51 protein-coding genes and 1 pseudogene (1 of these 52 running past the window's edge) are annotated in these 56,543 nt (G+C 68.8%); 26 read left to right on the top strand and 26 right to left on the bottom strand.

Going from position 1 to position 56,543, the window contains the following annotated elements; all coding sequences use genetic code 11:
• The 6 genes from VHS75_RS20625 to VHS75_RS20600 all read right to left on the bottom strand — a co-directional run.
• Positions 1–676, bottom strand: the 5' portion of a protein-coding gene (locus VHS75_RS20625; RefSeq protein WP_329640503.1) for an alpha/beta hydrolase fold domain-containing protein. The gene continues 302 nt to the left of window position 1, outside the view; the window shows 676 of its 978 coding nt (coding positions 1–676); it begins with the start codon at positions 674–676; its stop codon lies off the left edge, out of view.
• A 30-nt stretch (positions 677–706) separates the two neighbouring features.
• A complete protein-coding gene (locus VHS75_RS20620) occupies positions 707–2,260 on the bottom strand; it encodes an amino acid permease (RefSeq protein WP_329640502.1) in 1,554 nt (517 codons plus the stop codon).
• 1 nt (position 2,261) lies between these two features.
• Positions 2,262–3,353 carry a PepSY-associated TM helix domain-containing protein gene (locus VHS75_RS20615; RefSeq protein WP_329640501.1) on the bottom strand — a complete coding sequence of 364 codons (1,092 nt, stop codon included), beginning with the start codon at positions 3,351–3,353 and terminating at the stop codon, positions 2,262–2,264.
• A 21-nt stretch (positions 3,354–3,374) separates the two neighbouring features.
• Positions 3,375–5,543, bottom strand: a complete 2,169-nt coding sequence (locus VHS75_RS20610) for a TonB-dependent siderophore receptor (protein WP_329640500.1) — start codon at positions 5,541–5,543, stop codon at positions 3,375–3,377.
• Between the two features lie 130 nt (positions 5,544–5,673).
• Entirely contained in the window at positions 5,674–6,159 is a 486-nt protein-coding gene (locus VHS75_RS20605; RefSeq protein ID WP_329640499.1) for a hypothetical protein, read from the bottom strand.
• Positions 6,160–6,259: 100 nt separating this feature from the next.
• The gene (locus tag VHS75_RS20600; RefSeq protein ID WP_329640498.1) at positions 6,260–7,726 is read right to left on the bottom strand and encodes a PLP-dependent aminotransferase family protein; all 1,467 of its coding nucleotides are present in this window, start codon (positions 7,724–7,726) and stop codon (positions 6,260–6,262) included.
• Between the two features lie 174 nt (positions 7,727–7,900).
• Here VHS75_RS20600 and VHS75_RS20595 point away from each other — a divergent pair, with 174 nt between their 5' ends.
• Genes VHS75_RS20595 through VHS75_RS20585 form a run of 3 tightly spaced genes read left to right on the top strand, consistent with a single transcriptional unit; the run spans position 7,901 to position 11,180 of the window.
• Positions 7,901–8,554 (top strand): FMN-binding negative transcriptional regulator, encoded by a 654-nt coding sequence (locus tag VHS75_RS20595; RefSeq protein ID WP_329640497.1) that lies wholly within the window; start codon positions 7,901–7,903, stop codon positions 8,552–8,554.
• Positions 8,554–9,930, top strand: a complete 1,377-nt coding sequence (locus tag VHS75_RS20590) for an amidohydrolase family protein (protein ID WP_329640496.1) — start codon at positions 8,554–8,556, stop codon at positions 9,928–9,930. The genes VHS75_RS20595 and VHS75_RS20590 overlap by 1 nt, the downstream gene beginning before the upstream one ends.
• Entirely contained in the window at positions 9,927–11,180 is a 1,254-nt protein-coding gene (locus VHS75_RS20585) for an amidohydrolase family protein (RefSeq protein ID WP_329640495.1), read from the top strand. The genes VHS75_RS20590 and VHS75_RS20585 overlap by 4 nt, the downstream gene beginning before the upstream one ends.
• 128 nt (positions 11,181–11,308) lie before the next feature.
• On the opposite strand, the gene VHS75_RS20580 is transcribed toward VHS75_RS20585, so the two are convergent.
• Positions 11,309–12,964: a hypothetical protein gene (locus VHS75_RS20580; protein WP_329640494.1), complete on the bottom strand. Its 1,656-nt coding sequence runs from the start codon at positions 12,962–12,964 to the stop codon at positions 11,309–11,311.
• Between the two features lie 123 nt (positions 12,965–13,087).
• Between VHS75_RS20580 and VHS75_RS20575 the strand changes: the two genes are divergently transcribed.
• The gene (locus tag VHS75_RS20575) at positions 13,088–13,906 is read left to right on the top strand and encodes a hypothetical protein (RefSeq protein ID WP_329640493.1); all 819 of its coding nucleotides are present in this window, start codon (positions 13,088–13,090) and stop codon (positions 13,904–13,906) included.
• 17 nt (positions 13,907–13,923) lie between these two features.
• Here VHS75_RS20575 and VHS75_RS20570 read toward each other — a convergent pair whose 3' ends face one another.
• On the bottom strand, positions 13,924–14,856 hold the full coding sequence (locus tag VHS75_RS20570) for a GntR family transcriptional regulator (RefSeq protein WP_329640492.1): 933 nt from the start codon (positions 14,854–14,856) through the stop codon (positions 13,924–13,926).
• A 195-nt stretch (positions 14,857–15,051) separates the two neighbouring features.
• On the opposite strand from VHS75_RS20570, the gene VHS75_RS20565 reads away from it, so the two are divergent.
• From VHS75_RS20565 to VHS75_RS20545, 5 genes are all read left to right on the top strand, one after another.
• Positions 15,052–16,644: an ABC transporter substrate-binding protein gene (locus tag VHS75_RS20565; protein ID WP_329640491.1), complete on the top strand. Its 1,593-nt coding sequence runs from the start codon at positions 15,052–15,054 to the stop codon at positions 16,642–16,644.
• A complete protein-coding gene (locus VHS75_RS20560) occupies positions 16,644–17,588 on the top strand; it encodes an ABC transporter permease (protein ID WP_329640490.1) in 945 nt (314 codons plus the stop codon). The genes VHS75_RS20565 and VHS75_RS20560 overlap by 1 nt, the downstream gene beginning before the upstream one ends.
• Positions 17,588–18,397, top strand: a complete 810-nt coding sequence (locus VHS75_RS20555) for an ABC transporter permease (RefSeq protein ID WP_329640489.1) — start codon at positions 17,588–17,590, stop codon at positions 18,395–18,397. The genes VHS75_RS20560 and VHS75_RS20555 overlap by 1 nt, the downstream gene beginning before the upstream one ends.
• A complete protein-coding gene (locus VHS75_RS20550) occupies positions 18,394–20,028 on the top strand; it encodes an ABC transporter ATP-binding protein (RefSeq protein ID WP_329640488.1) in 1,635 nt (544 codons plus the stop codon). The genes VHS75_RS20555 and VHS75_RS20550 overlap by 4 nt, the downstream gene beginning before the upstream one ends.
• Before the next feature lie 260 nt (positions 20,029–20,288).
• The gene (locus VHS75_RS20545) at positions 20,289–21,743 is read left to right on the top strand and encodes a serine hydrolase (RefSeq protein ID WP_329640487.1); all 1,455 of its coding nucleotides are present in this window, start codon (positions 20,289–20,291) and stop codon (positions 21,741–21,743) included.
• Between the two features lie 197 nt (positions 21,744–21,940).
• On the opposite strand, the gene VHS75_RS20540 is transcribed toward VHS75_RS20545, so the two are convergent.
• From VHS75_RS20540 to VHS75_RS20530, 3 genes are all read right to left on the bottom strand, one after another.
• Positions 21,941–24,112 carry a TonB-dependent receptor gene (locus tag VHS75_RS20540; RefSeq protein WP_329640486.1) on the bottom strand — a complete coding sequence of 724 codons (2,172 nt, stop codon included), beginning with the start codon at positions 24,110–24,112 and terminating at the stop codon, positions 21,941–21,943.
• Positions 24,113–24,427: 315 nt separating this feature from the next.
• On the bottom strand, positions 24,428–25,783 hold the full coding sequence (locus tag VHS75_RS20535) for a sigma-54 dependent transcriptional regulator (RefSeq protein WP_329640485.1): 1,356 nt from the start codon (positions 25,781–25,783) through the stop codon (positions 24,428–24,430).
• A complete protein-coding gene (locus VHS75_RS20530; protein ID WP_329640484.1) occupies positions 25,780–27,528 on the bottom strand; it encodes a sensor histidine kinase in 1,749 nt (582 codons plus the stop codon). The genes VHS75_RS20535 and VHS75_RS20530 overlap by 4 nt, the downstream gene beginning before the upstream one ends.
• Before the next feature lie 34 nt (positions 27,529–27,562).
• Between VHS75_RS20530 and VHS75_RS20525 the strand changes: the two genes are divergently transcribed.
• Together VHS75_RS20525 and VHS75_RS20520 are read left to right on the top strand one after the other, a co-directional pair.
• Positions 27,563–27,952 carry a hypothetical protein gene (locus tag VHS75_RS20525; protein ID WP_329640483.1) on the top strand — a complete coding sequence of 130 codons (390 nt, stop codon included), beginning with the start codon at positions 27,563–27,565 and terminating at the stop codon, positions 27,950–27,952.
• Positions 27,953–28,218: 266 nt separating this feature from the next.
• Positions 28,219–28,911 (top strand): hypothetical protein, encoded by a 693-nt coding sequence (locus VHS75_RS20520; protein ID WP_329640482.1) that lies wholly within the window; start codon positions 28,219–28,221, stop codon positions 28,909–28,911.
• A gap of 5 nt (positions 28,912–28,916) precedes the next feature.
• On the opposite strand, the gene VHS75_RS20515 is transcribed toward VHS75_RS20520, so the two are convergent.
• Positions 28,917–29,768 carry a tetratricopeptide repeat protein gene (locus tag VHS75_RS20515; protein ID WP_329640481.1) on the bottom strand — a complete coding sequence of 284 codons (852 nt, stop codon included), beginning with the start codon at positions 29,766–29,768 and terminating at the stop codon, positions 28,917–28,919.
• Positions 29,769–29,927: 159 nt separating this feature from the next.
• Between VHS75_RS20515 and VHS75_RS20510 the strand changes: the two genes are divergently transcribed.
• Positions 29,928–32,426: an ATP-binding protein gene (locus VHS75_RS20510; RefSeq protein ID WP_329640480.1), complete on the top strand. Its 2,499-nt coding sequence runs from the start codon at positions 29,928–29,930 to the stop codon at positions 32,424–32,426.
• A gap of 1 nt (position 32,427) precedes the next feature.
• Here VHS75_RS20510 and VHS75_RS20505 read toward each other — a convergent pair whose 3' ends face one another.
• Positions 32,428–33,498, bottom strand: coding sequence for a hypothetical protein (locus tag VHS75_RS20505; protein ID WP_329640479.1), 1,071 nt, complete (start codon positions 33,496–33,498; stop codon positions 32,428–32,430).
• A 155-nt stretch (positions 33,499–33,653) separates the two neighbouring features.
• Here VHS75_RS20505 and VHS75_RS20500 point away from each other — a divergent pair, with 155 nt between their 5' ends.
• The 12 genes from VHS75_RS20500 (at position 33,654) to der (ending at position 42,040) form a co-directional block, all read left to right on the top strand.
• Entirely contained in the window at positions 33,654–34,226 is a 573-nt protein-coding gene (locus tag VHS75_RS20500) for a 2'-5' RNA ligase family protein (protein ID WP_329640478.1), read from the top strand.
• A 74-nt stretch (positions 34,227–34,300) separates the two neighbouring features.
• Entirely contained in the window at positions 34,301–34,789 is a 489-nt protein-coding gene (locus VHS75_RS20495) for a hypothetical protein (protein ID WP_329640477.1), read from the top strand.
• A gap of 13 nt (positions 34,790–34,802) precedes the next feature.
• Positions 34,803–35,150, top strand: coding sequence for an ArsC family reductase (locus VHS75_RS20490; RefSeq protein WP_329640476.1), 348 nt, complete (start codon positions 34,803–34,805; stop codon positions 35,148–35,150).
• A gap of 170 nt (positions 35,151–35,320) precedes the next feature.
• Complete coding sequence (locus VHS75_RS20485) at positions 35,321–35,812, top strand: hypothetical protein (RefSeq protein WP_329640475.1); 492 nt, start codon at positions 35,321–35,323, stop codon at positions 35,810–35,812.
• Between the two features lie 10 nt (positions 35,813–35,822).
• Positions 35,823–36,362 carry an RNA polymerase sigma factor gene (locus VHS75_RS20480; RefSeq protein WP_329640474.1) on the top strand — a complete coding sequence of 180 codons (540 nt, stop codon included), beginning with the start codon at positions 35,823–35,825 and terminating at the stop codon, positions 36,360–36,362.
• Positions 36,349–36,660 carry a hypothetical protein gene (locus VHS75_RS20475; protein ID WP_329640473.1) on the top strand — a complete coding sequence of 104 codons (312 nt, stop codon included), beginning with the start codon at positions 36,349–36,351 and terminating at the stop codon, positions 36,658–36,660. Before VHS75_RS20480 ends, VHS75_RS20475 begins: the two co-directional genes overlap by 14 nt.
• A 108-nt stretch (positions 36,661–36,768) precedes the next feature.
• Positions 36,769–37,149, top strand: a complete 381-nt coding sequence (locus VHS75_RS20470; RefSeq protein WP_329640472.1) for a DUF6249 domain-containing protein — start codon at positions 36,769–36,771, stop codon at positions 37,147–37,149.
• 28 nt (positions 37,150–37,177) lie between these two features.
• On the top strand, positions 37,178–37,762 hold the full coding sequence (locus tag VHS75_RS20465) for a sigma-70 family RNA polymerase sigma factor (RefSeq protein ID WP_329640471.1): 585 nt from the start codon (positions 37,178–37,180) through the stop codon (positions 37,760–37,762).
• Entirely contained in the window at positions 37,755–38,132 is a 378-nt protein-coding gene (locus VHS75_RS20460; RefSeq protein ID WP_329640470.1) for a hypothetical protein, read from the top strand. The genes VHS75_RS20465 and VHS75_RS20460 overlap by 8 nt, the downstream gene beginning before the upstream one ends.
• Positions 38,133–38,257: 125 nt before the next feature.
• Positions 38,258–39,037 carry a tetratricopeptide repeat protein gene (locus tag VHS75_RS20455; protein WP_329640469.1) on the top strand — a complete coding sequence of 260 codons (780 nt, stop codon included), beginning with the start codon at positions 38,258–38,260 and terminating at the stop codon, positions 39,035–39,037.
• Complete coding sequence (locus VHS75_RS20450; protein ID WP_329640468.1) at positions 39,034–40,419, top strand: PQQ-like beta-propeller repeat protein; 1,386 nt, start codon at positions 39,034–39,036, stop codon at positions 40,417–40,419. The genes VHS75_RS20455 and VHS75_RS20450 overlap by 4 nt, the downstream gene beginning before the upstream one ends.
• 22 nt (positions 40,420–40,441) lie before the next feature.
• Complete coding sequence (gene der, locus VHS75_RS20445) at positions 40,442–42,040, top strand: ribosome biogenesis GTPase Der (RefSeq protein WP_329640467.1); 1,599 nt, start codon at positions 40,442–40,444, stop codon at positions 42,038–42,040.
• Here der and VHS75_RS20440 read toward each other — a convergent pair.
• The gene (locus VHS75_RS20440) at positions 41,988–42,731 is read right to left on the bottom strand and encodes an SDR family NAD(P)-dependent oxidoreductase (protein WP_329640466.1); all 744 of its coding nucleotides are present in this window, start codon (positions 42,729–42,731) and stop codon (positions 41,988–41,990) included. The genes der and VHS75_RS20440 overlap by 53 nt on opposite strands.
• Positions 42,732–42,827: 96 nt before the next feature.
• Here VHS75_RS20440 and VHS75_RS20435 point away from each other — a divergent pair, with 96 nt between their 5' ends.
• A complete protein-coding gene (locus VHS75_RS20435; RefSeq protein ID WP_329640465.1) occupies positions 42,828–43,289 on the top strand; it encodes a hypothetical protein in 462 nt (153 codons plus the stop codon).
• On the opposite strand, the gene VHS75_RS20430 is transcribed toward VHS75_RS20435, so the two are convergent.
• The 4 genes from VHS75_RS20430 to radA are packed head-to-tail and all read right to left on the bottom strand — an operon-like array spanning position 43,286 to position 47,758.
• Complete coding sequence (locus VHS75_RS20430; protein ID WP_329640464.1) at positions 43,286–44,284, bottom strand: bile acid:sodium symporter family protein; 999 nt, start codon at positions 44,282–44,284, stop codon at positions 43,286–43,288. The two genes, VHS75_RS20435 and VHS75_RS20430, sit on opposite strands and share 4 nt — an antisense overlap.
• Positions 44,284–45,771 (bottom strand): amidophosphoribosyltransferase, encoded by a 1,488-nt coding sequence (gene purF, locus VHS75_RS20425; RefSeq protein ID WP_329640463.1) that lies wholly within the window; start codon positions 45,769–45,771, stop codon positions 44,284–44,286. Before purF ends, VHS75_RS20430 begins: the two co-directional genes overlap by 1 nt.
• Entirely contained in the window at positions 45,768–46,400 is a 633-nt protein-coding gene (locus tag VHS75_RS20420; protein WP_329640462.1) for a CvpA family protein, read from the bottom strand. The genes purF and VHS75_RS20420 overlap by 4 nt, the downstream gene beginning before the upstream one ends.
• Entirely contained in the window at positions 46,391–47,758 is a 1,368-nt protein-coding gene (radA, locus tag VHS75_RS20415) for a DNA repair protein RadA (RefSeq protein WP_329640461.1), read from the bottom strand. The genes VHS75_RS20420 and radA overlap by 10 nt, the downstream gene beginning before the upstream one ends.
• A gap of 141 nt (positions 47,759–47,899) precedes the next feature.
• Between radA and VHS75_RS20410 the strand changes: the two genes are divergently transcribed.
• Positions 47,900–48,529, top strand: a complete 630-nt coding sequence (locus VHS75_RS20410; RefSeq protein ID WP_329640460.1) for a Yip1 family protein — start codon at positions 47,900–47,902, stop codon at positions 48,527–48,529.
• Positions 48,530–48,774: 245 nt separating this feature from the next.
• Here VHS75_RS20410 and VHS75_RS20405 read toward each other — a convergent pair whose 3' ends face one another.
• From VHS75_RS20405 to VHS75_RS20370, 8 genes and pseudogenes are all read right to left on the bottom strand, one after another.
• Positions 48,775–49,320 carry a hypothetical protein gene (locus VHS75_RS20405; protein ID WP_329640459.1) on the bottom strand — a complete coding sequence of 182 codons (546 nt, stop codon included), beginning with the start codon at positions 49,318–49,320 and terminating at the stop codon, positions 48,775–48,777.
• 121 nt (positions 49,321–49,441) lie between these two features.
• Positions 49,442–50,548, bottom strand: coding sequence for an alanine racemase (alr, locus tag VHS75_RS20400; protein WP_329640458.1), 1,107 nt, complete (start codon positions 50,546–50,548; stop codon positions 49,442–49,444).
• Positions 50,549–50,555: 7 nt separating this feature from the next.
• The gene (locus VHS75_RS20395) at positions 50,556–52,052 is read right to left on the bottom strand and encodes a replicative DNA helicase (protein WP_329640457.1); all 1,497 of its coding nucleotides are present in this window, start codon (positions 52,050–52,052) and stop codon (positions 50,556–50,558) included.
• Positions 52,053–52,222: 170 nt separating this feature from the next.
• Positions 52,223–54,646: a TonB-dependent receptor gene (locus VHS75_RS20390; RefSeq protein ID WP_329640456.1), complete on the bottom strand. Its 2,424-nt coding sequence runs from the start codon at positions 54,644–54,646 to the stop codon at positions 52,223–52,225.
• 196 nt (positions 54,647–54,842) lie between these two features.
• Entirely contained in the window at positions 54,843–55,430 is a 588-nt protein-coding gene (gene rplI, locus VHS75_RS20385) for a 50S ribosomal protein L9 (RefSeq protein ID WP_329640455.1), read from the bottom strand.
• Between the two features lie 13 nt (positions 55,431–55,443).
• On the bottom strand, positions 55,444–55,713 hold the full coding sequence (rpsR, locus tag VHS75_RS20380; protein ID WP_329640454.1) for a 30S ribosomal protein S18: 270 nt from the start codon (positions 55,711–55,713) through the stop codon (positions 55,444–55,446).
• Between the two features lie 48 nt (positions 55,714–55,761).
• Positions 55,762–56,111: pseudogene (gene rpsF / locus VHS75_RS20375) on the bottom strand (30S ribosomal protein S6); the annotation flags it as partial.
• Positions 56,112–56,295: 184 nt separating this feature from the next.
• Positions 56,296–56,543, bottom strand: a 248-nt coding sequence (locus VHS75_RS20370) for a hypothetical protein (protein WP_329640452.1), incomplete at its 5' end; no start/stop codon positions are given.

The raw sequence follows: 56,543 nt of genomic DNA, 5'->3' as shown, positions 1-56,543 counted from the left end.
TCTCCCAGAACTTCAGCGACTCCTCGCGGGTCAGGATGTAGCCCGGCCCGCCGTAGCGGGCGGTGATCTCGTCGGAGGCGATGACCCCGAAGCCGCCGTAGGCGGTGACGATGCCGCTCAACAACTGGCCTTCACCGGCGTCGCGCAGGGTGATCGCCGCGCCGAAGGAGAGATTGCCGCCCGCGGAGTCGCCCCCGATCGCGAGGCGGACGCCCTCCAGATCCAGGACCTTGCCGCCGTCGTCGGCCAGCCATCGCACGGTGTCCACCACCTGCTCGAGGGCGACCGGGAATTTGGCTTCCGGCGCCAAGGCGTAGTCAACGCCGATCACAGCGACGCCCGCGCGCACGGCGAGCTCGCGCATCACCCGGTCATGGGTGTCGAGGCTGAAGATCGTGAAGCCGCCGCCGTGCAGGTAGACGAGCGCGCCTTCCAGTCGCCCCGCATTCGGACGGTAGAGGCGCAGGCGCACCGGGCCGTGGCGGGTGGGCGCCTCGGCCTCGCGGGCCTCATGCATCTCAGGCCCGCCTTGGCGCCAGGGTTCGCGCACCTTCTCGGCGACGGCGCGCGCCACGGGCGCCGACCAGGGCCCGGGCGGCGTCAGCTTGGCATAGGCCTTTCCAGTGGTCTCCACGAAGCGCTGGATGGCGGGTTCGAGGTCTGCGGCGGCGGGCATGATCAGCTCCTCAGCGTCATCGATCGGGGGTCAGGGTAGGTGGCCGGGCGCGTCCAGCACCTCGCCCGGCGTGGCGAGCGGGCCCACGCGGCTGCGGCGGCGGCCATAGGTCAGGTAGATGACGGCGCCCAGCGCGATGTAGCTGCTGATGAAGGCGGCGGGGAACGGGTCGCCAGACCGCGCCTTCATCCCGAGGTCGAGGATCACCGGGACCATCATCGCCCAGGCGAGCACGATCGCGCCCACCGGCACGACGCCGATCCAGAACCGGCCGATGCGGACGCCGCCGAACGGCACCTTGAACGGACGATCGAGCTCCGGGCGGGTGGCGCGCAGCCACATCATGGCGATCGCCACGACCGAGAAACACAGCGCCGACCCCAGGCTCACCATGTCGGTGAGCAGCGACAGAGGCAGGGTCGCCGCCATGACGGCCGACACCAGGCCCAGGACCAGGATGCCGAGGTGCGGCGTGCGCAGCTTCGGGTGCAGGCGACAGAACAGCGGCGGCAGGAGGCCGTCGCGCGAGACGGCGAAGGCCGTGCGCGATTGGCCGTAAGCGTTGATCAGCAGCACCGACGAGATGCCGACAAGGCCCCCGACCTTGACCAGCAGCGCCAGCTGCGGGCGGCCGATCCGGTCGGCGGCGTGGGCCAGGGCGTCGGAGGCGCCCAACTCGCGGAACGGCACCAGTCCGGTCATCACCGCGGACACCATCAGATAGATCACCGTGCAGACGACGACCGCGCCGAGGATGCCGATCGGCAGGTCGCGTTGCGGGTTGCGCGTCTCCGAGGCCGCGTTGGCGACCATCTCGAAGCCGTTGTAGGCGAAGAACAGCATGGAGGCGGCCCGCGCGATCCCCGGCAGGCCGTAGGTGAAGCCGCCCTCGTTCGGCGGGATCAGCGGGGTCCAGTTGGACGGGTGCACGGCCTGCACGCCGATGGCCACGAAGATCAGCAGGATGGTCACCTTGATAACCACCAGCACCGCGTTGATCGTGCTGGACTCCGAGATTCCGGCGATCAGCACCGCGATCACCGCGCCATAGACCAGCATGGCGACCAGGTTGAAGCTGTGGCCTCCGACGATCGCGGTGCCGGTCCCGACGGCGTGGAAGGTCGGACTGGTGAGCACGGCGGGGAGGATTATGCCGAAGCTGTGCAGAAGGCTGACGAGATAGGCGGCCCAGCCTACCGCCAGGCTGGCGCCGGCGAGGCCAAAGTCCATCAGGATCAGCCAGCCCACGCTCCAGGCGAAGACCTCGCCCAGCGCCATGTAGGTGTAGGTGTAGGCCGCGCCCGTCGCCGGCGCGGTCGAGGCCAGTTCGGCGTAGCAAAGGGCGATCAGCGCGCAGGCCACGCCTGCGATGACGAAGGAGAGCATGACGCCAGGGCCGGCGTATCTCGCCGCCGCCTGACCGGTCATTACGTAGACGCCGGACCCCACGATGCCGCCGACGCCCAGCAGCACGAGGTTGAGGGGGCCCAGGACCTGCTTCAAGCCATGGCGGGTCCGGTCATCCCGCATCGTCTCGACGGACTTGCGGGCCAGTAATCCAGTCGCGCGGCGCGGGGCGTTCATGTCAAACCTCCTGAGGCCGCGCGGCGGGGACGCGCTTGTCGACCAGACGGCGCCGTCGGGTCCAAAGCGCAATCCCAAGCCCGATCATCGCGATCAGCCACAGCCCGATCGTGAGGTTGAGAAGCCGTCCGGCCAAGCCCTCGGCCTCGCCGGTGTGGACGGCGTAGAGCAGGTCGGCGAAGCGCCGTCCGATCGGACCCGAATTGGCGGGGACGACCTGCCGCACCCGGCCGGAATTGGCGTCGACGAAGACCGTGGTCAGGCCGTATGCGCGGCGGAGTTCGCCGGGCGCGAGCAGCCGCACGCGGTAGGTGGCGTCGGACGCGGTCGGCCAGGCCACCATGGTCAGGCGAGAATGGGGAACCGTCGCCAGGGCGGCGCGGGCGGCAGTAAGGAACGGCACGGGGGGTCCCGTCGGCGGGAGGCGCGCGATCTCGGCCGGCTGGTCGCCGAGTAGGTCGCGAAGATTGTCCTCGAACACCAGCAGGATGCCGGCGCTGGCCAGGACGATGGCCGGCAGGGCCAGCCACAGACCCAGCGCCCGGTGCCAGCCGAACAGCTGCGCGGTGACTGAGGGTGCGCCGCGCGGCGTGAGCGCTAGCCGCCAACCCCCATACCGCGGCCAGGCGTTGGCGACGCCCAGGCCCAGGCTCACGATCAGCAGCACGCCGCTCGACTCGACAATCCAGCGTCCGGCGTCGCCGGCCAGCAGGGTCTGGTGCAGGCTCACCAGGGTGTCCATGGGCGTACTGGCGCGCTTATCGCGCTGATCGAGGACCGTCCCGTCGCCCGCCACCCGCACGACCGTTCTGGCCGTTCCTGGGCCCTCCAGGTTGATCTTATAGCGGTCGGGCCGGCCCGCGGTCGTCCAGAGCGAGACGACCCGCCGTTGCGAGCCGACCGGCGCGAGGACCGCGAGCCGCGCCTGCAGGGCGTCCAGGTCGGTGGCGCGGTGGGCGCCGGGAAAGGTCGCATCCTCAAGTTCCCAGTGGAACACGATGGCCACCCCGGACGCCGCCTGCACCAGCCAAAAGGCGGCCGCAGCCAGCGCGACCCAACGGTGGAGCCGCAGCAGGGTCCGGCGTACGGTCATCGGCCGATCGCGCGCCTCGCCCTAGTATTCAAAGGTGATCGAGGCCTTGGCCGTCCTGGGCTCGCCCTGCACCAGATAACCGCCGAAGGCGGATTCCCAGTAGGCCTTGTTGGCGATGTTCTCGAGGCTGGCGCGGAAGGTCACCGGGTGTTTGTCGATGACGGCGACGTAGCGGGCGCCGATGTCGAAACGGTTCCAGCTGGGCGCCCTCTGGGTGTTGCCGACGTCGAGGTACTGCTCGCCGGTCGACAGCCACCGCGCTGTGAATACCGCCCCGCGAAGGCTGGGCGGGATGATCTCGACCCCGAGGTTCGCCTGGTAGTCCGGGACCCCGATGACCTTCTTGCCGTTGTTGGTCCCGTTCGCGGTGGCGGTCAGCTTGGCGTCATTGAAGGTCAGGCCGCCGATCAGCCGCAGCCAGTCGGTGGGCTCGCCGTTAAGGCCGAGCTCGATGCCCTTGTTCTCCTGTTCGCCGAACACTCCGAACTGGGTGAGGGTGTTGCTGCCCGCTACCGGGATCGCAAACGCGCTCGGCAGCTTCATCTGGTAGGCGGCGATCGTCGCAGTCAGGCCGTGGTAGACCCACTTGGCGCCGACCTCGTACTGCCGGACCACATAGGGCGCGAACACCTCGCCGGGGTTGACGGTGGTGGCGTTCACCGGCGCGACCGCGCCCTGCACCAGCTCCTCGGAGCGGTTGGCGTAGAGTGACACATTGTCCAGCGGCTTGACGATCAGGCCCACGATCGGCGTGACCTTCGAGGCGTCGTATTCCGTAGTCTGCGCCAGGGTGGCGCGGCTGAAGCTCTTCACGGTGATGTCCTGGTCGCGCACGCCGACGGTCAGCAGCACCTTGTCTTGGAGGATGCCCAGCGTGTCCGAGGCGAAGCTGCTGGCGAAGACGGTGCGCGCGACCAGGGGCGGGGCGGTCAGACTGCCGCCGGAGCTTGGCAGGGTGGAGTTGGTTGGGCGCGCTACCTGTGGGGTGTTGTAGAGGTTGTCGAAGAAGCTTGTGGACGACGCGGCGATCGCGGCGGGGAAGCTGCCGAAGCTGAACGAGTTGAAGTTCTGCAGGCGCACGCCCGAGCCGCCCGCGTTGACGGCGTTGGTGACCGGACCCAGGTCGAAGCGCCAGCGCACGCCGACCAGGCCGCTTTCGTTGCGGTCCTGCCGCGGCACGAACAGGCGCGAGCCGGTGGCTGCGCCGGTCGTGGCGTTGGTGACGGTGAGGGTGGAATAGTCGCCCTCCTCGTGGCCGCGGCGCGCGCCGAAGGCGGCGTAGAAGTTCAGGTCCTTGTTCACTTCGAACTCGACACGGCCGACGCCGAACACGTCGCGCAACGAGGTGAAGCTCCAGGGTTGGCCGTAGTTGTCGGACGGATCGGGCGCTGACGGCACCGCGACGCCTGGCGACAGCCGAATCTCCGGCCGCGGGCGGCCGAAGTGCTGCTGCTCGTAGCCGAGATCGAAGTAAGCCTTCACCGGACCGTGCCGCCAATCCAGGTCGACGCTGTCGGCGGCGACCTCGCGGTCCTCGTCGTGGATCGCGGCGGTCCCGGTCCGGTAGACGGAGTTGAAGCGGGCCCCGAATTCCTTGTCCGACCCGAACCGGTCGCCCAGGTCGATCGCGCCGCCGAAGATGCTGTCCTGGATATAGCTGGCGGTCGCCCGCAACAGCTGGCCGGTCGCCCGTTTCGGCTGCAGGTCGATGGCGCCGCCGATCGAGCCGCTCGGGGCCGCGCCGTAGACGAAGGCGCTGGCGCCGTTCAGCACCTGGACGTTCTCGAACAACTCTGGTGAGATCAGCTGCCGCGGCAGGACGCCATAGAGACCGTCGAGGGCCACGTCGTCGCCGTTCACAACGAAGCCGCGGATCACATAGAGTTCCGACTGGTTGCCGGACCCGTAGGTCACCCGCACCGAGGGATCGTTCTCCAGCACTGCGCCGATGGTCTCGGACTGCTGGTCGAGGATCAGCTTGGAGGTGAAGCTGGTGACGTTGAACGGAATCGAGAGGGCATCCTGCGTGCCCAGGACGCCGACCGCGCCGCTGCTCTCCACCTGCTTGCGCTGCTGTTGGGCGGTGACGATCACCTCGTCGACCTTGGTCGTCGCGTCTGCCGCATCCGCCGCCGCGGCCGCGCCGCTGCTCAGGGCCGTGGCGAGCGCCAGCAAGCTCACGGTAGTCATCGATATCCGTCGCATAAGGTCCCCCTTTTTATCCCCGTGGGTATTCCGTTCCCTGAGCGTCGGCCAAACAACAGGACCTGAAAACGTCCAAGAATCGTCAGATCGAGGGGTCCAAGCTCTGCCGGGCGGTTCAGGGCTTTGGCGGCGCCGGATGCTCTGCGCGCCAGGCGTCCAGCTTCGCCAGCCATTGGACAGCGGTGATCGGGCCATAGGTCTTGGTGTCGGTGTGGGACGCGATCAGTTCGCGGATTGCGACGAAAAAGGCAGGCCCCGACTCCACGCCGAGCGCCTTGCGCTTGGCCGCCATCGCCGCCTCCTGCGCCGGTGTGAGCGGCGTGGTCCGGTGAGGTTTGAGGATCAGCACGTCCCAGTCCGCGCCGTCCTGATGGACATAGACCTGATTGGGCGGAAGGCCGCCGGCCTTCGTCACGTCGTCATCGCGCGCGACGCGGCGTAAGAAGGCCTCCTGCTTGCCCGGCGCCAGCTTGTAGATCTCGAAGGTCGCTTCGGGCCATGGCGCATCCGTGGCGGGCGGCGGGGATGCCGGGGCTTGGGCCAGGGCCGGCGTGGCCGCGATCAGCGCGCCCGCGCACAGCAGGATCAGATGTCGGCGCATGGATGTCCCCAGTCACGGCCCCAATCCGGGCCTCCGGCGATGAGTGTCATCGTCATGCGCCGGTCATGAACCGCCAAGGCGGGAATCCCGAGGGGTCCAGTCAGTCGAGCGCGGACTTCAGGGCGCGGATTGCGGCGCGCGCCTCGCCGGGGTTGAGGCTGGCGAAGCCGACGCGCAGGCCGCGCGGGGCATCGTCCCGGGCCATGAAGGACCGCGAGGTGGCGAACCGCAAGCCGAGCCCCGGCGCCTGGGCTTCGATCTTGTCGAGGTCCGCGACCCGGTGGAAGCGCAGCCAGAAGGCCAGGCCGCCGTCCGGGATGCTGTAGTCGACGACCTCGCCCAAGGTCTCGGCGAGGGCCTCGGCGAACTGGCTGCGGCGCGCGGCGTAGACGTTACGGACCTTGCGCGCGTGCCGGCGCAACTCGCCGTTCTCCATCAGCTCGGCTGCGGCGTCCTCGGTGAGCGTGTTGCCCATGCCGTCCACGAGGGAGACGATGTGGGCGAGCGCCTCGATCACCGCGACCGGGGCGGCGACGTAGCCGATCCGCAAGGCGGGCAGCGCCAGCTTCGAGAGCGATCCGGCGTAGATCACATGTTCCGGCGCATAGGCCGCCATCGGCAGCAACGGCTGGCCGCCGAAGTGGAACTCGTGGTCGTAGTCGTCCTCGATGATCGCGAAGCCGAATTGGCGCGCCAGCTCCAGGAGGCGAAGGCGGCGCTCTGGCCGTAACGCCACCGTCGTCGGGAATTGATGGTGCGGCGTGACGAAGACCGCCTTCACGGCGTGCCGGCGGCAGACCGCCTCCACCGCGTCGACGTCAATGCCGTCGGCGTCCAGGCCTACCGGGGCGATCTTCGCGCCCCGGGCGCGGAAGGCCGCCACCGCCGGCTCATAGGTCAGTTCCTCGACGACCGCGGTGTCCCCAGGGTTCAGCAGCACCTGGCTCGCGAGGAAGATGCTGTGCTGGCTGCCGCGGGTGATGCAGACGTTTTCGGTCCGGACGTTGAGGCCGCGCTGACTGCGCAGCATGGCCGCAACGCTGTCCCGCAGGGCCGGCGAACCGCGGGGGTCGCGATATTGCAGGCGGTTGTCGCTGGACGCCTTCAGCGCCGAGGCGCGGTAGGCGCGCGCCAGGGGATCTGCCGGGAACAGGCGCCCGTCCGGGGCGCCCTCGTCGAGCTTCAGCCCGGGGCCTGAGGGCAGGGCGAGGGGCCGCGCCGGCGGCGGCGCGAACCAGTATTGCGCCTCGCTTTCCGCCGGGTGGGCCGCTTTGGGCGTGCGGGCGTTGCGCACCGGTTCGGGCAGGGAGGAGGAGACGATGGTCCCACGGGTGCCGGCCGAGTCCAGCCAGCCCTGGGCGATGAGGTCCTCATAGGCCAGGACCACGGTCTTGCGGTTGACGCCGAGCGCGGTCGCCAGGTCGCGGCTGCTGGGCAGGAACTCGCCCGACTTCAGCCGGCCCCGTTCGATGTCGCGGATCAGCGCCTGGATGATCTGCAGGTAGACCGGCGTCGCTGAGGCAGCATCGAGCCGTTCGCTGAGACTGACCTGCCAGGGACGTAGCATTGGTCCCGCTGAGGGCTCCTGCGTGAGATGTTCTGAGGTCCAGCCTACACCCGGTTGGCTACACTGCAACGTGGTCGATTGGACCCATCGGAATCTCAGGCTTGGCGCTTGCGGCGCCGCGACCCGCGGTTGAAACAGACAAGGAGGTTTGGCGCCCCGCGCCAAGGAGGGTCCTTGTCCGCAGCATCCGAGGATCGCCGCACGGCGGAACGTGCGGGCGAGGCGCGTGCGGCGCCCTTCGAGCAGTTCGGTCCCGCGGATGTGCGCGACTTGATCGCCGAGTATCCGCTGGCCTCGCTCGGCGTCCGGGCGGGCTCCGAGGCGCCAGCGAGTCTGTTGCCGCTGCTCGGCGACTACGACGCGGCGGGTCGGCTGGTGGAATTGGTCGGCCATATGGCGCGCCGCAATCCGCTTCGCGCCGCGCTCGAGGCCGACCCAGGCGCCTGGATTCAAGTCCAGGGGCCGCAAGGATACATCTCTCCTGAACAAGCGGGGCGCCGCGACTGGGCGCCGACCTGGAACTATGCACAGCTATGGATCGAGGCGCAAGTGACCTTCACGCCGGAGGAGACCGGCGCGGCGGTGCGGCGGCTGGTGGAGACGATGGAGGCAGCGCGGGCGGCGCCCTGGAGCGTCGAGGAGCTCGGCCGTCGATACACGGTGATGGAGGGCCAGATCATCGGCTTCCGCGCCCGCGTCACCCGCGTCCACGGACGCTTCAAGCTGGCGCAGGACGAGGCGCCGGAGATCGCACGAGCGATCATCGCGGCGACCCGTGACCCCGGCCTGGGGCGCTGGATGACGCGCTTCAACGCGGACCGTCTGTGATGGGCCTGCGCGCCGCCGCCTCAGCCTTGGGCCTGGGCGCTGTGCTCGCGACCTCGGCCCAGGCCGCGCCGCAGCCGCCGTGGCTCGCCGATCCCTTCCCGAGCACCTATCGCGCCCCAACCGCGCCGGACCTGCTGGTCCGCGGCGCCACCGTGCTCGACGGCGCGGGCCACCGGCTGGAAGGCGCTGACGTCCTGACCCATGCCGGCAAGATCGTGGCCGTCGGCAAGGGCTTGCGCCTGCCGACGGGCGGCCGCGAGGTGGATGCTCGCGGGCGCTGGGTGACGCCCGGCGTCATCGACATCCACACCCACGACGGCGTCTACGTCCTGCCGCTGACCGACATCGATCACGACTCCGGGGACGTGGCCGAACTCAGCGATCCGAATGCGGCCGACACACGCGTCGAGAACGCGGTCAACCCGCAGGACGTGGCGTTCTCGCGGGCGCTGGAGCACGGGGTGACGACGGTGCAGATCCTGCCCGGCTCCAGCCCGATCTTCTCGGGCCGTTCGGTGATGGTGCACCCGATCCGCGCCAACACGGTGGCGGAGATGAAGCTGCCGAACGCGCCCCAAGGCTTCAAGATGGCCTGCGGCGAGAACCCCAAGGAAGAGGACGCCGCAACCCACCGCGGGCCCACCAGCCGGCAAGGCGAGGTGGCCTTCATCCGCAGCGCCTTCCTCGACGCCCAGGACTACCGCCGCGACTGGGACGCCTACGCCGCCGGCAAGGGGCCCGCGCCGAAGCGCGACCTGAAGCGCGAAACCCTGGCGGGCGTCCTGGCCGGCGACGTGCACATCCACATGCACTGCTATCGCGCCGACGACATGGCCACGATGCTGTCAGTGGCCCGCGAGTTCGGCTTCCATGTCGCGGCGTTCCACCACGCCGTGGAGGCCTACAAGATTCCGCAGCTCTTCAGGGCCGAAGGCGTGTGCGCCGCGGTCTGGGGCGGCTGGTGGGGCTACAAGATGGAAGCGCTCGACGCGATCCGCGCCACCGCCGGCCTGCTGGATGAAGAGGGCGTCTGCGTCACCATGCACTCCGACTCGCCGGCCGAAGGTCAGCGGCTAAATCTCGAAGCCGCCAAGGCCGCCGGCGCGGCGCGCCGCATCGGCGTGGTCGTTCCGCCGGAGCGGATGATCCGCTGGATCACCGCAAATCCCGCCAAGGCGCTGGGGCTGGGCGACCGGATCGGCACGCTGGCCGACGGCTATGACGCCGACCTCGTGCTTTGGTCGGCTGATCCGTTCAGCGTCTACGCCAAGGCCGATCTGGTGGTGATCGACGGGGCGGTGGCGTTCGACCGCGCCCACCCGCCGGCCGCGCCCGCCTCCGACTTCGTGCTGGGCCGAAAGGCGATGCAGCCATGAAGCCGGCGCTTGCCCTCCTGGCCGCCTTGACGCTGGCTGCCGTGGCGTTCGCCGCCCAGGCCCAGCCGCTCGCCATCGTCCACGCGCGGGCTTGGACCGGACAGGGCGGCGAACCTGTCGCCGACGCCACGATCGTCACCGACCGCGGCAAGATCGTCTCGGTGACGGCGCATGGCGTGGCGCCGGCCGGGGCGACTCTGATCGACGCCCAGGGCCATCCCGTGACCGCGGGCCTGGTCAACGGCGCCAGCCAGCTCGGCCTGACCGAGATCACCTCGGCGCGCGACACGCGCGACCTGGCGGCTGCCGGGGACACCGTCGGCGCGGCCTTCGACGTGACCTTGGGTCTCAATCCCAACGCGGCCTTGATCGACCTCGCCCGCGCCGATGGCGTCACCCGCGCCCTCAGCTTCCCGGCGGCGTCCGGCGTGGCGCCATTTTCCGGGCTCGCGGCGACGTTGCGCCTGCGCGACGGACCCGACGTCATCGACCGCGCCCGGGTGGCGCTCTTCGTGACCATCGGCGGCAGCGCCTGGCCGCGCGCAGCGGGCTCGCGCGGCGCCCAGTGGGAACTCCTGCGGGCGGCGCTCGATGACGCGAAGGCCCCGGCCCCGGCTGCGCCCCGCCCAGCCCTGCGGGAGGCGCAGACCGCCGCCCTGCGCGATGTGCTCGCGGGCCGCATCCCTTTGGCGATCGTCACCCAGCGCGAGTCCGACGTCCGCCAGGCGGTCCGGCTGGCGACGGACTACGCTATCCGCGTCGTGGTCGTGGGCGGCGGCGAGGCGTGGCGCGCGGCGCCGGAGCTGGCGGCGGCGCATGTCCCCGTGGTGCTCGATCCCGACGCCAACCTTCCCTACAGCTTCGATGAGCTGGGCGACCGCCAGACCAATGCGGTGATCCTCGCCAAGGCGGGCGTGACCGTGGCGTTCGGCCTGGCCGGCGGGCGGCTCGAGCAGAACTACAACGCCGGCCTGGCGCTGCGTGAGGCGGCCGGCGTGGCCGTCTCCAACGGCCTGCCGTACGACGAGGCGCTGAAGGCGGTGACTGTCAACCCAATCGCCATCTGGCGCCGGGGCGAGGCCGCCGGACTGATCGCGCCGGGGCAGGACGCCGACCTCGTGGTCTGGGACGGCGACCCGTTCGAGCCCATGACCAACGCCCAGGCGGTGATCGTCGAGGGCAAGCCGGTGTCCCTGACGACGCGGATGGATACGCTGGCGCGCCGCTACCAGCCGGAGGAAAGGAAATGAAGAGCCGGCGCCTGCGCCGGGCGTTCGCCGCCCTGTCGTTCGCTGCGCCAATGATCGTCTTTGGGCCTGCCCAGGCCGCCGACCACGCCCGCCTGCAGCCGCCGCCGGGCCAGAGCCTGAGGCGTGCGCTACGGCCGAGAGGCATCACCGGTCGCGCGGCCCAGCTTGGAGGGGTCGGAAGAAGCCTCCCAAAGATCCGGCGTCGTGGCCACTAGGTCCTTGGCGGTTCGCCAAGCCTGACCGCCCGGGATGACCTTACGGCCCAGGGCCACCGCTTGCGCGAAGGCGACCATGCGCTCGCCGACCCGCGCCTGTTCGGGCGCCGGCCAAGTTTCGAAAGGATGGGGGCCGCGGACCACCACCAGCTCCTTTGGGCCACTCACCCGGTCGTAGGCGTCGATCGCGCCCTCCAGGCTCTCGGCGTAGTCCCAAACCCCGCGCCCGATGAACAGCGCCGGCCAGGTGTGCGCGCTGGCGAGGATGCCCGACGACGGGAAGAACACGATGTGCCCAGCGAGCTCGGTGCCGCCTTCGAACAGTGCGCGGTCGATGTCCTCCTCGTCTGTGGGGTCGGTGACGTATCCTGGCCCCGCGGTGAAGTCGGCCAGCATCATGGCGCCCTTGATCTGCGGCAGGCGGACCGGCGGGCCGCAGGTGACCGCCTCGGCGTCGTATTCGCAGGTCCGGTCGAAGTTGCGCATCATCGCGAAGCCGGTGGCCATCGTGCCGCGGGAATTGCCGCCCAGGATCATCGGCATGGCGCCGGGGCGCACGCCGTCGCGCAGGGCTTCGGCCGCCGCCAGGCCCGCAAGGGTTCGGCCTGCGGGGGTCAGGACCCGCATGCCCTCGCCGGACTGAAGGGCGGTCACCACATGAAGGATGTCGCGGCCCTGCTGCAGGGTGTTGGTGTCGCTGTAGCCGCCCGACAGTCCGACGCCGCGCCGGTCGTAGCTCAGCACGTCGAAGCCGGCGGCGTTCAGCGTATAGAGGTAGCGCCGCCATCCCGCCTGGCCCATCGCCCCCGTCGTGTCGCTCGGGAAACGATTGAGTACGGCCGCGCCGGTCGCAGGGTCCAGGTGGTAGAGGCGGTCACCCGGATCCTGGATTCCCGTCAGCCGGCCGCCGCCGCCGTTGCTCATCAGGATCAGGGCGCGAACCTTGTGGCCGGCGCCGTCGTCCACTCCGGTGCCACGAAGATACCAGCCCCGCAGCTTGATGGTTCCAGTCATGTGCCGGATCAGCCGCTCGTAGGGCTCCACCTCTGCGGTGAACTCGACCACAAAGGTCTGGCCGTCGGCGGCCGCGATCGGCTCCCGATAGGGCGCGGCGGCGAAGAAGGCCGGCCGGCGCACGGTGGCGAGATCCGCCACCGGGTTGTCGGCGTCGATCTTGCCAAGCAGATACCGCGCCCGCTCGGACAACGGCCTGTGCTCCCGGTTCGGCGGCAGGCGCGCGGCGATGTGCGGTTCCAGACGCGCGTCGCAGGCGGCGTCGGCCTTACAGGCGAGCCACCGTTCGCGGAGCTTCGCGTCGGTGAACTCGTCGACGTAAAAGTCGCCCTTGAAGCCTGGCGGCGGCTTAGCGGCGGTGAGCGCGACCGGCACGCACACCTCGCCTGGACCCTGCTTCCGGGGAATCCGATAGCCCGGAATCTCGGCGTTGAGATCGTAGCCTACGTGGGCGCGGCAGTCGGTCGGCGGCATCGGCCGTCCGCCGGCGGCGCCGGCCCCGGTCCACAGCGCCGCAACCGCCAAGCCCAAAGTCATCGCGCCGAAGATGTTCATCGCCCATGGTCTCCAAGGTCGCGTTCAACCGAACGGGCGCAGCGCGACGCTGGAGCTAAGATTGTTTTTATTGAATGTACAATACCGTTTCGATAGACCGAAGGGAGCTTGACGGAGGCGACCATGGCGCAAGGACGCGCGATCGAGGCTCAGGCGCCTGGCGTCAGCCGCCGGGGTGTGGCGGCCGGCCTGCTCGCCGCGCCCTTGGCCGCATCCCCGCTCGCGGCCGCCGCGGCGGCCTTGCCGTTGGTCGGCGGGCCGCGGCAGGTCCTGATCAGCTACCGATGCGACGCCGCCCGGCGACCTGCCTTCCGCCGCTACATGGCGGGCGAACACTTGCGCCGCCTGGGCGCGTTGAAGGCCCAAGGCGCCCTCAACGAATATCAGGTGCTGTTCAACCCCTATGCGGAACTGGGCGCCTGGGACGCCATGATGGTCCTGGACTTCAAGCGCTTCGCCGACACTGCGCGCTGGACCGAGATCGAACGGACCTCGCCGGGCGGCTTGACCCCGGCGGGGCTGGCGCTGGCCCGCCCGCTGCAGACCTACAGCGTTGATCTGGCGTGGACGGCCACGGCCCCGGACCCTGGGCCACCGGCCGACCGGGTCTTCTATGCGATCCCCTACAGCTACGCCGCGCTGGGAACCTACAAGCAGTACGTCGACGACTACGTCATCCCGCAGGTCACCGGCTGGATCGCCGAGGGCGTGCTGAGCCGCTATCGAATCTACCTGAACCGCTACCCGGTCGGGGATCCCTGGGATTCCCTGTTCCTCTACGACTATCGCAATCTGGAAGCCTTTGGCCGGCGGGACGAGGTGGTGGCGCGGGTGCGCAAGCCGCTCGAGGCAATTCCGGCCTGGCAGCACCTCAATGAGATCAAGGGCGCACTCCGGACGGAGTCGGAAAACACCATCGCCGAGCTTCTCGGCGGCGGGTGAGGCCTGCGGCCTCGGGGTCAGGCCGCGAAGGACTTGCCGCGCTTTGGGCTGCGGGCGCGTTTTGAACTGGTCAGGTGGCCGCGCATCAGTTCGGCTGCCGTGTCGCGGTCGCCGGCTTCCAGGGCGTCCAGGATAGCCATGTGCTCGGTAATCGACGACTGCACGCGTTCGACGCCGTAGTCCCAGTGGTAGTTGAGGAAGCTGCGGAGCTGGTTCTGCCGCTGCACCGCGCCCAGCATGTAGCGATTGCCCGAGCAGCGCGCGAGCTGCTCGTGGAAATCGGAATTCATCTCGAAGAACTCCACCGCCAGCGTGGGCCGCCAGGGCTTGCGTTTGAAAGCTATGTGGCGCGCGCGACAGGCCTGCGCCCATGCCCGATCCAGCTCGAACCCCGGCTGCAGCAATACCGCCGGCTCCAATATTTGACGGAAGGCGTAGCTTTCGGCCTGGGCGGCGGCGGAATCGATGGAGGCGATGAATGACCAACCGTTGCCGGGCTTGCGCTCCACCAGGCCCATCTCCGACAGCTGACGCAGCACGCGGCCTACCGTGGCGAGCTTAGCGCCGAACATGCGGACGAGCTCCTGCTGGGTGCACTGCGTCGGCAGCCGGCCTAGGTTGCGCGCCTCCGCGATCGCCACGAAGAGCTGCTTGTCCTCTTCGTCCTGGATGTTGGCCGCCTCGATCTGCGGGGCGGCCTTCACCGACCCCAGGAGGACAAAGCCGCGGTTGGCGCGGGATTCGACCGCCCCCTGCTGGGCCAGCAACTTGAGCGCGCCGCGGATCGGGGTGCGCGACACTCCGAAGGCCTGGCAGAGGTCATGTTCCACAAGATGATGCCCGGGGCCGGCGCCCTGCGCCTTGAGCAGGTGCAGGATACGGCCGGCGAGCTCGGCCTGAAGGCGGCTCGGCGCGGGGGCGCCCCGCGGCGTCGATGCGCTCGCCGTCACTTGCTTTTTCCCCCGCTGCATCGCGCTGTCCGTCTCGTTCATGTCGCGGTGAATCCGTCGGCCCATCTAAGGCCGCCCATCGGAGATTTCCAATACGCTGCGCGGCGGCCCGGTCCAACCCAAACAGAACGATATTGTTTTTCTTCGATAGAAAACGCACCTTACATCGAGATGGGGAAGGGCAGGGGGTATTGGGTGGCAAAGCCGAGCCTGACCACGGTCGCCTTGGACCCGTCCCCGTTTCGGGCCGGGCTGGCGCTGGCGTTGGCCGCAGCCCTGGCCACCCCATCGGCGGCAGCTGTCGCGCCCTCCTTGCTGCGCGCCCGCCTCAACGCCGACATCCTCTCCAGCGACCCCGGCACGCGGCGCGATGAGAACACCGACGCGGTGCTGCTGCATGTGGTCGAAGGCCTGGTGGCGGTGCGCGAGGACACCTCGATCGGACCCCTGCTGGCCTCGCGCTGGACGGTCGCGCCGGACGGCAAGACCTATGTCTTCCAGCTACGGCCCGGGATCGTCTTCCACAATGGCGCGCCCTTGACGTCAGCGGATGTGGTCTGGTCGCTGAACCGCTATCTCGACCCCAAGACCCGATGGCGCTGCCTCAGTGACCTGTCGAAGGGCGGCCTCGCGGAGGTCACCGCGGTGACGGCGCACGGCCCTCTCACCGTGTCCATTTCCCTCGACCGGCCCGCGCCCCTGTTCCTCAAGACTCTGGCCCGCGCCGACTGCGGCGGAACCGGCATCCTGCAGCGGGCGTCCGTCGACCCCCACGGCGCCTGGGTCGCTCCCATCGGCACCGGTCCCTTCCGGTTCGCGGCCTGGAAGCGCAACCAGTACATCGAGTTGCGGCGGTTCGACCGTTACCAGGCGCGGCCCGGGCCGCCCGACGGGAACACCGGGGGAAAGACCGCGGCCGTGGACACGGTCCGCTTCCTGGTCATCCCGGACGGCTCCGCCGCGCGGGCGGCCTTGCTCCGTGGCGAACTGGACGTCCTCGACAACCTCAATCCGGTGGAGCTCGCCGCCCTCCGAGGCAAGTCCGGCGTCCGCATCCAGTCCGCGCCGAGCGACGACCTCTACGCCCTCCTGCTGCAGACGCGCGACCCGCTGCTCCGCGACCCTCGCTTCCGGCGCGCCCTGGCGATATCCCTCGATACGGCGGCCCTGACCCGGGCCATCACCCGGGGCGAAGGCCGTCCCGACTCCGGCCCCGTGCCGTCGCCCAGCCCGTTCTACGGTCCCGTGGAATCCGCGCCCATACGGCCCGATCTGGCGCAGGCGCGCCGCCTCCTGACGGCCTGCGGCTACCGCGGCCAGGCGATCAAGCTCGCCACCAACCAGCGCTACCCGCTGATGTTCGACTCCGCGGTCGTGATCCAGGCCATGGCCAAGCAAGCGGGGATCAACTTCGAGATCGAAACGCTCGACTGGGCCACGCAGCTCGCCCGTTACGCGGCCGGGGACTACCAGGCGATGACCTTCGGTTATTCCGCGCGCCTCGATCCGTCGCTGACCTTCGCCTCCCTGATCGGCGACAAGGCCAAGGATCCCCGCAAGGTCTGGGACACGCCGGCCGCCAGGCGCCTGCTCGACCGCTCGATGGCCGAGGCCGATCCCGTCCGGCGGCAAGCCGTGTTCGACGACCTGACCCGCGCCTGGCGGCAGGACACGCCTTCGGTCGTGTTGTTCAACTCTGGGCGGATCACCGCGCTACGCAGCACAGTGAGCGGCTACAGATCCTGGCCGGCGCAGCAACAGCGCCTTTGGGGCGTGGCGGTCAACTGATGCTGCCCTACCTCGCCAAGCGCCTGCTGCTGACGATCCCCACCCTCGGGCTGGTTGCGGTCATCGTCTTTGTCCTGATCCGTCTCGTTCCCGGCGATCCGGCGGTGGTGATGCTTGGCGAAGGCGCCGACAAGGCCTCGATCCTCGCCCTGCACCGCGACCTCGGGCTCGACCGCCCCTTCCCGGTGCAATTCCTGGTCTGGGTGGGCCATGCGGTGCGAGGCGACCTGGGGACGTCGATCGCCACCGGCGAACCGGTCGCGGGCCTCATCGTCGAGCGCTTCCAGCTCACCGCCGCCATCGTCCTTGTGGCCGTGGGTCTCGCGACCGCGTTGGCGATTTGCGGCGGGCTGTTGGCGGCCTGGAAACGCGACACCGCCTGGGACCTGGGCGTGGTGGGTGCGGCCACCCTGCTGCTCTCCGTGCCGAGCTTCTGGCTCGGGCTCATGCTGCTGATGGTGTTCGGCCTGCGGCTGGGGTGGTTGCCGGTGGTGGGCTACGTGCCGGCCACCGAGAACGCGCGCCTGGCCCTGCTCTTCCTGGTCCTGCCCATCGCGACGCTGACCCTGACCGAGAGCGGCGTCCTGACCCGGATGATGCGCGCCTCGGCGATCGATGTCCTGGGGCTGGACTATGTCACCCACGCCCGCGCGAAGGGCCTGTCGGAGCTGACGGTGCTGCGCCGGCACGTCTTTCCCAACGCGTTTGCGCCCACCCTGACGCTCGTGGGCCTCACCCTGGGCCATCTGCTGGGCGGGATCGCCGTGATCGAGACGGTGTTCACCCTGCCAGGCCTCGGGCGGCTGATGGTCGATGCCATCCTCGCGCGCGACTACCCTGTGGTGCAGGGCTGCCTGCTGTCCACAGGGCTGGTCTATGTGCTGATCAACCTGGCGGTCGACCTGATCTACCCGCTGTTCGATCCGCGCGTGGCGGTCGCCTGATGCGCCTGCGCCCCAACGCCCTGATCGGCGGCCTGTTGGTCGGCGCTCTGCTCGCGGTGATCGCTCTGGGCCTGGTGTGGACGCCCTACGATCCCATCGCCATCGACCTCGACCACCCCCTCGCGCCGCCCTCGTGGCGCCATTGGTTCGGGGCCGACGAATTTGGGCGTGACGTCCTGAGCCGGGCGATGGTCGGTGCCCGCATCAGCGCCTCGGTCGCGGCGGAAACCGTGGCGGTCGCCATCGGGGCGGGGACTGTCATCGGCCTTACGGCCGGCTTCCTGCGCGGCTGGCCCGACCGAGCGCTGATGATGCTCAACGACGCCATGCTGGCCTTCCCCAGCCTCCTGCTCGCCCTGGCGGTGATCGCCGTGCTCGGCGCCAGTCGCAACGGCATCGTGCTGGCGCTGACCCTCGCCTACATCCCCTCCGTGACCCGGGTGGTGCGCGGCGCCGTCCTGTCGATCCGCGAGCGCGAATTCATCGAAGCCTCCAAGGTGTCTGGCGACAGCCCGCTCTACACCATGGCCCGCCATGTCCTGCCCAACGCCTTGCCTCCCGTGTTGGTGCTCGCCACCGGCCTGTTCGGTTGGGTGGTGCTGTCTGAGAGCGCGCTGAGCTTCCTCGGCGTCGGCGTGCCACCGCCGGCCCCCACCTGGGGGAACATGCTGGCGGCGTCGCGGCCTTACATGGAGACCGCCGCCTGGCTGAGCATCGCGCCGGGCCTCTGCATCGCCGCCACCTTGCTGGGCGTGAACATGCTGGGCGACGCCTTGAGAGATTGGCTCGATCCGCGGGACGCACCATGAGCCGGGCGCTGCTTGAGGTCAAAGGCTTGCGCCTAGAGACCAACCCGCGCCGTGGCCCCTGTCGCACCGTCCTCCAGGACCTCTCGTTCACGGTCGGGGCGGGGGAATTCGTCGCCCTGGTCGGCGAGTCCGGCAGCGGCAAGACCTTGGCCGCGCGCGCCATCCTCGACCTCCTACCGTCGGGCGTGCGGCGGACGGGCGGCAGCATTCGCCTGGCGGATCGCGATCTGGCGCAGCTGGACGCCCGCGGCTTGCGCGCCGTCCGCGGCAGCGAGGTCGGCATGGTGTTCCAGGAGCCGATGGTCTCCCTGAACCCGGCGATGACCGTCGGCCGGCAATTGGCGGAAGGCCTGCAGCTGCATCGCGGTCTGGATGCCGCCGCCGTGCGCGGCCTGTGCCTACAGATGCTGGCGCGCGTGCAAATTCGCGACCCGGAGGCCTGCCTGCGCGCCTATCCCCACGAGTTCTCCGGCGGCATGCGCCAGCGGATCATGCTCGCCTCGGTCTTGTTGCTGAAGCCGAAGCTGCTGATCGCCGACGAACCGACGACGGCCCTCGACACCCTGAGCCAGCGCGAGGTGCTCGACCTGATGGTCGAGCTGGCCCGCGAGGACCAGGTGGCGACCCTGATGATCACCCACGACCTGGGGCTGGTCGCCCGCTACGCGCAGCGCATCGTGGTGCTGCAGGCCGGCCGTCTTGTCGAGACGGGCGAGACCCGTCAGGTGCTGTCCGCGCCGGCGGAGCCCTATACGCGCCAGCTCCTGGCCGCCCGACCCCGCGCGGCGCCGCGCGCCGCGGCGCCGGCGCTCGATCGGGGTCCGATGCTCCTGGCGGCCGAGAAGGTCAGCGTGGCCTATCTCGGCCGGCCGACCCTGTGGGGCCGGGCGGCGCCCCAACCGGTCGTCCGGGACGTCGACCTCAGCCTGAGCGCCGGCGAGATCCTGGCCCTGGTGGGCGCCAGCGGGTCGGGCAAGAGCACCCTGGGCCGCGCGGTGCTGGGGCTGCGGCCCTTGGCCTCGGGGGCGGTCCGCTTCGAGGGCGAGGACATCGCGGGACTGGACGTGGCGGGCCTGCGGCGGTTCCGCGCCGCCGCGCAGCTGGTCTTCCAGGATCCGTTCAGCTCGCTCGATCCGCGCCAGCGGGTCGGCGAGGTGGTGGCCGCGCCGCTGCGCCATCTGCCCGGTCTTGGCCCGCAGGCCCGCCGCGAGCGGGTCGCGGCCGTCCTGCGCGACGTGGGGCTCGAAGGCTTCGCGGACCGGTTGCCCCACCAGATGTCCGGCGGTCAGCGCCAGCGCGTGGCGATCGCGCGCGCCGTGATCTCGAGGCCGCGCCTGGTGGTGGCCGATGAGCCGGTGTCAGCCCTCGACATGACGATCCAGGCCCAGGTGCTCGACCTGCTGCGGACCCTCCAGGCCGACTACGGCTTCGCCTGCCTGTTCATCACCCACGACCTGTCGGTGGTGGCCCAGCTGGCGGACCGGATGGCGGTCATGGAAGCCGGCCGGATCGTCGAGTCGGGGTTCACCAGCGCTGTGCTCGCCGCGCCCCAGCACGCCTACACCCGCGCCTTGCTGGCAGCGACGCCGCGCCTCCCCGGCGAGCCTGCCTTGTCGGCCGCAGGCGCCTGACAGGCGCGGGTAAAGCAGACTCAAGTGTAAACTCCGGTCTGATGACCGGATTTCACCAGATGTGTAAGTTCACTGAAGAATAATTCGTACAATTGTTCGAGTCCGCGGAAGGCGATTGCCTTGCAGTTGGTTTATTGATCGAAATAATACAAAAGCATTGACGCTTTGACACGTCAATCGTATTGAAATTCTCGACGGGTTATTTTGAACGGCTCCAAACGGTGGCGGCGAAACTTCAAGGTGGTTCGGGAATGTTGCGGGTGACCGACGCCGCGTCGGCGGCGATCGGCGAGCGCTTTGGCCTGCGGTACGCGACGCCGAGCGCTGTGGGGGTCGATGGTGACGCCGTGGCGGCGTTCCTTGACGATGTCGACGCAGCCGGGCTGGACCTGCACGGCCTGATGCTCCATCGCCGCGGACGGGTGTGCGCCCAGGGGTTCAGCTGGCCCTATCGTGCGGACCGGCCGCGGGTGATGCATTCGGTCGCCAAGAGCTTCACCGCCTGCGCGGTCGGCATGGCGCTCGAAGAGGGCCGCTTCGCCCTCACCGACACGGTGGTGAGCTTCTTTCCGGAGTTCGCCCCCGCCAACGCCGGCGAGAACCTCGCGGCGATGACCGTGGAAGACCTCCTGACCATGCGTACGGGCCATGCCGAGGAGACCTCGGGCGCGGTCTGGCGCGGCATACGCACGAGCTGGATCGCCGAGTTCTTCAAGATCCCGGTCGTCCACCGTCCCGGAACCATCTACGTCTACACCAGCGCCGCGAGCTACATGCTCTCGGCGATCCTCACCAAGACCACCGGCCTGACCTTGCACGATTACCTGCGGCCGCGCCTGTTCGCACCCCTGGGCGTCCAGGGCGAGACATGGGATGTCGGCCCCGACGGCATCAACCCCGGCGGCAACGGGCTCACCTGCACCACCATCGACCTCCTGAAGCTCGGCGTCCTGATGGCCCAGGGCGGTGTCTGGGAAGGACGGCGCCTGTTGTCCGAAAGCTGGATCCGCCAGGCGACGACGGCGCACGCACCCGGCTATGGCTATCACTGGGTCGTGGGCCCGCACGGAGAATTCAGCGCGCTCGGCGTGTTCGTGCAGATGGTCATGGTGTTCCCCGAGCACGAGGCGACCCTGACGATCATCGGCGCCATCGATGGCAGCCGCCGCATCCTGCCGCTGGTGCAACAGCACTTTCCAGCGGCCTTCCGGGACGGCGCGGTTCCCGATCCCAAGGCGGGCCGCCGGCTTGCCGCGCGGCCGTTCCGGCACGCAGGCGTCGAACCCCTCAGGTCCGACGCGGCGCCCGCGAAAGAGCGTCTCGGGACACACCACTACCGCTTCGAGGCCAACCCGCAGGGCGTCACCGACCTGGTCGTCGACCTCACCGCGTCGCGCTGCCGGGTGACCGTCCGCGACGCCGCCGGCGAACACAGCATCACCTGCGGGGTGGACAGCTGGCTCGAAGGCCAGACCGACATGCCGGGTCGCGACCTGCACCACGGCTACCGCCTCAGCCCCGCCCGGGTGGTGGCCGGCGCGCGGTGGGTCACACCGGACCGCCTCGACATGAGCTGGATCTTCCTTGAGAGCGCCTTCCGCGACACGGTGGAATGCCGCTTCGACGGCGACCGGATCCGCCTGTCGCGCCGCGTCAACGTCAACTCCGGCGGCCTCACCCAGCCGGACCTCATCGGCCGCCGGACCGGGCCATAGCCCGCCACGGTCGTCGCCGGGGGTTCGAAGGCCGCGGTCAGCGGTCATCGGCGCTTCCTAGACAAAGCGCCGCCTTTGTCGGGGGGCGGGTGCTGCACGCCCTGTCCTGCGACATGGCCTGATCCCTTCGAAAGACGGAGGCGGGCCACCGGCCCGCCTCAGTTGTATCCAGAGCGGACATGGTCTTCGGACGGGGATCAGAAGGCGGTCGAGACCGAGAACTTCACCACCGAGGGCGCGCCCTCGGCGAGGAACAGCGCCCCGGTCGACGCCCAATACTTCTTGTTCCCGACGTTCTGCGCGTTGATGCGGAAGGTCGTCGGATGATCGTAGATGTTCCTGAAATAGGACGCCCCGAGGTCGACCGTGGTGTAGCCGGGGATCTGCCCCTCGTTCAGTGGATTGACGAAGCGCTTGCCCACATAGAACACGCCCGCCGTGGCGCTCAGGCCCTCCACCAGCTGGTCCAGCCGGTACTCGCCCGAAATCGAGTAGGTGGTCTTGGCGGTGTTTTCGATGTCCTTGCCGACGATGGTCGGGGTGATCGTCGTCCCCGAGATCACCGTGCCGGCGCCGGATTCCTGTTTGGCGCTGAGGAAGAGCGCGCTGGCGTAGATCGAGAAATGCCGGGTGACTTCGCCCGTGAGGCTGACCTCGGTCCCCTTGTAGCGGGCTCGTCCGTCGACCACGAAGACGTTCGCCGCGTTGGTGAAGGACGATCCCCGGTCGATGTCGAAATAGGCCGCCTGGAACAGAAGCCCCTTGTGGGGCTCGATCTTGACCCCGGCTTCCTTCTGGGTGCTGTCCGTCGGACCCAGCTGCTGGCCCGCGTTCACCGCGGTCGCCGGCGCCACCGGCGTCGACTCCAGGCCCTCGATATAGCTGGCGTAGACGCTCGCCCACTCGCGCGGCTTCAGGACGACGGCGTAGGAATACGAGGTCGGCGTGGAGTGGAACGTCGTCACGCCGGTCGTCCGGTCGGACTCAGTGTAGTCGGAATAACGGACTCCGCCCAAGACCTGCAGCCACTCGTGGAATTTGATGCGGTCGAAGGCGTAGTAGCCGATGTCGTCGATGCGGGTGTGGTCGCCGATGCGCACCCCGAACGGGGTTTCCGGCACCGGGTGCGGATTGAAGAAGTTCTGCGCGAAATTCACCTTCACTGACGTCGACGCCACTTGGTCGCGGACGTTTTGCGACGCCCCAACCAGAATCTCGTGCAGCAGCGGGCCGGTGTAGAAGGTGCCGGCCAGTTCGGCGCGGACGTTCTGGTTCAGGTACTTCTGGCCCGGCTGTAGGCCGACGGCCAGGGTCCCGTCGCCGGTCGCGAAGTTCGTCACATTGAGGGTGGTGAAGTGGCGGTCGCGCTCGGCGCGGGAACTGCCGGCGTCCACCGTCAGCGCCCAGGCGTCGCTGATCTTCCAGTTCATGTGCCCGAGGATGTTGGTTTCCTCGGCGCGATTGTATCCCCAGTTGGGACCGAAGTTCGTGGAGGGATCGAGCAACGGCGGCAGGGTGATCGCGGGGTAGGGGTTGGCGACCGTCGACTTCGGCTGGGTCAGCAGGAAGATGCCCGGCTCGTTCACGCGCTTGTAGATATGCTCCGCGTCGAGGCTGAACGTCAGATTGTCGAGCGGCTTGTAGTCGAAGGCGCCCGCCAGCAGGTTGCGGCTGCCCGCCGTGTGATCGATTCCCGAATCGACGTTGGCGTAAACCGCGTTGATGCGCCCCGCGAACTTGCCGGACACGAAGCTCGTGTCGACCGCCCCGCCGGCCGAACCATTGTCGTCACCGAAAGCCGTCGCCCGGGTCGAGTTGTCGCCGGTGGGACGCTTCATGGTCAGGTTGATGATCCCTGACGGCGCCGTGAAGCCGTAGTACAGCGCCGACGCGCCCTTCAGGGCCTCGACGCGATCCTTGTCCTCCAGTGGCAGGTCGATGATGCCGACGATCGGCAGCGAGCCGTTGAGGCGGTAGTTGCCGCGGTTCTCCACCACGATGCCGCGGATGGAGAGATTGTTGTAGACGGTGGGGCTCGTCTGGGCGCTGGTCACCCCTGGGGTGTTCTTCAGCGCATCGAGGATCGTCAGCGCCTGCTGGGACTGCAACACCTCGAGCGGAATCACATCTACGGTCAGCGGGGTGTCGATCTGCTTCGCGCCGCGGAAGCTGCCGGCCTGCACGAGATCGGCGCTGTAGCTGTCCTTGCGGTCGGCGGTGACGACGATCTCTTCCAGCTGAGGCGCGCCCGTCGCCGTTGCCGCCGGCGCGCCCGCCGCGCGGGCCGCTGGGGCCGACAGCGCGATCGCTATGGTCGCCGATGAAATGAACAGCCCGGCTTTCGCCGTGTCCGATATTTTGCGCTTCACCCTCGTTGCCCCCTCGCTCGTGCGCTGTGCCCCGTGGTCCGCGACGCGGCCGCTGCGCGCAATGAGATGAATGTATTATGACTTAAAGAAAAATTATACTGGATTCTTTCGCGTTAAAATACGAAATTTCTTGAGAGCACTTGTCCCGTCGAGATCGCCGTCGATACCAACCGCATACTTGCTGGCGAAATTTGCATCGGAGCGAAGCGTGGCGGCGTCACGCGGCTCCACGAGCTGGCTGCTCTGACGGCTTTAGGTTCTGCCGGCTCTCGCCATGCGAAGAGTGCGTCTGACTCGTTGCGGGCCTTCAGGTCGTCAGCTTCTGGCCGGGGGGACGGGCCGGAAGATTCCGATGTCGATGCCGTGGCGCTTCAGCTTGTCGTAGAAGGTCTTGCGCGGGATACCCAGCCGCGCGACGGCCGCGCGGGCGTCGCCAAGCGCCTCCGACAGGGTGTCGCGCAGCACCTGGGCCTCAAAGGCGTCGACCCGTTCCGGCAGGCTGCGTGACGCGGAGTCTTCGATGTCCGCACCGCGGTCCGCGAGACCCAAAACCACCAGTTCCGCGTAGTGCCGCAGCTCCCGAACATTGCCGGGCCAGGGGTGTTCCAGGAGCCGGCGACGCACCGCCAGGGACAGCTGCGGCGGTTTGCGGCGCTGCCGGGTGGCGGCTTCGCCGAGGAAGGTCGCGAACAGGCGAGGAATATCGTCGCGCCGCAGTCGCAGCGGCGGCACCTGCAGCCGCACGACATTCAGACGATAGTAGAGGTCCGAGCGGAACCCGCCATCGTCCACGGCCCGGCCGAGATCGGCCTGGGTGGTGGCGATCGCCCGGAAGTCGACGACGTGCGGCTCATTGGAGCCCAGCGGCGTGACCTCCCGTTCCTCAAGAACGCTCAACAGCTTGCCCTGGGCGGCCAACGGCAGGCTCTCCACCTCGTCCAGGACCAGCGTGCCGCGCTCGGCGGCGTCGATGCGGCCGAGTCGGCGGCGCAGAGCGCCCGGGAAGGCGCCGGCTTCGTGTCCGAACAACTCCGCCTCGATCAATTCCTGCGGCAGGGCGGCGCAGTTGATCACCGCGAACGCCTTGCGCCGACGCGCCCCGGCCCGGTGGATCGCGCGCGCTACCATCTCCTTGCCGACGCCCGTCTCGCCCTCAATGAGCACATCGACATTGGCTTCGGCCACCACCCGGATCGTATCGCGCAGGCGCTGCATGACCGGCGTGTCGCCGATCAGCGGATCTCCCGACGGCGCGTCGGCCAGGGTCCGCAAACGGCGGTTGTCGATCACCAGGCGCCGCGCCTCCAGCGCCCGACGTACGGTCGTCGTGAGGGGTTCGGTGGCGTAGGGCTTGGCCAGGAAGTCGTAGGCGCCTTGCTGGAGCGCCGCCACGGCCTCATCGACGTCGGCGTGCCCGGTGATCAGGATCACGGGCAGCTCAGGATCCAGGTCCTGCACGCGCCGGAAGAATTCGTGACCGTCCACTTCCGGCATGCGGATGTCGCTCACGACCACGCCCGGGAAGTCGGCGTCGAGGACCTTCAGCGCCTCCGTCGCGGAGGCGAAGCCCATCGCCTCGAACCCCGCCAGTTGCAGGGCCTGGACATTGCTCGCCCGAAGATCGTCGTCATCTTCCACGAAGGCGACGGGCGTCCGAACGTCGAACATCATGTCGCGCGCCTCAAGGTCACCATGAACGTGGCGCCCTCGCCGACGGAGCGCTCCGCGGTCAGCTGGCCGTCGAACTCACGCACGATGTCGCGCGAGATCACGAGGCCCAGGCCCATCCCGGCGGCCTTGGTGCTGTTGAATGGCTTGAAGAGGCCGGCGCGCGCCTTGGGGCTGAGGCCTGGGCCATTGTCCCGCACACGAATCCGCACCTCCCGGCGCGTGGCCTCGACCGAGAGTTCGACGATGGGCGAGGGATGATCGGCGACCGCCTCGACGGCGTTCTGCAGCAGGTTGACCAACACCTGCTCCAGGCGGATCGGTTCGCCTAGCACCCGCAACTCCCGCATATCGCCTGTCCGCTTCAGCTTCACGTGACGGGTGCGCAGGGCCGGGCTCATCAGCAAGAGGGCGCCGGCGATCGCCTGCTCGACGCCCACGGGCGAGGCCTTGCCGGTGGTCCGGCGCGAAAAGGCCCGCAGCTCGCCGGTGATCGCGCCGATCCGCTCCGTCAGCGCGGCGATCACCGCCAGGTTCTTGCGGGCGGGTTGCGGCTCGTCGCGGTCCAGCATGACGACCGCGTTGTCGGCGTAGGTGCGGATCGCGGCCACCGGCTGGTTGATCTCGTGAGCCACGCCGGCGGCGATTTGACCGAGCACCGCCAGCTTGTTGGCCTGCACGAGTTGATCCTGCAGCGTGTGGAGGGTCGCCTCGGCGCGGCGGCGTTCCTCCACCTCCACCAGCAGGCGGTCATTGGTGGTGCGCAATTCCCCGGTGCGCGCCTCGACCATCCGCTCCAGTTCCTGTCGGCGCGCCTCGCGCTCGGCCGCCCGGCGGTCCTCCGCCTCCCGGCGCCGTACGAGGAAGCCGATCCCCAGCGCCACGAGGCCGCTGGCGATCAGGGTCACCGCGCGAGCGGCCGTCGCGGCGGTGCCGACGACCGGCTCGGTGGGCGTCAGCAGGCGTAGGGTCCAGCCCTGCGCCGCCGCTGGGGTCTGGACAGCGATAAAGCGGCGGGCGTCGGCATCGGGGCCGTTGGTCGTCACCTGGCCGTCGGATCGCGCGCGGATCGGCAGGGGGGTCAACGGCGCGTCGCCGAACTGCTGGGCGTCGCGGATGCGCGCTTTGGCGGCGTCGGGGAGAGGCCCCGCGACCTGGAAGCGCCAGTCCGGCACGCTGCTCAGGAGGACCACGCCCTGGCTGTCGGTGACGTAGGAGAGGTCGTCGGACTTGGCCCATTCGGCTTCGAGCGCGTCGAACTCGACCTTCACCACCACCACGCCGAGTTTCCGGCCCGCGCTGGAGACACGGCGAGCCAGGTAGAGGCCCGGACGGCGGCTGACGGTGCCTAGCGCGAAGAACTCGGCCGCGCCATTGGCCAGGGCGTCGCGGAAATAGGGTCGGAAGCCGTAGTTCGAGCCGACGAAGCTGGACGGCAGGCGCCAGTTGGACGAGGCCCGCGTCAGGCCTTGGGCGTCGATCAGGTAGATGTCGGCGGCCCGGGTCTGCTGGCTGAGCTGCTCCAGCTTCTCGTCGACGGCGCGCAGGCTGGCCGCCGTTGGCCGGGCCAGGGCGGTCTTCACGTCAGGGTCCTCCGCCAGCACGAAGGGCAGCGAGCGATGCTTTTCCAGCTCGCTGCGCAGAACCGCGGCGTGCAGGGCGGCGGCGACGTTGGCTTGGGCGCGAAGCTCCGACCGTGCGCGGCCGGAGGCCAGGTCGCCGGCGGTCCACATCCCGCCGTCGATCAATCCGTTCCCGGTCTTTGTCCCGGGCGTCGGCACTGTGGTGACCACCGTCCCGACGACCCTCTATCAGGAATTCACGCCCCAAAATGCGGTGACCGGAGCGATCGATTATCAGAGGCCCTTCGACAACTTCACGCTGCGGGCCCACCTCGATGGCAACTGGGACTCGGGCTCTTACGGCACCGACCGCGATCCCGCTCCGGGCGTGCTGGCCATCAAGAGCCAGCCCGGGCTCGTGTTCAACGGCCGGATCGCGCTCGGCGATATCCAGGTCGCGCAGGGTTCGAGGCTGACCCTGTCGCTCTGGGCGCGAAACCTCTTCGACGAACAGCACCTCTATACGCGCTCGTTCTCCCCCACGAGTGGGATCGGCGGCGTCTTCAACGACCCGCGCACCTTCGGTGTCGAAGGAAGGGCCAGCTTCTAGACGTGTCGAGGGACCTCCGTCCGGTGACGCCGGGCGGAGCAGTCGCCGCCGTAATCACCGCGCCGGCGGCCGCTGATTTTTCAAGGCGACCTCAGAACGCCTGTCGCTGCGCGGACGCGGACATCTTCCGGAAACGAAGCAGGCTGTTCCTGACGCTTGGCGGGGATTCGACGGGGCGGTAGGTTCCTGCCGGCGCCATCCGGTTCCGGTGTGCATTTGGGCAGTAGCAGCGGCTGGCAGGCGTGACCTCCGAACCCGAAAGTCCAATGACACTGACGTTTCGCTGTCCCAGGGAGCTGGAGGGACGGCTGCCGTCGCCCACGCCCGCGGCGCAGGGGCTGCCGGACTGGCTGAAGGCCATGCCGGCCCAGGCGTTCAGCGCGCTGGCTTCGGGCGAGGTCGACACGGTCAAACGCTGCCCGCCCTTCATCGACGCCATGACCTGCGGCTTCCTGATCCCCCTGGTCTGCGACGTAAGGGTCGAGAACGGAGCGTTCACCTGGGACGAAGACCTGCCGCCGGGCGGCGCCGTCAGCTTCGCGCGCTCGCCGATCGGCATCCACGAGGCCGGCCAGGTCGCCGGCACGCCACTGTTCGAGCCCGATCGGTTCCTGATCAAGTTCCACAGCTTCTGGACCATCGAGGCGCCGAGCGGCTACTCCCTGCTGTTCACCCATCCGGCAAATCGTTTCGACCTGCCGTTCACCACCCTGACGGGACTGGTGGACAGCGACCGCTACACCGACGGCTGGATCCATTTCCCGGCCCACTGGCATGACGTGGACTTCAGCGGCGTCCTGCCCAAGGGCACGCCCATCGCGCAATGCTTCCCCGTCAGGCGCGAGACCTGGGTGGCGCGCACGGCGACCTTTACCGACGAGGAGGCGCAGCGGACGCACGAGTTGCTGACCGCCATCGATCGCGAGAAAGGTGTCTACCGCCGGCAGTTCCGGACCTGAGGCCCTCAGGTAGGGTCGGCGCCCAGGAACTTCGCGGCCGCGCTCGGTCGCAAGAAGAACCGGCCGTGTGGCGTAGCGGCAAGTGCGGAGATGGCCAGGCCCGCCGCTGACGCGCCGTCGCGCGTCGCCGTGCGCAACGCCGCTTCGCCCGCCCTGCGCTCGCCCATTTCCAGCAGGCATTTGCCGAGGCCGATCCGCGTCACGGCGTCGTCAGGACGCATGTCGAGCGCCGACCGATAGAGGTCGGCGGCGGCAGCGTATTCGCCGTCCAGGACGAGCACATTGGCCAGGGCGACCCTGGCGTCATAGCGCTCCGGCGCCGCGGCGCGCACCTGGGCGAACAACGCCCGGGCCGCGGCGCGATCGTTGCGGTTCAGATGCAGTTGGCCAAGTCCCATCCGCAGGATGGCGGCGTCGGGCGCCAGAGCCAGCCCGGCCTCGAACACGGCGAGCGCCTCATCGAGGCGGCCAAGCTTCCCAAGCAGGTCGCCCAGTTCGACAAACGCCAGCGGGTAGGGCGGCCGCCGCTCCGTCGCCTGGCGCAGATGGCCCAGCGCCTCGTCGCGCCGCCCGGCGTCGGCCAGGGCGCGGGCCAGCAAGGTCTCGATCGCTGGGTCCTGGCTGCGCCGCGCCACCCTAAGCAACGGCTCGACGGCCGCGTCCGGTCGGCCCTGCAACAGAAGCGCCTGACCGAGGAGCTGGGCGGCGGGAAGGCTGCTCCGGTTCGATTTCAGCACGCCCTCGGCCAGACGCGCGGCTTCGTCAAAACGCTGGGTCCGCAGCGCCAGCGCCGCCCGTTCCAGCGCCTCCTGGATCGTACTTGGCCGGTCGTGAGGGGACTGTGGGGGCTTCGGCATCGATCTCGACAATAGAGCAGGTTTCGCGCCGCCTGTGGCAGTCCCCACCAATCCTTTTCAGCTGCGCCGACGCGCCGCGGTCCTCGCGCCGGGGGCAAAGTCTTCTGTAAGCTTTTGTTGTTATCCGAGAGGCGCGGAAATTCACGGCGGCTCGGCGGTATGCGCTTCGGATCGATCAGCACCAAGCTGTTGGCTGGCCTCGTCGTCAGCATGACGGTGCTTCTGCTTGTCGATACGGTGGCGACCTATTCGTCCTATCGGCGGCAGGTGGAGAAGCACCGGATCGACGACCTCGCGCTCTATGTGAAGGAGCGCACCCGCACCGAACAGGACCTGTTCGACACCCTGCGCGCCAAGCAGATCGCCGCGACCGACGCCCTGCGGCGCCGGTTGCAGCTGATGCCGCTGGGCCCGGACGTCGACCGACAGTTCAACACTTGGTTTCCCGAGAAGGGCGATGGGACGCGTCGCAGCCGCGACAGCCTCTATGACGGCGAGCGGACCGCCAATGGTGATGCGATCTACGGGGTCGGCGCCTACCTCGGCCACGCCGACGACCTGACGCCGGACGAGCGGCGGGTCATGACGGCCGCGACCCTGGTGGTCGACCGGGTCGGCGAGTCCGATCTCGCCAAGTTCGAGAACTTCTTCTTCCTCGCGCCCAAGGACCGCCTGATCGTCTTTGCGCCGCATCGCGGCGAGCGGCTGACCTTCTTCCGCAAGACCGCCCCGGCCGGCGTCGACTTCGACCACACCGATCAGGGATCCTATCCGCTGCCGCAGAACGATCCGAGTGGACGGATGCGGTGCACGCCGCTGTCGCCGCTCATGCAGGACAAGACCCGGCGGACCCTGATCAGCGGCTGCGTCAGCCCGATCTACGTCGACGGGCGCTATGTCGGCGCCTGGGGCACGACCGTGATGGCCGGCTCCTACCTCACCCAGCTCTTGCGCGACACGCCGCCGGGCGCCACCAGCCTGATCGCCTCCGACCGCGGCGAACTGGTCGCGTTCCCGGGGTTCGCCAACCCGCAGGCCCTCAATCGCAAGGCCGTGTCGGCCCTCGAACAGTCCTACGACGTTCCGGCCCTGGTCGCCCGCATCCAGGCGCAGGGCAACGCGAGTGGCGTCGTGGACAGTCCCGACGGCAAGATGCTGGTGGCCTACGGCCATCTCGACGGCCCGTCGTGGCTGCTGCTGGTGACCTTCCCCAAGGCCTTGGCGCAGGCCGACCCCTGGTCAGCGCTGCTCCCGGACTTCCTCGGCAAGTTACTGGTGATCGCGATCGGCGCGGCGATCCTGTTCTGGATGGTCCGCCGCCAGGTGATCGGCCCGTTGCGGGCGCTCGGCGACCCGGCGGCGGCCGGCGCCGAGGCGCTGGCCGCCCGCGACGATGAGATTGGCCATCTGGCTCGCACTCTGCGCGACGAGCGGGCGAGGGGCGACGAAATCCTGGCCGACCTTGAGGAGCGGGTCCGGACGCGGACGGCGGAAGTGGAGCGGGCGAACGCCGCCAAGACCGATTTCCTGGCCAATATGAGCCACGAGCTGCGCACACCGCTGAACGGGGTGATTGCGCTCTCCAGCGTGCTCGCCAAGGAGCAGACCACGGAGCGCGGGCGCCAGACCGCCGATCTGGTCGTGGCCTCGGGCCGTCTGCTCGAACAGGTTCTGACCGATATCCTGGACATCAGCCGCATCGAGGCCGGGCAGCTGCCGATCACGCCGGCGCCCTTCGACCTGGCCGATTGCGTGGCCACCATCGCCGCCCTGCACCGGGCCAGCGCGGAGGCCAAGGGCCTGAATTTCGAGGTGACGGTGGCTCCTGACGCGGCGGGCTGGCGCCTGGGCGACGACGTCCGCGTCACTCAGATCCTCTCCAACCTGCTGTCGAACGCCGTGAAGTTCACCGCGGCGGGCAAGGTGTCCCTCAATGTGCGTCACCATGGCGAAGGGGTCGCCTTTACGGTCACCGACACCGGCGTCGGCTTCTCTCCTGAGTTCCACGAGCGGCTGTTCAGCCGTTTCCAGCAAGCCGACGGCTCCATCACGCGCCGCTTCGGCGGCTCAGGGCTTGGTCTGGCGATTTCGGCGTCCCTGACCGCTCTGATGGGCGGATCGCTGGAGGCCGAGTCCGAGCTTGGCGAGGGCGCGGTGTTCACCGTCGTCCTTCCGCTGGACGTCACGGCTGCGGCGACGCCTGAGGCTTCCAGCGAGCAAGCGGTGGGCGACATCGCCGGCATGCGGGTGCTGGTGGCCGAGGACCATCCCACCAACCGCCAGGTGGTCGCCCTGATCCTGGAGCCGTTCGGGGTCGAGTTGACCATGGTCGAGAACGGCCGCGAGGCGGTCGCCGCCCTGACCGCCGAGTCCTACGACCTGATCCTGATGGATCTTCAGATGCCGGTGCTGGACGGGCTGAGCGCGGCCCGGGAAATCCGGGCGCAGGAGGCGGCCCTGGGCCAGCCGCGGACGCCCATCGTCGCGCTTTCCGCCAACGCCCTTCCGGCGCACATCGCCGAGGCTCGGGCCGCGGGCATGGACGACCACCTCGCCAAGCCGATCCGTCCGGAGGCGCTCGTCCTCCTGCTGGCGACGGCTCGCGTGGCGCCGCCGCCCGCCACGGCCGAATCGTCGGCGGCTTCCTCCGCCTCCTGATCTAGTTCCCGCCTTCTTCCTTCACCTGGCCGCGATTTCCCTCGACCGGGCGGCCTTCCTTCTCCGCCTGGCGGGCGCCGGCCAGGATGCCGGTCATGGCGTAGTTGCCCTCGTGACAGGCGTATTCGTAGATCTTGTCCTTGGTGAAGTTCAGCGCCTCCTCGCCTTTCACGGGCGCGGCGAAGGCGGCGGGGTCGACCACCTCGAACTGGTAGAGGATCTGTTCGGGCGAGACGCGGGTGAAGCGCTCGACCACCTTCATATTGTCCTCCGGCCCGCGCAGACCCTGCTCGCGGCGCAGATTGGTGGTCTCCACGACCAGGGTGTCGCCTTCCCAGCGGCCGACGCTGTCGCCCATCCAAGTGCGGACCCCCGGCGGCGGATGGGCGCCGCCGACGCGGATGATGCGGGCGTCGTGGACCATCTCCACCAGAACCACGACGGCGTCCTTGGTCTGCTGGATCTGGTAGTGGTTGTTGTAGAGCACCGGCATCATCGGCGGGCCTGAGGTGCCGCCGAAGCCGACGATGCAGCGCTCGCCCAGAGCCCGACTCTCGGGATTGTCGAAATTGCCGCCGAGCTGGGCCCGCGCGCGGGCGGCCGGGACGTTCGGGCGGCTGGGCAGCCGCCCATTGGCCGGGGCGGTGAGAATCGAGGTGCGGGCCTCGCCGCCGATCCGCACCAGCCGGGTGCCAGGATCGGTCCAGAAGGCGTTGTAGCCGCAAGCCGCGCCCTGAGCGCCGCTCTGGCATTCCGGCAGCTTGTCGGGGTCCTTGATCGAGGTGTCGGTGTTGGCGCGCAGGCGGGCGTTGCGCTGGTCGCTGGCGCCTTCGATGGCGTTGGCCTCGGCCGGCGTCAGGATCAGGCGCTCGCCGTATTTCGGATCCCGCTCCAGCCGGGTGATGGTGGCGTTGCTCCAGACGCCGGAGAGGTCCGGCTGGCCGAAGGCGTTACGCGGCGCCTTGTAGCCCTTAGCGACGGCCGCGGGGCTGGTCTGGGCGGCGGCCGGCGCGGCGGTCGAGGCAGCCAGCGCCGTCGCCGCTATGACGAGAATGAGAAGCCGGCTGGTCATCGTGCTAGGTGCTCCCGAAACCGCCGCTCTGATGGCGACGTGTGGCGGATAGGGGAGGCCGTGCGACGAACCACGTCAAGCCCGTAGGCGCCGGCGCCTATCGCTTGAGTCCACGCGGCGCGTGCGATCCTGTAGACGTCTGCGTCGGCGCGCGCTTGCCCGCCGATTGGGAGTGCGCCGTCTCGCCGGAACATCGGGTCTTCTTTGCGCTGCAGCCGGACGCCGAGGCGGCCGAGGCGATGGTGCGGCTGGCCGCCGACCTGCGCCAACGGCACGGCCTGAAGGGGCGGCCGACGCCGGCGCCGCGCCTGCACCTGTCGCTGAACTTCGTCGGGACCTTCCGCGGGCCGCCGACGCGGGCGGTCATGGAGAAGGCGATCGGCCTGGCCGACAAGGTTGCGGCGGCGCCGTTCCAGGTGACGCTGAACCAGGTCCAGAGCTGGAAGGGCGATCCGCATCCGCTGGTGCTGCTGGGCGATGAGGGTGTGATCGGCGTGGACCTGCTGCACACCGCGATCCACAAGGCGCTGGCGATCGGATCGATGGCGCCGCGGCGGCAGCCGGAGATCTGGCCGCAGGTGAGCCTGCTCTGGGACAAGCGCGAAATCCCCAAGGCGTTCGTCGAGCCGATCGGCTGGAGGGCGCAGGAGTTCGTCTTGCTCGACAGTCCCTTCGGCGAAGGGCGCCAGGAGGTCCTGGGCCGCTGGCCGCTGTTGAAGCAAGCGTGACTGTGACCGCCGCCGCACCGCTGCTAGGCTCCGCCATCGCCTCATAGAAGGCGGAGGAAGCGCGGGAGCGGGACATGATCCTCGGACTGTCGGTCGGGGCGTACACGACGCTCCATGTCATCATCAGCATCGTCGCCATTCTGTCGGGCCTGGTCGTGCTTCTGGCCATGGACGGCAACCGGCGCCTGCCCGCGGTCACGGCGCTGTTCCTGTTCACCACCGTGCTCACCAGCGTCGGCGGGTTCTTCTTCCATTCCAAGATGGTCGGCCCGCCGCATATCGTCGGCGTGATTTCACTGGTCGACCTGGCGATCGCCCTAGCCGCGCTCTACCTGGGCAAACTCGCCGGCGTCTGGCGGCCAGTCTATGTGATCACCGCCACCATCGCGCTCTATCTGAACGTCTTCGTCCTGGTGGTGCAGGCCTTCGCCAAGGTCCCCACCCTGAACGCGCTGGCGCCGAAGGGCACGGAGCCGCCCTTCGTGGCCGCGCAGGGCGCGACCTTGGTGGTGTTCGTGATCCTGGGGTATCTGGCCGTGCGGAAGTACCGCCCGACAGCCTGACCCCAGGGGACGCATGACGACGACGATCTACGGCATAAAGGCCTGCGACACGATGCAGAAGGCCCGGGCCTGGCTGGCCGACCACGGCGTCGCCTATGCGTTCCACGACTACAAGGCCGCCGGCGTCGACCGCGCGCGGCTGGAAGGCTGGGCCAAGGCCATCGGCTGGGAGGTTCTGCTCAACCGCTCCGGCACGACCTTCCGCAAGCTGCCCGACGCCGAGAAGGCCGACCTGACTGAGGCCAAGGCCATCGGGCTGATGCTGGCCCAGCCTTCGATGATCAAGCGGCCCGTGCTGGAAACGGACGCTGGCCTGATCGTGGGCTTCAAGCCGGAGATCTACGCGGCGCGCCTGGGCTAGTTGCGCACGGCCCGCCCCAACGCCCAAGCCCACCCGCCCGGGACGTGGCTGACGCGCGCGTAAGGGGCTAGGCTCAGCCTGCATCCGTTCCCAGGGTCGGCGGCGACTATGGGGCAAAGGGCGGACCGCACAGGGTTTGGGCCGCCGCATCGATCAGGGAGCGCAAGCTCATGGAAGACTTCTTCCGCAGCTATTGGTGGCTGCTCTTTCCAATCGGCGCCTTCGTGTTCGGCGCGTGGGACCGCTGGCTGGCCTACAAGCGCAGCCGCGATCACCTGGACCTGCTCAAGCACTACGCCGAGCAGGGCAAGGAGCCACCGCCGGAGCTGGTTCGCGGGGTCGGCGACGACATGAACGGCGAAGCGCCCGGCGGCTATGGCCCCGGCGGACCTGGCGGTCCTTATGGCCCCTACGGCTATGGCTGGGGCGGCCCGCGCTACATGCGTCGCATGTACCGCAACTACTACCGCTACGGACCCTATTGGCAGTGGCGCAGCGTGTTCGTGACCGGCGCCATCGCCGCGGGGTTCTGGTTCGCCTCGGAGTGGTCGGACTGGCCGGGGACTTTCGCGCCCTTCCGCCTGGTGGCGATCATCCTGACCATTGTCTGCTGCGGCAATCTGGTGTTCGCCCTGATCGGCTCCAGTTTCCGGAACAAATGAGCCGGCCCTGATGTCCCCGGCGAGCCTCGATGAAGCGCTGGTCGCCGCCGCCCAAGGCGGTTCGGCCGAGGCCTTCTCGCGGCTGGTCGAGCGCCACCAGCAGGCCGTGCGCGCCTTCCTGCGCCGGGCCTGCGGGAACTGGGCGGCGGCCGATGATCTGGCGCAGGAGACCTTCCTGGCGGCCTGGTCGCGGATCGGACGGCTGAAGGCCGGCGCCAGCGTCAGGGCCTGGCTCTGCGGCATCGGCTACAACAAGCACCTGACGGCCATGCGCTCCGCCAGCCGCGAGCGGGTCCGGGCGCAGGCCTATGAAGACGACCGCGACGCTACCGTGGACGCGGCGGCCGAGGACAAGATCGCGCTGGAGAAGGCGATGGCGGATTTGCCGTCGGAACAAAGGGCTTGCGTGGCGCTTTGCCTAGCGGCCGATTTCAGCCACGCCGAGGCCGCCGAAGCCCTCGACATCCCGCTGGGAACTGTGAAAAGCCATGTATCGCGGGGCCGTGCGCGGCTCTTGCAAGCGTTGGGAGTGTGCGATGACGCAAGCTGACGACCGCCTGAAGACCCTGTTCGCACAGGACGAACCTCCGGCCCGCGACATGGCCTTCTCCACGGCGGTGATGGAACAGGTCATGCGCCGGCGCTTCCGCGAGGACGTGGCCATGCTGTCGGGCGTCAGCATCGTGGGCGCAGGCGCCATGTGGTTCGTGTGGCCGACGCTGCAGACGGCACTGGTCGCGGTCAGCCAAGGGCTTGCGCCGGCGCTGGGCGCGATCGCCCTGGCCTTCTGCGCCACCATGATCCTCAGCGGCGGACGCCCGGCGGCGGCGCTAGGCCTTGGATCATGAACAAGGTTTCACGCTACAACTTGCATCTGATGGCCACGGCCTAGGTCTCTTTCCCTACGAGAGACAGGCCAGATCGGTCCGTCACGAGGGACAACAGAGAGACCTGATATGGAAGCCATCTTCATCATCGGAATCATCTTCGGATCGATTTCCGCCGTCATCATCGTGCCGTTCTGGCTGCGCTCGCAGGAACGCATGCGGGTGCAGGAAACCCTGCGCGCCGCCATCGAAAGCGGTCAGGCCATGCCCACCGAGGTCATGGAAAACGCCGCGCGCAACATCAACATCCGCCCGCAGCCTTCGGCGAGCCGCGACCTGCGCACCGGCATCATCTGGCTGGGCGTCGGCCTGGGCTTCGTCGCCATGGGCATCGCGCTTGGCTACGAGGAGCCGGAATCCACCATCCCCATGATCGCCGTCGCGGCGTTCCCCGTGTTCATCGGCCTGGCGTTCATTGCGCTGGCGTTGATCAACCGCACCAAGAGCTAGGCGCTGGCTTAGCCGGGGGAGCAGCCCAATGCCGGGCGCAAGACATTCCAGGTTCGCCAGTTCGCATGACGTGGAGCTTTGCGGCTTCGCGGCGACCGGGGAACGGCGCGCCTTCGGGGAGCTGGTGCGGCGTCACGGATCGGCCGTGCGCGGCGTTCTGCGCCGGATGGGCGCACAAGGGGCGGAGGCCGACGACGTGGCCCAGGACGCCTTCCTGACCGCCTTCGAGCGGATCGCGGAATTCCGCGGCGAGGGGACGTTCGCCGCCTGGGTGAAGAAGATCGCGGCCAGGATCTATCTGCGCCGCCTGCAGCGCGACCGGCGGTTGAGCCTCATGACCGCCGAGGCGATCGAAGATGAACCCGAGGTCCCGCGCGGCGACGCCGACGCGAACATCGACCTTGAAGAGGCGCTCAAGGCGCTGAGCGAGGCCGAACGGCTTTGCGTCAGCATGTGCTTCGGCGCCGGACTTTCTCACACGGAGGCGGCTGAGGCCTTGAACCTGCCACTCGGAACGGTCAAATCCCATGTCAAACGTGGTCTGGAAAAACTCAGAACGCGACTGGCGCCGGACCACGGCGTCGTTCTTGAAGGGAGGCGTGGCAATGGCTGAACTCGAATTCGAGCGTCGCCTCGAGCGCCTTTTTGCGGAATCGCCGGAGCTGGCCGACGCCGGAGCCTTCGCTGAGCGCGTGGAGCGCCGGCTCGACGCCGGTTGGACGGCGCGGCGGTGGCTGATCGGCGCGGCCGGCGTGGTCGGCGGCGTGATCGGCGCGAGCCAGCTGATGGTTTCGGGCCTCTTCCAGCGGGTAGAGACGGCGGGCGATTCCGCGCGTTTCCTGTCCACCAGCCTCAATCACCTCTCGACCAGCGCCGACTGGATCACCGCGGTGTCCAGCGGCGGGGCGGTGGTGTGGGTGGCGGCGGGCCTGGCGGTGATCATGATGGGTTTCGTGCTGACCCGCGTGATCGGCGAAATCTAGAGCCCTGTCCGCTGCTTGCCGGCCGCGCATCGCAAGGGCGGGCGGATCGGTTGCGGCGCGGAGCGGGGCGCTATAGGTTCCGCGCCTCTGAAACGCCGCGCTGAAATTCTATCCGGAGTCCCCGATTGACCGATCTGTTTGAAGAGGTCGAGGAGCAGCTTCGCTCCGACCGCTACCGGACTCTTGCGCGCAAGGCCGCGCCGTGGGCGCTCGCCGTGGCCGCCGCGGTGCTGGTCGCCTTCCTGGCCGTCTGGGGCTGGAAGCAATACAATCAGCAGATCACCGACAAGGCTTCGGAACAGTATTCCGCCGCGCTGATCGCGGCCTCGCAGGGCGATGGGGCCAAGGCGCAGCAGATCTGGGGCGACCTTTCGAAGTCGCCGGCCAAGGCCTACCGGGCGCTCGCGCTGATGCAGCTGGGCGGCGTCAAGCTCGCCGGCGGCAAGCCGGAAGACATCAAGGCCGCGGTCGGTTTGTTCGACCAGGCGGCCGGCGCCGCGCCGGATGATATCCTGGGTGACGCCGCGCGCCTCAAATCCGCCTTCGCGATCCTCGACACCGCTCCCTTCTCGGAAGTGGAGGGGCGCTTGGGGCCGCTGATGAAAGACGGGCATCCTTATCGGGTGCAGGCGCGTGAGGCCCTGGCCTTCGCCAAGCTGATGAAGGGCGACACCGCCGGCGCGAAGCGCGACTTCATCGTGATTTCGCAGTCCCTGGACGCGCCGGAAGGCGCCCGCCAGCGGGCCAAGGCCGCCATGGACCTGATCGATACAGGATCGGCCAAGGCCGTGCCGGCGACGGTGAAGGCCGCGCTGGCCATGCCGCCGCCGATGCTGGTTGGCCCCGGCGGCGTGCCGATGGGCCTGGCCCCGCCGGAACAAGACCAGGCGACCGCTCCGCAATGACCTTCAGCCGCAAGATTTTCCCCGCCGTCCTGCTGGTGGTGGCGCTGGGCGCGACCGCCTGCTCGACGGTCAGTCGCCTGAACCCCTTCCATGGCTCGACGCCGAAGGAAGTGGCGAGCGAAGGCGATCGCATCTCGATTATCTCCGCCGACCAGAAGCTGGAGCCGGCCGAGGCCCTGAAGGGCGTCGATTTCGCCCTGCCGCCGGTCGAGACCGTGACCTCCTGGCCGCTGCCGGGCGGCACGCCCGAACAGTCGGTGGGCAACGCCAACGCCGCCCCGAACCTGGCCATCGCCTGGCGCAAGGGCATCGGCAGGGGCTCCAAGGACGGTGAGCTGATCATCGGGCCGCCGGTGGAGGCCGCCGGAAAGGTGTTCACTCTGGACGCCGAGGCCGGCGTCAGCGCCCACGACGCCCTGACCGGCGCCGAGGTCTGGCGCATCAACATGCGGCCCAACGACAACAAGCGCGACCGCGAAGGCTTCGGCGGCGGCGTCGCCTTCGCCGACGGCAAGCTCTATGTGACCTCGGGCTTCCGCCTGGTGGCGCAGCTGGACGCCGCGACCGGAAAGGTCGGCTGGCGCACGCGCACAGAACAGCCGATCCACGGCGCGCCGACGGTGGTCGGCGGCCGGGTAATGACGGTGGCGCTGGACAACACCCTCCTGACCTTCGACGCGGCCACGGGCGCGCCGGGCTGGACCTATCAGGCCCTGTCGGAATCGGCGCGCATCCTGTCGGCTTCGAGCCCGGCGGTGATCGGCGACACGGTGGTGGCGTCGTTCGGCTCGGGCGAGCTCATCGCCTTGCGCACCGCCAACGGCAACGACCTGTGGAACAATGCGCTGTCCCGCGCCAGTCGCACCAGCGCGCTGTCGGAGATCCGCGACATCCCCGGCCGGCCGGTGATCTATGGCGGCGACGTCTTCGCCGTCAGTCACTCCGGCGTTTTCGCCGCGACCGACCTGCGCACCGGTACGGCGCGTTGGAGCCTGCCGGTGGTGGGCATCACCTCGCCGCTGCCCGCGGGCGACGTGGTCTATGTGGTGGCCGTCGACGGCAAGCTGATCTGCGCAGCGCGCGAGAGCGGCCAGATCTACTGGGTCCACGACATGAACGCCGGCTATGTGGTCAAGAAGAAGGGCGGCCTGTGGGGCATCGGAGCGCACACCATTCCGAAGCCGCTGTGGACCAACCCGATCCTGGTCAACAACCGCTTGGTCCTGGGCTCGTCCGAAGGCGTGGTCGCCGCGGTTAACGCCAAGACCGGAGAGGTCGAGCGCAAGGTCACCGTCGGGGCGCCGGTGCTGATCGGACCCATCGCGGCGGGCAATATGGTCTATGTGGTCACCGACAACGGCCAGCTGATCGCGCTGCGCTGACCAATAGGTCTATGCTCACGCTATGGCGCTGAAACTCGCGATCGTCGGGCGTCCCAACGTCGGCAAGTCCACGCTGTTCAATCGGCTGGCGGGGCGCAAGCTCGCCATCGTCGACGACCAGCCGGGGGTGACCCGCGACCGGCGCTTCGGCACCGGACGGATCGGCGACCTGGATCTCGAGCTGATCGACACCGCCGGCTTCGAGGACCTGACGGACGACAGCCTCGAAGCGAGGATGCGTATCCAGACCGAACTCGCCATCGACGAGGCGGACGTGGCGTTGTTCGTCATCGACAGCCGCGACGGCGTGACGCCGATCGACGAGGTGTTCGCCGAGATCCTGCGCCGGCGCGACATGCCGGTGGTGCTGGCGGCCAACAAGGCCGAGGGCCGGGCGGGCGATCAGGGCATCCTGGAAGCCTTCGGCCTGGGCCTGGGCGAGCCGGTGCCGATCTCCGCCGAGCACGGGGAAGGCATGGCGGACCTCTATGCGGCGCTGATCGCCGTCGCCCCGGACCAGAGCGACCACGAGGATGAGGACGGCGACAAGGCGGTGAAGATCGCCATCGTCGGTCGCCCCAACGCCGGCAAGTCGACCCTGGTCAACAAGCTGATTGGCGAGGACCGGATGTTGGTCGGACCCGAAGCCGGCATCACCCGCGACGCGATTCCCGTGGACTGGACCTGGGGCGACCGCTCGATCCGGCTGGTGGACACCGCCGGGCTTCGGCGCAAGGCGAGGGTGCAGGAGAAGCTGGAGAAGCTCTCCACCCACGATTCCATCCGCGCCATCACCTTCGCCGAGGTGGTGATCCTGGTGATGGACGCGACCCATCCGTTTGAGATCCAGGACCTCCAGATCGCCGACCTGGTCGAGCGCGAGGGCCGTGGCCTGGTCTTCGTCCTGGCCAAATGGGACCTGGTCGAGGACCCGCAGGCGAAACTCGCGGAATTCATTGAAGAGGCGCAGCGCCAGCTGCCGCAGGTGCGTGGAACGCCGATCATCGCCCTGTCCGCGGAAACCGGCCGCGGCCTGGAAAAGCTGATGCCGGCGGTCTTCAAGGTGCACAACGACTGGTCGACCAAGGTGAAGACCCGCGACCTCAACGACTGGCTGCGCATGGCTGTCGAGCGCCACCCGCCGCCGGCGGTGAACGGGCGGCGGATCAAGCCGAAGTACATGGCCCAGACCAAGTCGCGGCCGCCGACCTTCGTGCTGTTCTCCAGCCGCGCCGATCAGCTGCCGGAGAGCTATCGCCGCTACCTCGTCAACTCGATCCGAGAGAGCTTCGACCTGCCGGGCGTGCCGATTCGGGTGACGGTGAAGTCGAACAAGAACCCCTACGCCGAGGGCGAAGAGAAGTCGGGCCAGGGCTCGGCGCGTGCGCCGTTCGGCGAGTCGCTGCCGACCACCGGCCTGAAGGCCAAGACCCGCATCGCCGCCTCAACCAAGGCCAAGGCCGGCGCCTCCGGCAAGCCGAAGCTTCATGGCAAGGCCAAGCCGCAGGGCGCCAAGGCCAAACCCGGCGCGCCGCGCGGGCGCACCGCCAAGCTGAACCGGCCGGGCGTCAAGCCGAAGCGAGCGTCCCGCGGGCCTTCCAGTCCGCGAAGACCACGTTAGCGTTGGGCGGGCCGAGGTCGGCCTGCGCCAGCTCGACGATCAAGGGCCCGATCTCTTCCGGCGGCGTGACCGTCTCCGGATCCTCGCCGGGCATGGCCTCGGCGCGCATCTTGGTGCGCATGGTGTTGGGATCGAGCAGGACCGCGCGGACGTTCGTCTGCTCCAGCTCGTCGGCCCAGGTGCGTACCATGTGCTCCACCCCGGCCTTGGTGATCCCGTAGGGCCCCCAGAAGGCCTTGGGACGCGCCACGCGGCCGGTGGTGAGGAAGATGGCGCGTCCGGCCTCGGAGGCCCGCAGCAGCGGCTCCATGGCGCGGATCAGGCGGTAGGTGGCGGTCAGGTTCACCGCCACCACCTTGTCCCAATGATTGGGCTCGATATGGCCCACCGGCGTCATCGGCCCGAGGATGCCCGCGGCATGGACCAGGACATCGAGGCGGCCGAACCGCTGGTGCAGGGCCAGGCCCAGCTGGTCGAGGCCATTGCCCTCGGCGATGTCCAGCGGGACCAAGGTCGCCGGCTGACCCGTGGTGGCGCGGATCTCGTCGTCGAGTTCGGTCAGGCCGCCCTCGGTGCGGGCCACGGCGACCACATGGGCGCCGGCCTTGGCGAGCGCTAGGGCGGACGCGCGGCCGATCCCACGGCTGGCGCCGCTGACGAGGGCGATCTTGTCATGAAGGGGAAGGGACATGGGGCGGGTGTCTAGCGGGTCTGCGCCGGCCTGTCAGGCGCCCGCGGCGCGGACTCGTGTTAGGCTTGGCGCGCACGAGCGTGGGGACCGCCGCCGATGAGACATCTGATAACGATCGCCTGCGCGACCTTCGCTATGACCCTGGCCTGTGCGTCGGCCCGCGCCGACGAGCGAGGCCGGGAGGTCGAGGCATTCATGAAGGGCTACCTCACGCTCTGGAACGCCCATGACGCCAAGGCGGTCACCGAACGGATCTACCGCTTAGACGCCTCCAATCCGATGGGGACCCAGGCGGGCCTGCAGGCAGAGTTCGATCGCTTGAAAGCTCAGGGCTACGACCACTCCAACATCATCAGCCTCAAGGCCTGTATGATCACGCCGACCCAGTCGGTCGTGGAGTTTCGCTTCTCGCGGCTGAAGAAGGACGGCTCGGCCCTGCCGCCGACGGAGCGGGCCTCGCTCTACTTCGTGCGCAAATTTCCCGACGGATGGCGGATCAATCAGCTCATGGGCATGGACCCGACCGCGCATGTGACCTGCACGTCCTACACGGACTAGGCTTCCACCTCGTCCGATAGGGTCCGGCCGGCGTACCTCTGAGCGATCACCGCGCAGGCCATCAGCTGGATCTGGTGGAACAGCATCAGCGGCAAGAGCGCCAGGCCCGCCGTGGCGGCCGGGAACAGCACGCCCGCCATGGGCACCCCGCTCGCCAGGCTCTTCTTCGAGCCGCAGAAGACGATGGCGATCTCGTCAGGCTTGGAGAAGCCGAGCGCGCGGGCGGTGAAGTAGGTGGCGGCCAGGACCGCGGCCAGCAGGACCCCGCAGACGATCAGCAGGCGCACAAGATCGAGTGCGCTGATCTGCGACCAGACACCCTCGACGACCGCACCGGAGAAGGCGGTGTAGACCACCAGCAGGATCGAGCCGCGGTCGACGATCTGCACCAGCTTGGCGTGGCGCGTCACCCAGCCGCCGATCCACCGGCGCAGAACCTGGCCGGCCACGAAGGGCAGGAGGAGCTGGGCCACGATCGACCAGGCCGAGCTCGGCGAGATGGCGCTCTTGGCGTGCAGCAACAGGCCCACCAGGATCGGGGTCAGCACAATGCCAAGCAGGTTGGAGGCGGATGCTGCGGCGACGGCGGCGGCGACATTGCCCCGGGCGATCACCGTGAAGCCGATCGAGGACTGGATCGTGGAGGGCAGGCAGCCCAGGAACACCACGCCGCCGGCCAGGGCCGAGGGCATGATCCAGGCCGGCAGCGCGGCCAGCCCCAGGCAGAGCAGCGGGAAGAGGGCGAAGGTCGCGCCCAGCACCACCAGGTGCAGCCGCCAGTGGGTCAGGCCGCCGATCACCGCCTCGCGGCTGAGCCTAGCGCCATGCAGGAAGAACACCAGGCCGATAGCGACCTTGGTCGCCCAGCCGAAGGCGACCGCGGCCTCGCCCCGCGCTGGCAGGAACGAAGCCGCGACCACCATGGAGATGATCAGCAGGAGATATCTGTCGACCTTCAGGCGGCTGAGGAGGCCGCCTGACTTCGCGTCGCTCACTACGCGTCGACCAGGAACGAGAGCTGGCGTTCCGAAAGCTCGTTGCGGCCCTCGGCGATCTCGCGGTCCAGGAGGCGCGTGGGATAGTCGCCGGTGAAATAGTGGTCGGTGAACTGCGGGTTGGCCGGATTGCGGGGCGCGGCGTCCATCGCCCAGTAGAGGCCCTCGACGGACAGATAGCCCATGGAGTCGACGCCCAGGATCTTGGCGATCTCCTCGACGGAGTGGTTGGCGGCCAGCAGGTTATCGCGGTCGGGCATGTCGATGCCGTAGTAGTCCGGCCACATGATCGGCGGCGAGGCGGAGCGCAGGTGCACCTCGGCGGCGCCGGCCTCGCGCACCATCTGCACCACGCGGATTGAGTTGGTGCCCCGCACGATCGAGTCGTCGACCAGGATCACCCGCTTGCCGGCCAGCACTGAGCGGTTGGGCGACAGCTTCATGCGCACGCTGGATTCCCGCGTTGCCTGGGTCGGCTGGATGAAGGAGCGGCCGACGTAGTGGTTGCGGATGATGCCCATCTCGAAGGGCAGGCCGGCTTCCTGGGCGAAACCGAGGGCCGCGGGCACGCCACTGTCGGGCACCGGCACCACCACGTCGGCGGAAACCAGGCTCTCCTGCGCTAGCCGGCGGCCCATGCGCTTGCGCACGTCATAGACCGAGCGGCCGTTCACCACGGAGTCGGGCCGGGCGAAGTAGACGTATTCGAAGATGCAGGGCCGGGCCTGCTTGGCGGGGAAGGGCTTGATGCTGGTGACGCCGTCAGCGTCGATCACCACCATTTCGCCGTGCTCGACATCGCGGACGAACTTGGCGCCGATGATGTCGAGCGCGCAGGTCTCCGACGCCAGGATCGCCTTGCCGTCCAGCTCGCCCAGCACCAGCGGGCGGATGCCCAAGGGGTCGCGCACCCCGATCAGCTTCTTGTTGGTCAGGGCCACCAGGGCGTAGCCGCCCTCGATCTGCGACAGGGCGTCGATGAAGCGGTCGACGAAGCGGGCTTTCCGCGAGCGGGCGATCAGGTGGAGGATCACCTCGCTGTCCGAGGTCGACTGAAAAATCACACCATTCGCGACCAGCTGTTCGCGCAGCGTCAGGAAGTTGGTCAGGTTGCCGTTGTGGGCCAGCGCGACGCCGCCGGCTTCCATGTCGGCGAACATCGGCTGGACGTTGCGGATCACCGAGCCGCCGGCGGTGGAATAGCGGGTGTGGCCAATGGCGAAGCGGCCGGGCAGGCGCTCGGTCAGGTCGGCGCCGCCGAAGGCCTCGCCCACATGGCCCATGTGGCGTTCGGTATGGAACCGCTGGCCATCGAAGCAGGCGATGCCGCAGGCTTCCTGGCCGCGATGCTGCAGGGCGTGCAGGCCGATGGCGGTCAGGCCGGCGGCCTCATGGGTGTCGAAGACGCCAAAAACCCCACACTCCAGCCGGGGGCTGTCGTCGAGCGGGTCCCGGTAGGGTGGCGACCGTCGCTCGTCCGATTTCATCGGGATTTCTCCACCAAGTCCTCGATCTCGCCGCGTTGCCGCGCGTCGTAGCCTTCTGACTTCAATCTGTCATCTATCGCGTCGTGCTTGGCGCTATGCCAGGCCTTGTCGAACGCCGGTTTCAGCCGCCCTGCGATATCCATGCCGCGCGGGGCCATGGCGGTGAGCAGGTGACCCATGTTCTGCGCCAGCGGCCAGGTGGTCGAGCCGACGATCCAGTGGGGCTGCAAGTCCTTGGGCGTCGCGGCGTTGAACATCAGGTTGAGCGCGCCCAGCACCAGCAGGCCGCGCCCCAGGCCCAGGAAGAGGCCGAGGCTGCGGTCCAGGACGCCCATGAACTCGGCCTCCTGCAACTGGCGCACGATGATCGCGCCCACCAGGCGGATCGCGACGAAGACGACGACGAAGACGATCACCAGGGCGGCCGCGGTCCCTAGCCAGTCGGGATGGATGAAGCGCCGTGCGATGGGCGCGGCGTCGTGCAGGCCGAAGACAGCCACCGCCGTAGCCGCGGCCAGGGCGAACAGCGAGACGATCTCCAGCATGGCGCCGCGCGCGAAGCCGATGGCCGCCGAAATGAGCAGCAGCACGAGGACGATGGCGTCGAACTGGGTGAAGCCTAGCCCCATGAGGCGTCTCCGATGCGGCGGACGGCGTCGCTGAGACGCCCGGCGCCCATCGCGGCCATGCCGCCGTTTCCGTCCATCTCGGCCGGACCCAAGGCGCGGCGGAAGCCCAGTTTGGCGGCTTCCTTCAGGCGGCTCTCCATGCGGCTGACGGAGCGGACCTCGCCCGACAGGCTGATCTCGCCGAACACCACGCAATCCTGCGGCAGGGCCTGGTCGAGGGCCGAGGAGGCGAGGGCGGCGGCGGCGGCGAGGTCGGCCGCCGGCTCGGTGATCCGTAAGCCCCCGGCGACGTTCAGATAGACGTCGCGATCGCCAAGGCTGAGGCCGCAGCGCGCCTCCAGCACCGCCAGCACCATGGCGAGGCGCCCGCTATCCCAGCCGACGACGGCGCGGCGCGGCGTGCCGTAGGCGCTGGGCGCAACCAGGGCCTGGAATTCCACGAGCACCGGCCGAGAACCTTCGATGCCGGCGAACACCGCTGCGCCCGCGGCCCGTTCGCCCGAGGTGTTGAGGAACAGCGCCGAGGGGTTCTTCACCTCGGCCAGGCCCGCATCGCCCATCTCGAAAACGCCGATCTCGTCGGTGGCGCCGAAGCGGTTCTTGGCGCCGCGCAGGATGCGGAACGGATAGCCGCGCTCGCCCTCGAAGGAGAGCACCGCGTCGACCATGTGCTCGATGACCCGGGGTCCGGCGATGGTCCCTTCCTTGGTGACGTGGCCGACCAGGACGATGGCGACCCCACGGCTCTTGGCCAGGCGGACCAGTTCGCCGGCCGCCGCGCGCACCTGGGTCACCGAACCCGGGCCGGCCTCGTGGGCGTCGCTCCAGAGGGTCTGGATGGAGTCGATCACCACCAGATCGAAGGCCTCGCGTTTCAGGCCGTCGGAAATCGCGCGCAACGATGTTTCGGCCGCCAGCTTCACCGGCGCGTCGGCCAGGCCCATCCGCTGGGCGCGCGAGCGGACCTGCTCGACCGCCTCCTCGCCGGAAATGTAGGCGCAGCGGGCGCCGCGCAGGGCCGCCTGGGCCGCGACTTGCAAGAGCAAGGTGGACTTGCCGACGCCGGGATCGCCGCCCAGCAGGATCGCCGAGCCGGGAACCACGCCGCCGCCGCAGACCCGGTCGAACTCGTCGACGCCGGTGGCGATGCGCGGCGGGGCCGGCGTCCGGTCGGCCAGGCCCTCGAAGGCGAGGCCGCGCGCCTTGCTGGCCCTGGAGGGCGCCATGGCCCCTGGCGGACGCGCCTGCAGCTCCTCGACCAGGGTGTTCCACGCGCCACACGCCGGGCATTGGCCCGCCCACTTGGTCTGGACGGCCCCGCAGGACTGACAGGCATAGACGGCGCCGTCGCGGGCCATGGACTTGTCGAAAGCTCCTGATTCGATTTGGCGATCAGTCTAACCGACCTGCCGCCGCGGTCCGCCCGCGCACATTTGGGCCGTTTGCCGGATGACGCCGTTCGGATAGGCTGCAGATGGGCAGGGTGGGAGAGTGTTGCAATGAGCGACGTCGAACCGAAGGCGCCGGCGGACAGCCTGATCGGGCGCGTTCTGAACCTGTTGCTGCATCCTGTAGAGACCTGGGACGTCATTGACGGCGAGGAGGCGTCCATTGAGGGCATCTACCGCACCTGGGTGCTGCCGCTGGCGGTGATCCCCGCGGTGGGCCGCGCGATCGGCCTGGTCTCGTTCCGCGGCGTCGAGCTGTTCGGCATCCACCTGGGGCCGCCAGGCATTGTCTCCATCGTCGGCGACGCGATCGCCACTTACGCGCTGACCCTGATCTCGGTCTATCTGCTGGCGCTGCTCATCGATCAGTTCGCGCCGCAGTTCGGCGGCGAGCGGAGCCGCACCCAGGCCTTCAAGGTGGCCGCCTATTCGGGCACGGCCTTCTGGGTGGCGGGCGTCTTCATGCTGTTGCCCAGCGTCGGCGGGCTCTTCGCGCTGCTGGGCGCGCTCTACAGCCTCTACCTGCTCTACCTCGGCCTGCCGAAGCTGATGCGGTCGAGCCCAGCGCTCAACCTGAACTACTTCGGCCTGACGTGCCTGATGGCGGTGATCATGGCGGTGGTGATCAGCTCCGTGACCAGCCGGGTGATCGGCTACGGCGGCCCGATCCACATCGACTAGGATCGTCCACGAACCCCACGAACGGGCTCGCGCTTTGAGACCCCGCGGAAGCGGAGGCTCAGCTATTTTGAACCACGGAAGACACGGAAAGAGCACGGAAGGAGCTCTGATCGGGCAAAGCCGATGGATGACGGATTGCGCGCGACGCGCGCGATTGAGCTCGGCTCGGACGCCTGAGATCGGCCCCCTTCCGTGCTCTTTCCGTGTCTTCCGTGGTTCTCTTTCCTTGCGCGCTTCGCGCGCGTTTAGCCGGTGTCGGCCAGCGGGGGCCGGGACGACTCGTCGCCGCCTGGAGCCGGCGTCTCGCAGAGACTGAGGGTCAGGTCGCCGGAGAGGTTCATGTCGGCGATCATGCGGCGGGCCAGGACCTCGATGGGAATAACCTCGAAGTCGGGGCTGCGGGCGGCTTCGTCGAGGCGGGCGGTGAGGTCGTCGCACAGCACCTCGTAGTCTTCTTCCTCGCCCTCGGATTCGGTCCAGAGCAGGCGGTTCAGAAGGTTGCGGACGCGGCTCTTGCGTTGTTCGATCCGGTTGGGGGCCGGGCGGACCGGCGTGCTGAGCGGCGGTTGCGCAGAGGTCGTGGCCTCGGCTTCGCGAGCCAGCTCCTTCGCCTCTCGCGCGGCGTCCCGCTCCAGCTTGAAGTCCAGCGCGAGCGTCAGGCGCACCACCCGCGAGGTCTTCTGGAAGGCGTCGGCGAGCGCCACCGTCTGCTCCACGTCCTCGCTCTCGCGCAGCCGCACCGCCAGCTCGCGCGTCACCATCAGGGCGAGCTCGGCGATCTCGCCCAGCATGGCCTCGGCGCGGGCCTGTTTTTCAGGTTGATGTGTTACGAACAAAAAGAGAACATTGGAATTAGCTGAAGTCAAGTTTTGAGTGACATTTTTGCGGCCGCGGAGTGAGCGCCGATCCGGCCTAAACCTCGCCCACATACACCCGTTCGGCGCGCCGGCTGAGGCGGACCAGGATTTCGTGCGCGACGGTGCCGCCGGCCGCCGCCAGCTCGTCAAGCCGGGCGTTGGGGCCCAGCAGTTCGACCGGCTCGCCCATCTGCGCGTCGGCGTCGCCGATCTCGATGACCAGGATGTCCATGTTGATGATCAGGATCCTGCGCGGCGCGCCGGCGAACCAGGCATGGGCGCCGCCGCGGGCCGCACGGATGACGCCGTCGGTGTAGCCCGCGCCGACCACCGCCACGCGGGTCGGCTCAGCGATCCGCACGCTCTCGCCATAGCCGACCACGTCGCCGGGCCGCAAGTTGCGCACGTCGAGGATCGGGGCGGTGAGCGTAGCCACCGCCTTCAGGCGGGCATCCGGGTGTTCCAGAGGCCCGCCGCCGAACAGGCTGATGCCCGGCCGCACGACGTCGAAACGATAGTCCGGGCCAAGGAAGATCCCCGCCGAGGCTGACAGGCTGGCGCGGGCCTGCGGGAACAATGCGCGGGCTTCAAGAAATCTCGACAACTGATTGGCGTTACGCGGATTTTCGGCTTCCGAAGCGGAACCGAGATGGCTCATCACCAGGCCGACATCCAAGCCGTGCAGACGGTCGAGGGATTGGACAACGGCGCGAGTCTCTTCGGCGGTGAGGCCCTGACGGCTCATGCCTGTGTCGACGTTGAGCGCGACGGGACGCCGGCGTCGGTCGCGCGCCGCCCGCGCCGCGGCGAGCGCGATCTGCGAGAGGCTGGAAAGCACCGGCGTCAGACCGGCGGCGGCCAGGCGATCCTCCGCGCCTTCGGTCATGCCGTCCAGCACGTAGATCGCAGCCGGCCGGTCCGGCGTCAGGGCGGCGCGCAGGGCCTCGCCCTCGCTCAGGCGGGCCACGAAGAAGCTGCGCGCGCCTTCCGCCCACAGCCGCCGGCCCACCGGTCCCGCGCCCAGGCCGTAGGCGTCCGATTTCAGGACCGGCGCGACCTCCGCGCCCGCCGCCTCGGCGCACAGCAGGGCGTGGTTGTGGGCCAGGGCGTCGAGGTCGATCGTCAACCGCGCGTCAGAGGGCGTCCTTGGCGGCTCAGCCATCGCGGCGCTAGTGGGAGTCGTAGCGGCTGTGGTCGCGCGCCAGGTTGCCGAACTTGGTCAGGTCTTCGTTGTAGGAGAGCTTCACATTGCCGATCGGGCCGTGACGCTGCTTGCCGATGATGATCTCGGCCAGGCCCCGGACCTGATCCATGTTCTCCTGCCACTTGAAGTGTTCTTCGGTGCCTTCGCGGGGCTCCAGGCGGCTGAGGTAATAGGCCTCCCGGTAGATGAACATCACCATGTCGGCGTCCTGCTCGATGGAGCCGGATTCCCGCAGGTCCGAGAGCTGCGGCTTCTTGTCTTCCCGGTTCTCCACCTGGCGGGAGAGCTGGGCGAGCGCGATCACCGGGATCGAGAGCTCCTTGGCGAGCGACTTCAGGCTCTGGGTGATCATCGAGACTTCCTGCACCCGGTTGTCGTTGCGGTTCATGCCGTCGCCGCCGGTGATCAGCTGCAGGTAGTCGACGATCAGCAGGTCCAGGCCGACCATCCGCTTCAACCGCCGCGCCCGGGCGGCGAGCTTGGCCATGGAGATGCCGCCGGTGGCGTCGATGTAGAGCGGCGCCTCCTGGATCTCGAGTGCGGCGTCGCGCACCCGGCCGAATTCGCTGGCGTCGATCTCGCCTTTCCGGAGGCGGTCGCCGGAGACGCCCGAGGCTTCAGCCAACAGGCGCATGGCCAACTGCTCGGCGGCCATTTCGAGAGAGAAGAAGGCCACGACGCCGCCGCGCACGGTCTTCTTCGAGCCGTCCGGCTGCGGCTCCCAGGCGTAGTTGCGGGCCACGTCGAAGGCGATGTTGCAGGCCAGCGACGACTTCCCCATCGAGGGGCGCGCGGCCAGGATCACCAGGTCGGACGGATGCAGGCCGCCGATCTTGGAATCGAGGTCGATCAGCCCGGTCGACAGGCCCGCCAGGCCGCCGTCGCGGCTGTGCGCCTCGGCGGCCATGGTGACGGCGCCGTGCAGGGCGTCGGCGAAGGTCACGAAGCCGGAGGAGACGCCCCCGGTCTCGGCCAGGCTGTAGAGCTGTTGCTCGGCGGATTCGATCTGGTCGCGGGCGGAGAGTTCGGCGTCGCCCTGGCCGGCCATTGTGGCGATGTCGCCGCCGATGCGGATCAGGTCGCGGCGTAGCGCCAGGTCGTAGATGGCGCGCGCATAGTCCGGCGCGTTGGCCGCCGGCGGGGCGCGGTCGACGAGGTCGGCGAGGTAGCGGACGCCGCCCAGCTCCTCGAAGCCCACGTCGCGGGCGAACTGCTCGGCCAGCAGGATCGGCTCGGCGAGCTGGCCCTTGCGGATATTGCTCTCGATGGACGCGAACAGGCGCTGGTGGAAGGGTTCGAAGAAGTGCCGCGCCTGCAGGTAGTCGCCGATCCGCTCGAAGGCGGCGTTGTCGTAGAGCAGCGCGCCCAGCAGCGCCTGCTCGGCCTCCACATTGGCCGGGGCGTGGGCGATCGGCGGATCGTTGGGCACGGGACGCAGGTCGAGGGCGGGAACGAGGGCCATGGCTTATCGATAGCCTAACGCCGCGCCGCCGATCACTGCGACATCGCTGCCCATCCACACAATAGAGTGACCCCTGTGGACAGCTTCGCCATGCCAGGGGGCCCACGAAAAAGGCGGGCTGGAAATCCAGCCCGCCCGATCCGTGTTTGAGCCTCTGGGTGAGGCTCAGATCACCATTGGATGCTGAGGCGCCCGTAGACGAACCGGCCGTCGAAGCCGAACGGCGAGAAGGAGGTGAAGGGCGCGGCGCCCGTCGTGTTCAGCGACGGCGGGACCTGCCGCGGATAGGCGTCGAACAGGTTGTCGGCGCCAACCGCGAAGGTCACGTCGCGCGGGAACGTGTAGCGGGCTTCCAGGTCCCACAGGCTGCGCTGGCCGGTGTGGACGTCCTGGCTGCCGTCGAGCGCCGTCCCGGGAGACAGCACGTCGCCGTAGAAGGTCGAGCGGAGCGTACCGCCCCAGGGGCCCTTCGACCAATCGGTCTGCAGGGTGACCTTATAGGGGGGCGTCCCGTCTTCGTACCGCAGGATGTTCTGGCGGGCGAAGAGCGACATCGGGATCGGCAGGATCTGGGCCGGAGTGGCCGGAGTCTTGGTGATCTTGATGTCGTTGGTGTTCGCCGAGGCCAGGAAGTTGAAGTCGCCGAATTGGTCGGTCGGCAGGCGGTAGCTGAGCGAGTAGTCGATCCCCTGCGTACGGGTGTTGACCCCGTTCAGGAAGAAGCGAGCCGCCGAGGCGCCGAAGGGCTGCAGGAGGTTGAAGATCGCCAGCGCATCGCTGCCCGGCGCCCCCGTCGCGCTGCCCGTCAGGGTCTCGGACAGGACGATCTTGTTGTTGATGTCGATCTGGTAGGCGTCGATCGTCAATTCCAGGCGGTCGTGGTGATAGACTAGGCCCAGGGAATAGTTCTTCGACTTCTCAGGCGACAGCGGCTGCCCACCCAGCGCCTTGCCGGTCGGGCTGGTCGACGGGAACGTGCCCGTGTCGAACGGGATCCCGTTGATGAACAGGATCGACGTCGACGTGAAGTACTCCTGCTGCAGGCTGGGCGCGCGGAAGCCGCTTTCGGCGCTGCCGCGGAAGGCGAACTCCGAGGTCACGTCGACACGGCCGGCGAGCTTCCCGGAGGTGGCGTCGCCGAAGTCGGAGTAGTGTTCCTGGCGGACCGCCGCCGAGCCGGTGAACCAGCTGGTGATCTTGTCTTCCAGGGCGATGTAGGCGCCGACGTTGGTCCGGCTCTTGTCGACGACGTTATCCGGCGTGAAGCCTGAGAAGCCGCGCGAACCTAGCGCGAGGGTCGGCGCCACGGCGCCACGTTCGTAGGAGCCCGGTTCGCCCGCGCCGATCTTGAACTGCTCGTCACGAGCCTCAAGGCCGAAGGCCACGTTCAGCGGACCGGCCGTGCCGATCTCGAAGTCACGGCTGAAGTCGGCGTTGCCCACCGTCTGATCGTAGGTCATCTGGCCCGCGTAGAAGGAGTGCGGCGACGTCGGACCCAACGACGGGTTCAGGGTATGCTCGACCCCGTACTTCAGATTGTTCCAGCCATAATCCACGCTGAAATTGGACTTCCAACCGGCGATTTCGCCCTTGAGCGCCCCGCCGATGCTGAAGTCGTTCGAGTGAGTGTTGATCAGCGGCAGGTAGCCGTTCGGATAGACCGACGGGATGTTCTGAGTGGCGTCGTTGGCGGCCCGGAAGGTGGCCGCGGTTTCCGAGTGGCGCAGCTGCCCGCCGCCCCACAGCTTGGCTTCCCAGCCGTCGCCCAGGGGCTTGCCGGCGTTGAAGTAGAGGGTGGATTCCTGGACCGAGCCGTCGCCGAAGCGGGAGTCGATCACCTTCGGCGTGAAGCGCGGGTCGAGGTCGCTGCGGTTGGTGGGGTCTTGGTTGCGGTACTCCGCCGAGACAGTCAGGAAGCCGTCGGCGCCCAGCTTGAAGCCCTGCCAGCCCTCGACGGTGGTCGTGGCGCCGTCGGTTAGGTTGCGGGTCCCCGCGTTGAAGAACTTCGGGCTGGTCACGTACTCGCCATAGGTGGCGGTCGCGCCGCCGCCGTGGTCGGCCTCGCGCAGGCCGATGTTGATGACGCCGGCGATGGCGTCCGAGCCGTAGATGGCCGAGGCGCCGTCACGCAGCACTTCGATTCGGTCGATGGCGATCTCGGGGATGGTGTTCAGGTCGACGGCGGCCGAGCCGCGGCCCACCGAACCGTTGAGGTTCACCAGAGCCGAGGTGTGGGCGCGCACGCCGTTGATCAGCACCAGGGTCTCGTCGGGGCCCTGCCCGCGGAGGGTCAGCGGACGCACGGAGTCCGTGCCGTCGGTGTTGGACGGACGGGGGAAGTCGAGGGACGGGACCGTGGCGGCCAAGGCGGCGGCCAATTCGGTCGAGCCGCGCTTTTGCAGGGACTGGGCGGTGACCACGTCGACCGGGGCCAGCGTCTCGAGACGTGACACAGGGGCGGCGCGGCTGCCGGTGACGACCAACTCCTCAACCGCGGCGCCGGCGGCCGGAGGGGTCTTGCTCTGGGCGAGCGCGCCCGTAGCGAAGAGGCTGACAGCCGAGACTGCAGAGAACAGAATTATGCGAGATTTCATAGATTTATCCCCGAACTGGAACAACAGGCTCAACTGGCCCTGGCCCTATCGGTGGATAGCTAAGGTGTGTCGTAACGCCGTAAATGACTTTTGAGCCACAGTGCGCAAAAAAGGGCGCGGAGATGGCCTCCGCGCCCCATTGATGCGGCGATGGTGTGGCCTTTAAGCCTCGCCATCGCCCGGCTTAAGCGCCGGATCAGTCCTGGACGTAGTTGCCTTCGATCGAACCCGCGCCGCCTTCGAGCAGGTCGGCCTGGGCTTCTTCGGTGGCGATCCGGTCTTCTTCGAACTGGGTGTCGATGATGTTCTCGCCGCGCGCCTGACGCTCAGCTTCGTCCTGCGAGCGGGCGATGTTGAGGGTGACGGTGACGACGACTTCGGCGTGAAGGCGGACCTTCACGTCGTGCATGCCCAGCGTCTTGATCGGCTTGTCGAGGGCGACCATCGATCGGTCGATCTTCGTGCCGCCTTCGGCGTTCACCGCGTCGGCCACGTCGCGGCCGGCCACGGAGCCGTAGAGCTGGCCGCTTTCGCCCGCCTGGCGGATCAGGATGTAGGAGGTCCCGTCCAGCTTTTCGCCGGACTGGCCCGCCGCTTCCTTGGCCTTGGCGTTGCGCGCTTCGATCTCGGCGCGCTGGCCTTCGAAGACCTTCATGTTCGCGTTGTTGGCGCGCAGCGCCTTGGCGCGGGGCAGCAGGAAGTTGCGGGCGTACCCGTCCTTCACCGTGACCACATCGCCGAGGGCGCCCTTGCCTTCGACACGTTCGAGCAGAATGACTTTCATGTGCCTGGCTCCCTTACTTCACGACGTAGGGGAGGAGGGCCAGGAAGCGGGCGCGCTTGATGGCCTTGGCCAGTTCGCGCTGCTTCTTGGCGGAGACCGCCGTGATCCGCGACGGCACGATCTTGCCACGCTCGGAGATGTAGCGCTGCAGGAGCTTGACGTCCTTGTAATCGATCTTCGGCGCGCCGGCGCCCGAGAACGGGCAGACCTTGCGGCGGCGGAAGAAGGGGCGGCGCTGGCCGCCGGCGGCGGGGGCGGCTTCGGGAGCAGTAACGTCGGTCATGGTTTTCTCGCTCCTTACATCGCCATGTCGTCGTAGCCGCGGCGTTCGCCGCGGTCGCTGCGGTCGCGATCACGGTCGCGGCGGGCCAGCACCGGGCTGAGCTCGAGGTCCAGCTCTTCCACGCGCACGGTCAGGTAGCGCAGCACGTCTTCGTTGATCGACAGCTGGCGCTCCATCTCCTTCACCGCCGGGGCGGGGGCGTTGATGGCGAGCAGGGAATAGTGACCCTTGCGGTTCTTCTTGATCCGGTAGGTCAGGTTGCGGAGGCCCCAGTACTCGATCTTGGCGACGGAGCCGCCGCCTTGCTCGATGAGGGCCTTGAGGGTGTCGTTGAGGGCTTCGGCCTGTTGCGGCGAGATGTCCTGCCGCGCGATGACCACGTGCTCGTAAAGCGCCATGATGTCCTTCTTCCGTTGCGGAAGGCGGCGTCCGGGCCGGCGGAAGATCCGGTCCGGGCGATGGCTCTTGGCGCGGCGTTCCGGCCGTCATGACCGGAAGCTTGAAGAGGGTCCGCGCAAGACCGCCTTCCAGGGGAGGCGCGCGTATACGCGAAAAGGGGACGCAGGGCAAGGGAGCCGGGGGTTAGCGCCCCGCCATCGCCGCCATCAGGCCCGGGTCGCGGCTGTCGGGCGTGGCGCGGTCGAGAATCCAGACCGACAGGAGCCACTTCTCGCCCTGGGTCGGCGGCCGGCCGGCGTGCAGGGTGCGGGGGTCCGGCCGGTCCTGCGCGTCCACGTTGCGGAACATCAGGGCGTCGCCTTTCTTGCCCCGGTGGCTCAGGCCGAGCCGGAGGAATTCGGTCTCCCCGCCCTCCAGCTCGTCGTTGAGGT

The sequence above is a fragment of the Phenylobacterium sp. genome (genome assembly GCF_036264965.1).
Taxonomy (GTDB): Bacteria; Pseudomonadota; Alphaproteobacteria; order Caulobacterales; family Caulobacteraceae; genus Phenylobacterium.
Note: the sequence above shows the minus strand (reverse complement) of the source record. Positions and strands in the feature narration are given on the sequence as shown.

What these genes read in the sequence shown, in the direction of transcription:
- VHS75_RS20590 (WP_329640496.1), top strand. Translation starts at nt 8,554, where the DNA reads ATGGGCCTGCGCGCCGCCGCCTCAGCCTTGGGCCTGGGCGCTGTGCTC.
- der (WP_329640467.1), top strand. Translation starts at nt 40,442, where the DNA reads ATGGCGCTGAAACTCGCGATCGTCGGGCGTCCCAACGTCGGCAAGTCC.
- VHS75_RS20510 (WP_329640480.1), top strand. Translation starts at nt 29,928, where the DNA reads ATGCGCTTCGGATCGATCAGCACCAAGCTGTTGGCTGGCCTCGTCGTC.
- VHS75_RS20555 (WP_329640489.1), top strand. Translation starts at nt 17,588, where the DNA reads ATGCGCCTGCGCCCCAACGCCCTGATCGGCGGCCTGTTGGTCGGCGCT.
- VHS75_RS20475 (WP_329640473.1), top strand. Translation starts at nt 36,349, where the DNA reads ATGACGCAAGCTGACGACCGCCTGAAGACCCTGTTCGCACAGGACGAA.
- VHS75_RS20580 (WP_329640494.1), bottom strand. Translation starts at nt 12,964, where the DNA reads ATGAACATCTTCGGCGCGATGACTTTGGGCTTGGCGGTTGCGGCGCTG.
- VHS75_RS20480 (WP_329640474.1), top strand. Translation starts at nt 35,823, where the DNA reads ATGTCCCCGGCGAGCCTCGATGAAGCGCTGGTCGCCGCCGCCCAAGGC.
- VHS75_RS20515 (WP_329640481.1), bottom strand. Translation starts at nt 29,768, where the DNA reads ATGCCGAAGCCCCCACAGTCCCCTCACGACCGGCCAAGTACGATCCAG.
- VHS75_RS20620 (WP_329640502.1), bottom strand. Translation starts at nt 2,260, where the DNA reads ATGAACGCCCCGCGCCGCGCGACTGGATTACTGGCCCGCAAGTCCGTC.
- radA (WP_329640461.1), bottom strand. Translation starts at nt 47,758, where the DNA reads ATGGCCCGCGACGGCGCCGTCTATGCCTGTCAGTCCTGCGGGGCCGTC.
- VHS75_RS20450 (WP_329640468.1), top strand. Translation starts at nt 39,034, where the DNA reads ATGACCTTCAGCCGCAAGATTTTCCCCGCCGTCCTGCTGGTGGTGGCG.
- VHS75_RS20585 (WP_329640495.1), top strand. Translation starts at nt 9,927, where the DNA reads ATGAAGCCGGCGCTTGCCCTCCTGGCCGCCTTGACGCTGGCTGCCGTG.
- VHS75_RS20505 (WP_329640479.1), bottom strand. Translation starts at nt 33,498, where the DNA reads ATGACCAGCCGGCTTCTCATTCTCGTCATAGCGGCGACGGCGCTGGCT.
- VHS75_RS20605 (WP_329640499.1), bottom strand. Translation starts at nt 6,159, where the DNA reads ATGCGCCGACATCTGATCCTGCTGTGCGCGGGCGCGCTGATCGCGGCC.
- rpsR (WP_329640454.1), bottom strand. Translation starts at nt 55,713, where the DNA reads ATGACCGACGTTACTGCTCCCGAAGCCGCCCCCGCCGCCGGCGGCCAG.
- VHS75_RS20390 (WP_329640456.1), bottom strand. Translation starts at nt 54,646, where the DNA reads ATGAAATCTCGCATAATTCTGTTCTCTGCAGTCTCGGCTGTCAGCCTC.
- VHS75_RS20520 (WP_329640482.1), top strand. Translation starts at nt 28,219, where the DNA reads ATGACACTGACGTTTCGCTGTCCCAGGGAGCTGGAGGGACGGCTGCCG.
- VHS75_RS20535 (WP_329640485.1), bottom strand. Translation starts at nt 25,783, where the DNA reads ATGATGTTCGACGTTCGGACGCCCGTCGCCTTCGTGGAAGATGACGAC.
- purF (WP_329640463.1), bottom strand. Translation starts at nt 45,771, where the DNA reads ATGAAATCGGACGAGCGACGGTCGCCACCCTACCGGGACCCGCTCGAC.
- VHS75_RS20495 (WP_329640477.1), top strand. Translation starts at nt 34,301, where the DNA reads ATGATCCTCGGACTGTCGGTCGGGGCGTACACGACGCTCCATGTCATC.
- VHS75_RS20610 (WP_329640500.1), bottom strand. Translation starts at nt 5,543, where the DNA reads ATGACTACCGTGAGCTTGCTGGCGCTCGCCACGGCCCTGAGCAGCGGC.
- VHS75_RS20420 (WP_329640462.1), bottom strand. Translation starts at nt 46,400, where the DNA reads ATGGGGCTAGGCTTCACCCAGTTCGACGCCATCGTCCTCGTGCTGCTG.
- VHS75_RS20615 (WP_329640501.1), bottom strand. Translation starts at nt 3,353, where the DNA reads ATGACCGTACGCCGGACCCTGCTGCGGCTCCACCGTTGGGTCGCGCTG.
- VHS75_RS20460 (WP_329640470.1), top strand. Translation starts at nt 37,755, where the DNA reads ATGGCTGAACTCGAATTCGAGCGTCGCCTCGAGCGCCTTTTTGCGGAA.
- VHS75_RS20575 (WP_329640493.1), top strand. Translation starts at nt 13,088, where the DNA reads ATGGCGCAAGGACGCGCGATCGAGGCTCAGGCGCCTGGCGTCAGCCGC.
- rplI (WP_329640455.1), bottom strand. Translation starts at nt 55,430, where the DNA reads ATGAAAGTCATTCTGCTCGAACGTGTCGAAGGCAAGGGCGCCCTCGGC.
- VHS75_RS20465 (WP_329640471.1), top strand. Translation starts at nt 37,178, where the DNA reads ATGCCGGGCGCAAGACATTCCAGGTTCGCCAGTTCGCATGACGTGGAG.
- VHS75_RS20560 (WP_329640490.1), top strand. Translation starts at nt 16,644, where the DNA reads ATGCTGCCCTACCTCGCCAAGCGCCTGCTGCTGACGATCCCCACCCTC.
- VHS75_RS20550 (WP_329640488.1), top strand. Translation starts at nt 18,394, where the DNA reads ATGAGCCGGGCGCTGCTTGAGGTCAAAGGCTTGCGCCTAGAGACCAAC.
- VHS75_RS20395 (WP_329640457.1), bottom strand. Translation starts at nt 52,052, where the DNA reads ATGGCCCTCGTTCCCGCCCTCGACCTGCGTCCCGTGCCCAACGATCCG.
- VHS75_RS20485 (WP_329640475.1), top strand. Translation starts at nt 35,321, where the DNA reads ATGGAAGACTTCTTCCGCAGCTATTGGTGGCTGCTCTTTCCAATCGGC.
- alr (WP_329640458.1), bottom strand. Translation starts at nt 50,548, where the DNA reads ATGGCTGAGCCGCCAAGGACGCCCTCTGACGCGCGGTTGACGATCGAC.
- VHS75_RS20410 (WP_329640460.1), top strand. Translation starts at nt 47,900, where the DNA reads ATGAGCGACGTCGAACCGAAGGCGCCGGCGGACAGCCTGATCGGGCGC.
- VHS75_RS20405 (WP_329640459.1), bottom strand. Translation starts at nt 49,320, where the DNA reads ATGCTGGGCGAGATCGCCGAGCTCGCCCTGATGGTGACGCGCGAGCTG.
- VHS75_RS20600 (WP_329640498.1), bottom strand. Translation starts at nt 7,726, where the DNA reads ATGCTACGTCCCTGGCAGGTCAGTCTCAGCGAACGGCTCGATGCTGCC.
- VHS75_RS20440 (WP_329640466.1), bottom strand. Translation starts at nt 42,731, where the DNA reads ATGTCCCTTCCCCTTCATGACAAGATCGCCCTCGTCAGCGGCGCCAGC.
- VHS75_RS20435 (WP_329640465.1), top strand. Translation starts at nt 42,828, where the DNA reads ATGAGACATCTGATAACGATCGCCTGCGCGACCTTCGCTATGACCCTG.
- VHS75_RS20470 (WP_329640472.1), top strand. Translation starts at nt 36,769, where the DNA reads ATGGAAGCCATCTTCATCATCGGAATCATCTTCGGATCGATTTCCGCC.
- VHS75_RS20490 (WP_329640476.1), top strand. Translation starts at nt 34,803, where the DNA reads ATGACGACGACGATCTACGGCATAAAGGCCTGCGACACGATGCAGAAG.